This window comes from Puniceispirillum sp. (SeqCode) (assembly GCF_965657105.1).
Lineage (GTDB): Bacteria > Pseudomonadota > Alphaproteobacteria > Puniceispirillales > Puniceispirillaceae > Puniceispirillum.
Map to the genome: position 1 here is coordinate 14,110 of NZ_CBFHNB010000003.1, position 47,882 is coordinate 61,991.

Consider the following 47,882-nt stretch of genomic DNA (forward strand, 5'->3'; position numbering starts at 1 on the left):
GGAAAATAAAAAGGATTGACCACAGCAATATATTTCATAGGCGCATATAATATAAATGCCAAGCTCTTTACTACGCATAAAACAATTGACATTAGGTGATATGCCACCCATATGTAACTTGCCGAAGGTTTTTTTGAGCATATTCGCATTTGCGATAAGCAACAAAGGCGCCGCATAACAATCTGAGATACTAAACCATCGGCAGGTTTGGTTTGAAGTTGGAGACTAATAGAATGTCACAAGGCACTGTTAAATGGTTTAACACCCAAAAAGGTTACGGTTTCATCGAGGCTGAAAGTTCAGGTAGTGATGTGTTTGTTCACATCACCGCTGTCCAGAATTCAGGCCTGAACGGTCTAAACGAAGGTGATAAAGTAACTTATGAACTTGAAGAACAGCGTAACGGCAAAATGGCCGCCGTTAATCTTGAAGTAGTATCATAAGATAGAGTTGGCTGTAAAACCAATTGGCAGTGTCGGTTAGACAATGCCACCAATCATTATAAAGCCGCTCCGTTAGGGGCGGCTTTTGTCTTGGGTATGGGTTTTAAAAGGTATCTAAGCAGCTTTACAAGACAGATAATGTTTAAATTAATACCGCGATCATCTTATCAATCTAAACTTCGCTGCGATTGGATGATGCTTGATTGGATGATGCTTAACCCCGCATTTTTCCACCATTTGCATCATATAGAGGCGCGGGAATAATTCTGGCTGGACATTGATTGCCAAGAATTTCGACATGCAGTTCAGCATCATCAGCAACCAATGCGCTTGGCACATAGCCGAATGCCATTGATTTGCCAACATGATGCGCAAAGCCGCCCGAGCTGACATAACCCACCGCCTCGCCATTGGCAAAAATGGCTTCATCATTTGAAACATCAATGTCATCTGTATCGATAGTCATCATCACCAGCTTTTTTGCCGGACCCGTTTTGGCCTCAGCGATAGCGGCCTCCTTGCCGATAAAATCCTTGTCCCAATGGATAAAGGCATCCAGCCCAGATTCTGCGGCGGTGAAATCAGGCCGAAAATCCAATGTCCATGCCCCCCAGTTTTTTTCCAGCCGTAGCGACATCAAAGCCCGGCTTCCATAAAGCCGAAGTCCAAGATCCTGACCTGCCTCTTCGATCGCTTCAAACAAACGCAGCTGATATTGCGGGGCAACATAAATTTCATAACCAAGTTCGCCAGAAAAGGATATGCGCAGCAGCATGGCAGGCACACCAGCCACAAAGGTCTGCCGCACATCACGAAAAGCCAGCGCATCGGGACCAACATCCTCGCGCACAAGGCGTTGCAGAAGTGTTCGTGACTTCGGCCCCGAAATAGCAATACCATGCCACGCATCGGAACGGTTTGCATAGCTGACACCACTATCTGGAAGATGTGACTCAAACCACCGCCGGTGCATATTCTGAGCCGCCCCCGACCCGAACAGATAGAAATGATCTTCAGCAAGACAAGCGACTGTCATATCACCATATAGCTTGCCCTTTGGCGTCAGCATCGGGGTCAGTTGCAAACGACCTGGCTTTGGCACGCGGCCAGCAAGCATATAATCCAGAAACGCACGCGCGCCGGCACCGGTGAATTCATGCTTGGCGAAATTGGCAACCTCGATTGCGCCAACGTCATGTCGTACCGCCGCGACTTCGGCAGCTACATAATCATGCGCACGTGAACGCCTGAATGTTGGATCTTCATGCGCGTCATCGGCATCAGTTGCAAACCAAAGGGCATTTTCCAGCCCATGCGAGTCACCCATTACCGCCCCGCGTGATACCAGCCGGTCATAGAGCGCTGTTGTCTGTTGGCGGCGACCTTTGGGCAAGGTTTCGTTCGGGAATGTCATGACAAAACGGCGCTCATAATTTTCCGACGATTTGACTGTGCCCCAATGCGGCGTTGCATAATCACCAAAGCGCGCCACATCCATAGCCCACACGTCAATCGACGGTTCGCCATCCATCATCCATTCAGCCATACACAGACCAACGCCACCACCCTGACAAAAGCCCGCCATAACACCAACCGCGACCCAGTAATTGGTCATGCCTGGCACGGGTCCTATCATCGGGTTGCCATCCGGCCCAAAGGTAAACGGACCATTGATGATATTTTTAATGCCCGCTTCGGCCAATGCCGGAATGCGTTCAAAACCAATTTCCAGCCTGTCGGCAATATTATCAAGCTTTGGTTCGAGCAATTCATGGCCAAATGACTGTGGGGTGCCAGCTAGCGACCACGGCGTTGCCCGTGGTTCATAGGTGCCAAGCAACATACCGCCGCGTTCCTGACGGAAATAGATATTGCCTTCATAATCAATGCCTGCTGGTAGGCGTTCAGTGCGGGCGGTGATTTCGGGAATATCCTCGGTTATCAGATAGTGATGCTCCATCGGCTGAACGGGCAGATGAAGCCCCGCCAGATGCCCGACTTCGCGCGCCCATAGGCCACCCGCATTAACAATCATTTCCGCATTGATCGTACCTTTTTCGGTGACCACATCCCAGCTGCCATCGGGGCGCTGGTTGGTTTCGATCACCGGCGTATGGGTATAATATTTTGCCCCATGAACGCGGGCTGATTTGGCATAGGCATAAGTGACGCCAGAGGGATCAATATCGCCATCAAGCGGATCCCATAAAGCCGCCAGATAATGGCTGGGATCAATCAGGGGATGACGTTCGGCAACTTCTTCGATCGAGATGAATTCCTGATCGAGCCCCATATAGCGCGCTTTAGACCGTTCACGCTTGAGATAATCATACCAGTCAGGATTTGAGGCCAGATAGAAACCACCTGTATTATGCATACCAACCGAGTGGCCAGAGGTTTCTTCAATTTCCTTATAGAGATTGATTGTATAGCCTTGCAGGCGTGAGATATTCGGATCGGAGCTGATCGTATGAATCTGACCTGCCGCATGCCAGCTTGAGCCAGATGTCAGTTCATTACGTTCAAGCAGCACCACATCTTTCCAGCCGAATTTGGCCAGATGGAACAAAATCGAACAGCCAACAACGCCGCCGCCAATGACGACCACCTTTGCATGTGAAACCATTTCAGTCATTGTTCACTCCCCATCAAAATCATAGCATCGAAATCAGGGCGCTGATTTGATATCTAAACCATAGGCAATGGCACGATCTTTGCTGTTAGACGGCCTGTTTCGTTCAGCACATGCACCTTGTCACCTGACGCGATAGCCGCAACAGATACCATCGCCAACGCAATATTAGCATCAAGACGCGGTGAATAAGCACTGGCGCTGACATAGCCTGCATTGGCACCATTCCATTCAACTGGCCAGCGGTTTTCATTGGTACTGGTGAATTTTTCACCATCAATAATCAACCCCATAAATCGACGGGTTGCCCCACGTGCCTTAATGTCGCTGAGCGCTGCTTTGCCTACAAAATCCTGTGGTTGATCAAGGTCGATAAGACGATCCATTCCCAGTTCAAAAGGATTGCTCATATCATCGGTGTCAGCGCCATAGGAAATCAGCCCACTTTCAACACGTTCGATATAATTCGGTGTGCCAGGCCCGATATCGTAGGGTTTGCCTGCTTCGGCAACAAGATCCCATAAAATGCCACCTTTGCTACCATCTTGCAGATAGAGTTCAAAGCCACCTTGCTTTGACCAGCCAGACCGTGCCAACACCATTGGAATGCCTTTTAGTTCGGTCGCCCTGAAACCAAAATATTTGATCTCATCCACCCAGTCGCCAAATAGATCGCGCACAACATCGTTGGCTTTAGGCCCCTGAATGGCAAGCGGTGACACATCCGGTTCAAAGACCCGTACATCCATGCCGCGCGCACCAGCAATGCCCGCCGCCCATAATTTTACATCACTATCGGCAATCGACAGCCAGACTTCATCTTCGCTGATTTGAAGAAGCACCGGATCGTTGATCAGCGTCCCGTTAAAATCGCAAAGCGGGACATATTTGCCAACGCCAATTTTAAGATTATCAAGATTACGCGGAGTCAAATATTTTGCCAGCGCAATCGCATCAGGCCCTTTGAGAGCAACCTGGCGTTCAACCGCCACATCCCACATAGCAACGCCATTGATCAAGCGATCATATTCCGCCATAGGGTCACCATAGCTGGTTGGCATATACATATGATTATAAACAGAAGCTGCCGCCAGTCCGGCTTTACGTGCTGACGAAAAAAAAGGGCTTTTGCGAACACGCGGCCCAACTGAAAGAGCAAGAGACATTTCACACCTCAATAAATTTATCGAAGTCTGCCATAGCCATGTGGTAACAATATCCCGATTACGTCAAAATCAATACGTTTTTAAGCAAAAAACCCACGTAATTCAGTCACAAACTGGTCAATCTTTTCAGCGCTGACATCTAGGTGCGTTACCAGACGAATACGGCTAGGATGGCCATTTATCAAAATGCCCTTATTCTGCAGATAAGCAGGCAAGGATGCGGCAGCGTCATGCGCCATAGTCATAAAGACCATGTTCGTTTGCACAGCATCAACATCGACCGCAATCTGTGGGATCGTCGCCAGTTGTTCAGCCAGCCGCAAAGCGTTGGCATGATCGTCAGCAAGACGATCAACATGATGGTCAAGCGCATAAAGCCCCGCCGCCGCCAGCAGGCCAGCCTGACGCAAGCCACCACCCACAAGTTTGCGCACACGATAAGCACGGCTAATCACTTCCTTTGAACCAGCAAGCACCGAGCCAACAGGCGCGCCAAGCCCCTTTGACAGGCATAATGATATGCTGTCGGCATGTTTGACAATATCACCCACGGGCACGCCCAGCTTGACCGCGGCATTCATCAACCGCGCGCCATCAAGATGCACAGCTAGCCCATGCGCTTTGCCACGCAGTGCCAGCGCATCGATCACATCAACCGATTGCACATTGCCGGACACTGTGTTTTCCAGACATAGCAAAGAACTGATCGGGCAATGCGGATCATCGGGCTTGACCGTCCGGTCAATATCGTCACCATTCAATGCACCTGTTTCATTAGTAGGCATTGGTGCCATCATAATGCCGCCAAGCACAGACGCACCGCCAGCTTCGTCAATGAAAACGTGATAGTTTTCGCCAGTTAGTATTTCCTGACCACGCTGACAATGCGCCAGCATGGCGCATAGATTGGACTGGGTGCCACTGGTCACAAACAGCGCGGCTTCCTTGCCCATAAGAGCCGCCACCTTATCTTGAAGGTCATTGACGTTCGGATCATCACCATAGACATCATCGCCAACATCAGCCTTGGCCATCACCGCGCGCATGGCCGCGGTTGGCCGGGTTACCGTGTCACTGCGAAAATCGACAAGCACATCGCCTGTCGCCATTGTTGCACCCGCATATGTTCCCGCATTCGACATTTTAACCCACCATCACTCTGAAATCTTCTTCCTTAATGAGCCAATAGTGCCTTTAGGTCAAATGCCGGGTCGCCAATCTGATTCGGGTCGGGTGATATATCGGCCTCAAGGCATTTCTTGCCAAGCATGTAACCAGCCGGATCACGAACCGCCTCAACCGCCAGAAGCTGACTGCCACGATAGGTCCAGACCGATAAGCCCCCTTCACGCTTGCCAGGTCGCGTCACATGTAGCAGATCATCCGCACCAACAGGCACAATACCTGCCGATTGCAATTTGGCATCATATTGATCCGACCAGAACCACGGTGCCTGATCAGCTGGTGGCGGCACATCCAACAGCCCCGCGACCGCACGTGCGGCGCTATCCTGAGCATTATGAACCGACTCGATCCGCACAGTATGGCCATGTTGCAAGGCAACATCACCAATGGCCAGAATATCCGGATTGCTGGTGCGCATTATCGCATCAACCAGAATAGCACCATTGTCGGTAGCTTCGGTTTCAATATCGGCCATACGGGCAAGCTGACTATCCGGCGTAACGCCAATACCGACAACCAGCATATCAGCCGATAACGAACGCCCATCGGCAAGGGTAACACCCGTAAACACGCCCTTATTATCAGTGATGCTGGCAATCGCCACACCCGTATGAATTGACACGCCATGCATATGATGAAGGTCACCTAAAAATCTGGCTACAGGGGGGCTGGCGACACGGGCAAGCAAACGATCAGCCGCTTCGACCACATTGACATCTAGCCCGCGTTTACGCAAAGATGCCGCCACCTCAAGCCCGATATAGCCGCCGCCAACAATAATGGCACTTGTGGCTGACTGTGAGGCTTTTTTAAGCGCCGTAGCATCATCAGGCTGGCGCAACATGAACACATTAGCAAGCCCAGATGCCGACGGAAGCGCACGCGGCACGGCACCTGTTGCCAGCACCAATTTGTCAAAACTGATAACCGCACCATCTGCCAATGTCAGCATCTTGGCAACCGGATCAATGGCAATAACATCAGCACCTGACATCAGCGTTACATTGTTGCTTGCATACCAATCTGCATTACGAATCAAAAATGTCGGATTAACGCTGTTGGTATCTTCGAGCAAAAATGCCTTTGACAAGGGCGGACGTTCCATCGGCATTCCCGCCTGACGATCAATAAGCGTCAACGCCCCATCAAAGCCATTTGAGCGTATCGCATCAACAAAGCTGACGCCGGCATGACTGGCACCAATAATAACAATATTTGACGTCATAGATTCAAATCACCTTTAAATTATATGTATTCTAGTCATGGCGATAATCGGATAAGGGTCAAGTCTAATGTGATGTCATATTATGATCTACAGATTTAAATACAGCTTTGGTAAATTGATATTGCACCTAAATACAAAGCCAGCCTAGGGTTTGATTAGTATATCTTGAACTGGCCTATGGGCATATATAACCGAATAGAATATCTGACAGAGGATTATGTGATGCAGGATTTTTTCCAGAACTATGTTAACGGATCATGGATTGATGGCGGCGGTGGACGCCTGCCTGTAAGCAACCCCGGCACTGGTGAGCATTTGGCAGATGTGGCGCTGGCGGATGCGGCAGATATCGACCGCGCCGTTGCCGCGGCGCTGGCTTGCCACGAAAGTGGCGCACTATCCGATTTACGTCCCGTTGAGCGCAGCCGCATGGTGCGCAAGATGGGGCAATTCATGCTCGATAATTGCGCCGAGATAGCCGAATTGCTATGCCTTGAATCAGGCAAACCGCTTTGGGAAGCCGTTATTGAAATCGAAGGGACAGCCAGGTATTTTGAATATTACGGCAATCAGGCTGAAACGGTTGAAGGGCGGTCAATCCCGCTTGGTGCAGATTACCTTGATTATACAATTTATGAACCGATTGGCGTCAGCGCCCAGATCATTCCGTGGAATTACCCGATTGAAATGACCGCACGCGGTATCGCGGTGGCCCTTGCCACTGGCAATACATGCGTTGTTAAAACACCCGAACTTGATCCATTATCAACTAGCTGGCTGGCACGGGCAGGCGAAGCTGCTGGCTTGCCACGCGGGGCTTTGAATATCCTATGTGGATATGGGCATGAAGCTGGGGCCGCCCTATCCGGTCATCCTGATATCGGTAATGTTGTGTTCACTGGTTCGGTCGCAACCGGCATCAAGGTGGCAGTAGCCGCGGCACAAAATGTAGTACCAGCGATTCTGGAACTTGGTGGTAAATCAGCGGCGATTGTGATGCCAGATGCCGATCTGGATCAGGTGATGGAATCGATGCGCTGGGGCATTTTCTTTAATGCCGGACAGGTCTGTTCGGCCATGTCACGTGTGATTGCGCATCCTGATGTGCATGATGAAATTGTTGAACGTGCTGTTAGCCTTGCCGAAAGTCTGTCCGTTGGGCCAGGCATTGAACGCCGCACCTTTGGTGCCAATATGGGCGCGATGGTGTCCGATAGTCAACGTGACCGCGCTGAAAGCCTGTGCAAACAAGCGGCTAGTGAAGGCGCACGAATTGTCACTGGTGGACATCGTTTGAACCAACCCGGATCATTTCTGGCACCGACAATTATTGCCGATGTTGCGCCCGACATGCAGATCGCCGGAACCGAGGTCTTTGGCCCCGTTCTGTCAATCATGAAAGCCAATGATGAAGCCGAAGCCATCACCATTGCCAATAGCACCGAATTCGGCCTTGTTGGTGGCATTTTCACTAGCGATATTGATGCCGCCCACCGTGCCGCCCGCAAAATCAAGGCAGGCCAGATTTTTGTAAATGAATGGTTTGCAGGGGGTGTCGAAACACCCTTTGGCGGCTATGGCAAATCAGGCTATGGACGCGAGAAAGGCCGCGAAGCCTTGCTCAATTATGTGCAAACCAAAAACATTGCCTATCGGACGCGCTAGACACAGCAGATAGCCGCCAAGATGGTCACCGAGATGGTCACCGAGATGGCCAACGCCTAATCAACCGCGTTGCTAGCCGCCCGATCAGTCAGATCAAGCCAGATGGTTTTGACCTCACAATATTGATCATGCGCATGAATGCCATTATCACGCCCACCAAAGCCGGATTGCTTATAGCCGCCAAACGGGGTTGTGGCGTCACCTTCGCCATAGCAATTAACAGTAACAGTGCCTGCACGAATGGCGCGCGCCGCCCGCATCGCCTGTTTGACATTGGTCGTATAGACCGAAGCCGCAAGGCCATAGTCAGTGTCATTGGCAAGGGCAATCGCCTCGTCGATGGATGTGACGGTCATGACACTAAGAACAGGTCCAAAGATTTCCTCTTTAGCCAGCCGACTTGCCGAAGTTACCCGATCAAAAATCGTCGGCTCGACATAGCCTTCGGCCGCTTTGCCCCCGCATAGGGTGACAATATTTTTGCCATTTTCACTGGTATCAAGATAGCTGGCAACTTTACCGAAATGTTCGGAATCAATCATACATCCAAGATGGTTTTTCGGATCAAGCGGATCGCCCATATGCCATTCTTTGGCATGTGCCAAAATATGCCGCATCAGATCATCCTTGATAGCTTCATGCACAATCAGACGCGATGTGGCAGAACAATTTTCACCCATATTCCAGAATGCCCCATTGACCACATGTTCAGCGACCAGATCAAGATCTTCGGCATCATCCATGACAATCGCCGGATTTTTACCACCACATTCCAGCACGATTTTTTTCAAATTGGACTCAGCGGCATATTTGAGAAACAACCGTCCAGTCTCGGTTGAGCCGGTAAAGGACACCATATCCACATCCGGATGAAGCCCTAGAGGTGCGCCTGTCTTTGGCCCATCGCCCGTAATCACATTCAGAACACCGCGCGGCACACCAGCTTCCATTGCCAATTCAGCAATGCGCAAAGCAGTCAATGACGTTTGTTCAGCCGGTTTGACAATGACCGAACACCCCGCCGCCAAAGCGGGGGCAATTTTCCACGCCATCATCAATAGGGGAAAATTCCACGGCAATACGGCACCAACAACGCCAATCGGTTCACGCACAATCATACCCATAGCATCTTCGCCAGCTGGTGCGGTCTGGTCATATAATTTATCAACCGCTTCGGCATGCCAGATGATGGTATTGATCGTTTCAGGCAGATCAATGGTCACGCAATCACGGATTGGCTTGCCGGAATCAACCGACTCCATAACCGCCAGTTCATGCCGGTTGCGCTTAATCAGCTTGGCCAGCTTTATCAGCACATCTTTGCGCGCCGATGGATGTAAACAGCGCCAACGCCCATCATCAAAAGCCATACGGGCTTTTTCAACAGCGTAATCAACATCTGCCGCATCGCAGGCAGCGACCTTGGCCAATCGCTTGCCTGTTGCCGGATTGATGCTGTCAAAGGTGGCACCCGATTGTGCCGCGCGAAAGCTGCCATCGACAAAGCTGGTAGATGCAGGCGTCAGGCCGTCGGCAAGCGCCTTATATTCATTATGCGTCAAAAGATCACTCATTTTCCAGTCTCCCCAGCAGTCAGATCATTTATCGTTTTGTTCATCACCGCAATCACTTCGGCAAGGCTGCGTTTTTCATCCTTATTCAGACTTCGCAACGGGCTTCGTGGTGGCCCTGACGGCAAGCCGCGCAAGGACGCGCCATATTTAATACATTGCAGAAATTTACCGCCTTGTTCCAGAGTGGCCATAAGCGGTAACATCGCCGACATGATCTTGCGGCCACGTGCAAAGTCACCGTCAACAACACAGGTTTTCCATAAAGCGATATGCGCTTCAGGGGCAAAATTTGATCCCGCACAGACCCAGCTTTCGGCGCCCCATGCGAAAAACTCAAGCGCCTGATCATCCATGCCACAGCTAAGCTGAATATGCGCATAATCGCGTGCCAATTTATGCACACGGTTAATATCGCCCGAACTTTCCTTGATTACACGGAAATTATGGCTTCGGCCTACGCGATCAAGATATTCGTCACTCATCTCGGCGGCCATGCGCCCAGGATAATTATACAGCATAATGGGCATATCAACCGCGCGATCAATGCGTAACGCATGAATGGCATTTTCACGCGGCGTTGGCTGGGCATAAGGCGGTGTCGTAATCAGTATGGCGTCATAGCCACTGGCTTTGGCTGTCATCGCCAGGGCAATCGAATCTTCAGTACGAATAGCTCCAGTACCGCCAATAAGCGGCACCCGCCCCGCCACCACATCGATAGCACGTTTTAGGGCTGTTTCGCGCTCTTCGGTCGAATGGGCATAATATTCACCGGTTGTGCCGCCAATGATAATACCGTCAACACCTGCATCAATAAGAAATTCAAGCACCGTGTCAAACCCATCCCAATCGATGCTTTCATCATCATGGAGCGGGGTGATGGCCGGGGTATATATACCGCGAAACTTCATAATTTTTCCTTTAGCTGTCACATTTATCTTGGCAAGGTTTCAATCAAGCTGGGCAAAGACTCAAGACCCGGAATCACCAAATCTGGGTCAATAGCCGTATCCGGGCGATAGTTGATATCATCAGCAACGCAGATAAAATTCTGTCCCTTGGCATTTATCGCCACACCATAATCGGCGATCGTATCCCCCACCATGATTGTCTGATCCGGCATTACGCCATGCGTATCACATATATGTAACAACCCCTGTGGGGCTGGCTTACCACCAAAACCACTATCAGCCCCTATTATTGTCGCGAATAAATGGTCAATTTCAAGATCTTTGAGATTCTGTAATGCCGAGGCCGCATTATCATTGGTCAGCAAAGCCAGAATATAACCTGCCTTCGACAGCATTGTTAGCGGTGTTTTCACATCACCTTTGGCAACACTGCGCCCCCGCACCAACTCGATCACCAACTCATTAACCCTAGCCTTGTAAGATGTGTCGGTCAGCAGATCGATCATGTTATCAGGTAGCAAGGTCTGCCATGCTTTGCAAATATCGGTAAAGGTGCCAGCCGCAAACAGTCCACGATGATCAATATTACCCGCAGCATCGACGCCAATATGTGCCAGCAGATCATCGAGCCCGACAGTGGGCGTGGCGCGGGTCGTGGCGCCATGATCCGGAATAATAGAAATCGTATATTCGGCAACCGCATAGACCACTGGAAACCATGTCGCGGCCAGATCAAGAATGACGCCATCCTTGTCAAAGATGATAAGCTTTATTGGTTTTGATCTGGCGGAATGCGATGCGGGCAGTTCGGTATTCATATAGTTCACTCTCATCATCGGTGATGCTAAAATATGAGGCAACGCTGGCAGATTCCAGCGCATCTGCCAACCTGATTTTTAAACTATCTAAGACTTAGATAAAATTTGTCACCACACGGCATGTCATCGCGCCCATCTGGATCATATCAGCCTTGGAATTGATGTTTGACAAGCGACATTGCGCTAGAGCAATCAGCTTATAAGGTGCCATTTTCACCTCCAATATAATAGTCTATACATAAAGGCTGGAGCAAATAGCCCGAAATGTAAATTGGGTGCGAATTTTAGACTAAATATTTGAATTTATTTAAATTACTAATTTAGAATATTGATAAAGCCACACACTAATAGTGATGATACCAAGATTTTTGATACAGCCAAGACCGCCAATAGCAGGAGACGTTGAAGATGCATAACATCACGCAAGACCAAATCGGTGCTTTTGCCCGCGATGGCGCGGTTTGCTTGCCAGGCCTGTTTACTGACTGGGTTGATATGATAAAGGACGGCATCGCCACAAATATGCAAGATCCCGGCCCCTATGCGGCCGAAAATTTGCAAACAGGCGAAGCGGGCCGCTTTTTTGACGATTATTGCAACTGGCAACGGATATCAGCCTTTGCCGAGATCATGTCATTATCGCCTGCCCCAGAAGCGGCGGCAGCATTGATGCAATCGCGCAACGTCCAGTTTTTTCATGACCATGTGTTGGTCAAAGAACCTGGCACCAGCAAGCCCACACCATGGCATCAGGATGCGCCCTATTATTTTGTCGAGGGCAGCCAAACGGTCAGCTTCTGGATTCCAGTTGATCCAGTCACGGATGCAAGTCTGCGGGTGATCGCGGGATCGCATAAATGGGAGAAGATGGTGTTGCCCGTGCGATGGCTCGCCGCAGATAATTTTTATGAAGATACTTCTTATGCTGGGGATGATGATTTTCTGCCCGTGCCCGACCCTGATTCCGAACCTGACAAATTCACAACGCTTGAATGGGCGATGCAACCAGGTGATGCGGTGGCTTTTGATTTTCGCGCCGTTCATGGAGCGCGTGGCAATATGGCGACGACGCGGCGGCGGGCTTTATCTTTGCGGTATGTCGGTGATGATGCGCGTTATGTGACAAGACCCGGCCCTACTTCCCCGCCCTTTCCGGGGCATGAAATGCAAGATGGCGCCCACCTGCGCAGTGACTGGTTTCCAGTGGTCTGGCCGAAAGACGCGTAAAGCTAGCTTCGGTTCCGGCAATCAATGCCGTTAAAGCTGCCCAGCGTTTCCAGATCATCAACATATTCAAGACCCGCCTCGGCAAGACGTGGCCGCATATTATAAAGATCAAGACCAAGCTCACCCGCCTGTAAGCGGACGCGTTTATCTTCCTCGGCGTCAAGGCGTGCTTGGGTCTTGGCCATCACAGCCTCAGCTTCGGCGCGCGCCACCACAACCACCCCGTCATCATCGGCGGCGATCACATCACCTGGAAAAATCAGCTGGCCAGCGCACACGACCGGCACGTTAACCGCACCAAGCGTATTCTTTACCGTGCCTTGTGATGAAATGGCGCGTGACCATACCGGAAAATTCATCGCCTGTAGATCAGCCACATCGCGGACGCCCGCATCAATCACCAGCCCTTTGACGCCGCGCATCTGCGCCGAAGTTGCCAGCAAATCGCCAAAATAGCCATCGGTGCAATCAGTCGTACAGGCCACTACCAGAATATCGCCTGGCTGGCATAATTCGATCGCCACATGTAGCATCCAGTTATCGCCTGGTTGCGCAAGAACTGTCAGCGCCGTGCCGCCAATGCGCGCCCCCGGATAGATCGGCCGCATATAAGGCTTTAGCAATCCGCTGCGCCCTTGGGCTTCATGTACGGTCGAGGCCCCGGCATTGCCAAGCCTGGCTGCCAGATCAGCATCGGCGCGTTCGATATGTTTGACAGCGACTGTTTTCATGATTTCATCTCCGGCTACCAGATAATTAAAGATAATAAGTTGCGCTATCCTATCGCCAATTCCCGAAACCGACAATGCTGATCCGAAAGGCTATTCAAAGCAGGTCATGATCTCGGCAAGCGGTTTTTTAATTGTGGCAACTGTGGGAATGCTGGCGTCATCTGCCGCATGCCCAACAGCCAGTATCATCATCGCCTTGTTCGAGGCTGGACGATTGCAAATCTCGCCAAGAAACCCCATCGGGTTAGGCGTATGCGTCAGACAGGACAAACCCGCCATATGCAGGGCTGCAATCAGAAACCCCGATGCAATCCCAACACTTTCCGGCACATAGTAATTTTTATAGCGTGTGCCATCGTCAAACTGGCCATAACGTTCGCCAAAAATGACAATCAGCCATGGGGCGATTTCGAGATGCGGCTTATCCGGTCCGGTGCCGATAGGTTCCAGCGCTTTGATCCATTCATCATGGCTGGTGCTAGCATAGAATTTTGCTTCTTCGGCTTCAGCGGCGGCGCGGATTTTAGCCTTTATGGACGGGTTGGCAATGGCCGCAAAATGCCATGGCTGATGATTGGCACCGCTTGGGGCGCGTCCAGCAGTCCGGATACAGTCTTCGATAATCGCTTTTGGCACGGGACGCGGTGAAAAATCACGCACTGTATGGCGGGTCGCCATCGTGTCGCGGAATGTCTGAGCCGCGGTGGCTATTTGCTCATCATCTCGCGGTTCACGATGTGGCAATGGCGCGGCAACATAAGTTAGGTTTTCACGGATAAACATTTGACCCTCACACGGCAAGTTCATGATACGGTTTTACATCTGATTAGCATCTTTATCGCCCACATCTAGTTTGCCGTGCTTTTGAAGCCGCATCAACTCTGTTACGTTGGATCATTCTGTTTTGATTATTGCCCCATAGGTGCACCCATGTTCAATCCCGCAATTGAAGCGCTCAATGCCCCACCTGTATCGACGGTTCTTGACTGGAAAGCATCGTATGATGGCCGCCATGGCGACATGATCGATATGAGTCAAGCGGTGCCTGGCTATCCTGCGCATCCCGATATGCTAAACGCGCTGGCCGCCGCCGCTGCCACAGCCGATAATGCCCGTTATGGGCGGGTTGAAGGTGATGATAATTTACGCGCCGCCTATGCCGCGCATCTGAGCACGCTTTATGCCGCCGATATTGCGGCAGACCATACGCATATTACATCCGGATGTAATCAGGCCTTTGTCGCCGCCGCCTTGGCTGTTGCCGGACGCGGCGAAAGCATATTGATGATGCGCCCTTGTTATTTCAATCATGAATCATCACTTGGAATGCTGGGAATTTCGGTGGGCTATGTCGATTGTCATGATGAACATGGTCTGTTGCCAAGCTGTGCGGATATTAGCGCCGCGATCACCCCAGAGGTGCGTGCGGTGGCGTTGGTCAGCCCTAATAATCCGGCTGGCACAATCTATCCACCGGATTTGCTGGCCGAGATTCTGGCTCTATGTAAGGCGCGAGGGATCTGGCTTATTCTGGATGAAACCTATCGTGACTTTCTGCCGCTTGCAGCTGGCGCGCCGCATAATCTGTTTGCTTCCGATGGCTGGCAGGATCATCTGATACAGCTTTATAGTTTTTCAAAATCCTATTGTATGCCCGGACATCGGCTGGGGGCGGTAACATCGGGAGCAGAAATGATTTTCCAACTATCCAAGATTATCGATAATATCCAGATTTGTGCCCCGCGAGCGCCGCAACAGGCAATCACACCGATGCTGGACCAACTGGCATCATGGCGCGATGCGAACCGCGCCCGCATTGCCGCACGCGCGACTGTTTTCAGTGAGGTCATATCCCAGCTTGAGGGCTGGACACTTATCAGCACAGGTGCCTATTTTGGTTATGTGCGGCATCCGTTTGATAAAATGGGTTCCCGCGAGGTGGCACAACGCATGGCACGTGATGCCGGGGTGCTAACCATTCCGGGTGCCTTTTTTGGCGATGGTCAGGATCAGTATCTGCGCTTTGCCTTTGCCAATGCCAGCCGTGAGGTGATCGGGCATCTGGCCAACCGACTAGGTTTGCTGACATAAAGGCAATCAGAAATCCATATTATGCGTTTCGGCAACTTCGATTGATCCATGCCCTTGCGTCACCATCGGGCAACCTGCGGCCATCGCCATTGCTGCATTCATATCATCAGCCACGACCAGTGAATATCCAGATACCGGATTGACACCACCATTATCGGCAACACCATCAATGCTGACGGTTTTGGACATGCCAACCGGATTACCAGGGTCAACCAGCGCGTCACCCAAGCCATCCATCCAGTCACCCCAGCGTTTCATTTCTGCGGCGATTTCGGCTTCGGTTTCGGGCATCTTGCCACCATGATAGGCAAACAAAAATTTTGGCATTATTGTCTCCTTAATTTGTTAGCTGCCTGATAGGTCGCTATGAGCGGTCAGACAGATGTTCCAGTTTGACCAGTGACGAAGACCAACCACCTTTATGAAGCCGCCTTGATTCAATGGTTGGCAGGTTCATGTGCGTCAATGTAAAGCGCGTATCGCTGGCATTATCCGCATCCGCACCAGTAGCGACGACATCAAAACGCACGATGCTTTCATGCCCGCGGATATCATGTTCGTCATGCCAGCCCCAGCTAAACGTCACCGCATGCGGCGGATCAATGGCCAGCACCTCACCCGACACTTTATGTGTTGATGAGTCGCCATTCACCATCACCGAAAACCACGCGCCAAGTTTCGACAGATCAAGATTATTCTCCCCAATATGGACATCTTCAGGGCCCCACCATGACAGCAGATGCCGCGTTTGTGTTACCAAACCAAATATTGTTTCAGGCGGTGCCGGAAAACACCGCTCAATAACCAGATCATCAACCGGGGATGGCGCATCTTTTGCCATGTTAGACATTCCGTTCTGATAAAGTGGTTTGTCTTTGTCGAGACATAAATCTGCACTTTATCGATGTTTGTTTCGTTATTAACGATGTATATGAATATATTGATAGAAACACTTTCAAACCAATCACATTACGGTGAGCCAGACATTAACCAGACTTGATGATGTATGATGATTTAATGAGGGCTTGGCGCAGGATCCAGATCTGCGTAAAAGAAGGCTTTCATCCAGCTTGGCTGATAACCAAACCATAGAAACACCAAACGGGAAGCAATGCCTATGTCCTATTCACCTGATATGCTTGCACTGCTGGTGGTTGGGCTCATGGCGACAGGCGCCATTGCAGGTATTCTGGCAGGACTATTGGGTATCGGAGGCGGCATCATATTGGTGCCAGTTCTATTTTTGATTTATGATTTCATGAATGTGCCAGCGGATATTATCATGCATGCGGCGGTCGGCACCTCGCTAGCGACGATCATTCCGACATCGATTTCATCAGCACTGGCACATCATCGACGCGACAGCATCGATCTGGGGGTTTTGCGACGCTGGTCGCCCTTTATCATTCTGGGCGCGGCTAGTGGCGGGTTTCTATCACATTATATCGAAAGTGCGACATTGACCCTGATTTTTGGCTGTCTGGCGATTCTTGTGGCGGTGAATATGATGATGCCACACACACCCAAAATGGGCACCATATTGCCAAAGGCGCGCCCTGTTGAAAAATTGCTTTCCAGCTTTATTGGTTTCTTTTCAGCCTTGATGGGGATAGGTGGGGGCACCATGTCGATTCCAGTGATGACCGCCCTGGCCGTGCCCGTGCATCGCGCCATCGGCACATCAGCGGCTTTTGGTTTCATGATTGCACTACCGGGGGCATTAGGTTTCATTTGGTCAGGCTGGGATGTGGCTATGCGCCTGCCCTATTCGCTTGGCTTCATTAATCTGCCAATTGCTATATTGCTGTCTAGTGTCAGTATTTTTACCGCCCCTTTAGGAAGCCGGCTTGCACATGCGCTTGACCCGCTACGTCTGAAACGTGCTTTTGCGCTATTCCTGATTATCAGTGCGTCACGGATGCTATATTCGATCTTCGCCTAGGTTTCATGATCCGTTTTGACATCATTCATTGATGCCAGAATATGCGCCGCCAAAGCTGGCGTCTGGGTCTTGGTGACCCGTAAGGCGGGCAATTCCCCCCTACGCATAAGAATATCATGCTTCAACCCCATCAAGAATGGATACCATTCACGCTGTAAGGGCGATTTCCATGACCATAGCAATGTTTCTAGCGCCGCCAGCGCGTCGTTATCTTCGGGCATATCAAAAACGGGGTCAAATCCGTATGGAGCGTCAAAATAAGCCGCTAATGTTATAAATACATCGGGTATGCTGGCCGCCTTAATGATATCTGGCCAGCTCTGTTTGCGTGCCATAATATCCAGCAGAAGAAGATCTGTTTCGATCATGCCGGTGGGATTGAGCAATATGTCACCATCGCCGTCACGTTCGCGATAGGGGCCTGTAAACAGGCGGCGCGGACAATAATCCTGCGCGTATATATTGTCCCATATGATCATCCGGTGTTGCCGTGAAGGGGAGCGCGCGGCGAAGTCCTTGCTGCCTATATGCGGGGCTACAATATGACTGCCGCAATGTATGATAGCCGAAGCCGGATCAAGGCTGGCTGTTAAATCATCAAGATAGCTGGCCGATTGCACATCGATATCAGTCACCAATTCATCGGCATAAATACGTGGCACCAGTAAAATCGGACATTCAAGATCGTCAGCCAGACGATTGGCAAGTGCCGCATGCGCCGTACCTTCGCTTTCATAGTCACCCGCACGCTGGGCAAAATCAGCGGCAATGTCATCCATCAATAAAGCGATATGATTAGCCCCGTTTGCGCGAAGCTGATTCGCCTTGGCACATAAAATCATAAAATCATTATTCTGGGAATTACCAGCGTTACACAGATCGGCAAAGTTAAAATCAAGACCAGGCGCAATACCGGCAATAACGGAAATATTGCGCATGCTGGCAGTATCACAGAACTGCGCAAAGCCAGCGCACCAGTCAGCGTCATAATCGACTCGCCAATCAAAGCGATGACATGGATCATCCTTTGGCGCATAGAGATAGGCATTCATTTCACATGATGCCAGCTTTTGCAAAAGCCGAAACCGATCATCCCAATTCAGCAGATGCCCATAAAACCCCTCAATATAGCCTTTCAGCTTTAGCGGCAGGTGATTTGCATGTTTCAACCGATTATTTTGCATTTTTTATTATCACTTTGCTGGCACTTTGCTGGTAATTTGCATGAATTGACGCATAATGTCGCATTGTATGATATGCCATTAAAGCCGATATTGGGGGCAAAAGGCTAGTCATGGAAATATGTGAGGAGTCAATAGGATGAAAATTGTTGGTATAGGGGCGCATCCCGATGATGTGGAAATTTTCTTCTATGGGTTTCTGGCCACCTGTAAGGCTCGCGGCGATGATATAAGCATTGGCGTCGCTACCGATGGTGCCGCCGGTGGTGATAATCCGGGCGTCAAGCTGGCGGCAATTCGGGCAGAAGAAACCACAAATGCCCTGACCGCGCTTGCCACGCCAACATTGCTTGGCCTGCCAGATGGCGGCCTTGCCGAAGCGGCTGATGCACGGCAAGTGATTGCCCGGTTCCTAAAGGACTGCAAGCCCGATCTTGTTGTCACCCATGCGCCAGATGATTATCATCCCGATCATCGGGCTTTGTCGCACTTTGTTACCGATGCGGTTGGGTTTACCTGTCCGATCCTGTTTGCCGAAACATTAATGGGGGTAGGCTTTACACCCGATGTCTATGTCGATATCACCCCGTTTTTTGATGCCAAACAAGCCGCTATCATGGCACATGACAGTCAGGAACCCGAAAGATTCGCCGCGGCTAGTGCTTTGATGAACCGCTATCGTGCCGCCCAATGCAATGCCCCAGATGGTCATTATGCCGAGGCCTATCGGATTGCGTCACGCTTCCCCTTTACCGATATCCGCGAGATGGTGCCGGCGGCACCCGCCTATCGGCCTTTCTATGTTACCGGATCAGACGCGCTGATTTAATCGCTGTCTTGATGGCTGAGCAAGCTGACCCCCGCATATTGGCATGGTGCATCCGGTGGTTGCCGGAAAGGATGTTGGCAAACCAGCATTATGCCGTGCGGCCAGATAGGCCATCAATTCCGCCTCAAGCATATCCGCGTCAAACAGCACATGATCATCGATGACCAGACGATTGCCAAACACATCATGCAACCCAGACATGAGTGTCTGATTATGACGACCACCGCCAGCTATATATATCTGCTGGATGTCTGCAGGCAGTGACTCAATAGCATGGGTAATGCTTGCCACTGTCAAGGCGGCCAAGCTGGCCATAGCATCAGGGGGGCGCAGATCATCAAGACCTGCATCATCCACAATAGGGGCAAATGCCTGTCGATCGAGGGATTTTGGCCAGCTTTTGACAAAAAAGTCATGCTGCATCACTCGTGCGACAAAGCCTTTATCACTGTGTCCTTGTGCCGCAACTATACCACCATCGTCAAAAGGCCGGTTGAAATGGGACTGCATATAATCATCCATCAGCCCGTTGCCCGGCCCCGTATCAAAGCCAATGATTTCCGGGTTCGATCCGGTGCCGATATAAGTCAGATTGGCCACACCACCAATATTGATGATAACCGCCGGACAGGGCGCATCAATCGCGGCGATCAGCGCGCTATGAAAAACCGGGGCTAGCGGTGCGCCTTGCCCGCCTGCCGCCATGTCGGCCTGCCGAACGTCATAAACAACATTCATGCCCGTAGCATCTGCAAGCCGCTGGCCAGACCCTAGCTGGATCGTGCATCGCCCCAATGGTGATAGGGTATTTGCATCGGGTTCGTGAAAAATCGTCTGGCCGTGAAACCCGATCAAACGCGGCATGTCTGCATCATCTGGTAGCTGTTTTACGAGCGCCATGACCGCCGCACTATGCGCATCAGTTATTGCATGTGATAACGATATATATGCCGCGGCATCCGCCATAAAGGCCACAGGATCATGCACCGCATCAAAAATGCTGCGACGCAAGGCCGGATCATAGGCAAAGCTGACGGCAAAATCGGTGCGGTGAAACCGGCTGCCATCAGTGTGCAGAATGGCAGCATCTATCCCGTCGGCGCTGGTGCCCGACATTAAACCTATAACAGGTTGCCCTATAACAGTGTGTATAGTGTTGCTATCTTCATCGATGGGGTCATGTTGCATAGTCAGGTACCAATTTCGTTATCTTATCTCTTCTAGTTATCTTACCTCTTCTAGTTATCTTACCTCTTCTAGTTATCTTACCTCTTCTAGTTATCTTACCTCTTCTCAGGCGTCTTTATCCTGCCTATGATCGCAGTATGGACAAAACAAATATACCCCAAAAAGCTAGCGGTCATAAATCCGCGCCGGATGTATCGTCAGACATGCTGGCAACCGAAGATGTCGCCGCTAGCCCGGTTCCGATTGATAAGCTAAGTCCACATGCGGCGCTGGCGATGATGCTGGACAACCAGGCAGGCGCGATAGACAGCTTGACGAATGCCCTAGATCAAATTGAAGCGGCAAGTATGGCCGCCTTCAAACAGCTTTCAAGCAGTGAAACCGGACGTTTGTTTTATGCGGGGGCTGGCACATCAGCCCGTATTGGCGTTCAGGATGGTGCCGAATTATTTCCAACCTTTAACTGGCCACGCGAACGGGTTGGCTTTGTTATCGCAGGTGGTGCTGACGCCTTGTTACGTGCTGTCGAAAATGCCGAAGATGACAAATTAACCGCCGCCAACGAAGTGGAATCCGCATCTATCGGCAAGGATGATGTTGTGATTGGCTTAGCAGCTAGCGGGACCACACCATTTACCTGTCATGTTCTGCAACAGGCGCGCTTGTCCGGTGCGCTGACCATCGGGATCGCCAATAACGCGAATACGCCACTATTGGATGAGGCCGAATATGCCATTTTGCTGGCGACTGGCGGCGAGGCGATTGCCGGATCAACACGGCTGAAAGCAGGTACAGCTCAGAAAATCTGTCTTAATATGATCTCTAATCTGATTATGGTGCAGATGGGATTTGTCAAAGACGGCTTGATGGCAAAAATGGTGCCAACCAACGCCAAATTACGGGCGCGTAAAAAACTGATTGATGCGGCGCTGAACACATCATCACAAAATCCAATAGCTAGGTGATGAGAATAGTCTGATCCGGCGTTGCGATTGCCAGCAAGGCCAGTAGGTCATCATGTGCCAGTGCCACACAACCCGCCGTATAGGTTTTACCAGGGGCAATACAATGGATAAAAATAGCACTGCCACGTCCCGCGACCACTGGCGCATCGTTAAAGCCAAGCTCGACAACAATGTCATAGGCCGTATCATCACGCCACATTACCTCATGGCTGGCATCGAAAGGCGTATCTGCAGACAAATTCACATGCCGGTTATATGCAGGATGTTCTGGCGCATCACACCAGCCACATGACGCGGTGATCGGCAATCTTGGAAAAGGTAAAGTCGGTATTTGCACCCGGTCAGCGCGATAATAAACCGCTCGGATGGGCATTTCACATAGCGGTGTTGCCATATCGCCCTCGCGCTTGGCCGACGCATCAATCACGCCAGCCTTGCCAATAATACAATCGAACAGCATTGCCCCTGCATCAAGTTGATAGGCACCTGTTTCGACTTGTTTTACGCACCAGCCACGCATACCGTTTACCCCCTATGCCATCGTCCGATAGATATTAGACATTAGCTGTCAAATTACCCCAGAAACAGCAATTTGAATAAACCTTTTGCGATGCCGTTTTTGGATGTAGGGTTATTTTAGAAAAAATGAATGCAGCGGCATATAGCCGCCAAAATATGGGAAGTTATTATGAGTAATCCGGAAAAGGCATCCTTGAGCGTATATTTTGACAAACGGATGCTGCGCATTCTTCTGCTTGGCGCGATAAGCGGCTTTCCCTGGGTTCTGATCGGATCATCTCTGTCACTATGGCTTAAGGAAGATGGTTTGAGCCGTTCAGCAATCGGCTGGGCAGGTCTGATTTTCAGTGTCTATGCGATTAACTTTCTATGGGCACCATTAATCGACCGGATCCGCATTCCCGTTTTGACAGAACGCATTGGGCATCGCAAAGCCTGGATCATTTCCTTGCAGGCGGTGATTTTCGTTTCGGTGCTGGCATGGAGCAATCTAAGTCCGGCAGCCGATATATGGTGGGTTATGGCCTTTGGTTTGCTGATCGCGATTTCGTCAGCATCGCAAGATATCACTATCGACGCCTTGCGTATCGAGCAGATCGGCCATGATGAGCGCGGCGCCATGGCCGCAGGTGCGGCAGTGGCTGTAGCTGGCTGGTGGTCAGGTTATAAGATCGGTGGCATGATTACGCTGTTCACTGCGGATTATTTTGAAACTCTGGGACATGTCAATTACTGGCAGCTAACATTTCTTGTGCTTCTGGCGATCATCCTGCTTGCCAATATTGCATTGCTGTTTATTCCCGAGGCCAGTTCCGACGAACGGATCAAAGCCCAAGCCGAAGCCCAAGCCGCCATCGCCAGCCATGTTGGTGGCAATAATCCAGTAGCGCAAATTATTGCCTTTTTCTCGAGTGCCATTCTAGGGCCGCTGACCAGCTTTTTCAAAAAGAATGGCTTGGCAATCGGCATTGGTATTCTGAGCTTCATCTTCCTGTTCAAAATCGGTGAAGCCTTCATGGGCAAAATGTCACTGGTTTTCTATAAGGAAATGGGGTTTTCAAAATCCCAGATTGCCATCTATTCAAAAGGGCTTGGCTGGATCACCACGATCAGCTTCACATTGCTTGGCGGTTATTTTGCGATCCGATCAGGTTCGATCCGCGCTTTATTCATCGCCGGCATCGCCATGGCGGCAACAAATGTCATGTTTTCGATTCTGGCATGGAGTGGTAAATCCGAGCTGTTATTCGCCGTGGCTGTTCTGCTTGATGATATCGCCGCTGCCTTTGCGACGGTTGCCTTTGTCGCGTTTATTTCCTTGCTGGTCGATCGCACCTATACAGCCACGCAATATGCCCTGCTAGCCTCAATCGGCACGATGGGACGGACAACCCTAGCGTCATCGTCAGGGTCAATGGTTGACTGGCTGAATGGAGATTGGGGCACATTCTTTGTGATAACCGCACTGATGGTTATCCCGTCATTGCTGTTGCTGTGGTATCTACGTAACCGCATATCGCTGGGCAAAGGGTAGATGAGCAAGGGCTAAACGGACAAAGGCTAGATCGGCAAAATTCTTCGGCGGGCGGTCACATTGCCTGCTTCACAGGTGATGCGCGGAAGAGCTTCGCGTAGATTTTCCGAGGCCACCTGCATGTGATGCGCATTCGCATGAAGCAGGTTGACCGTATCCTGCATAATGCCGACATGACCTTTCCAGAACAATAGATCCCCCCGTTTGAGTGGGGCATTATCAGCCAGCAAATCACCCAGCGTGGCGGCCTGTGGGCCACTATCGCGGGGCGCGGCAATGCCCGCTGTCTGCAAGGCTAATTGGATTAGAGCCGAGCAATCCAGCCCGCCACTATCACGGCCACCCCAGCTATAGGGCGTGCCCAGTAATGATTCAGCTATAGCCACCCAATCGGTGACTTTATGATCGCACGGCACCAGATGGCGGCGTGGCATATAGCCAACGCCATGCGGCGTATGAATTTGCACATTATGAACATCTGATGATTCATCACCATCACACACCGTCACCTGTGCTCCAAGTGATAAGCCAAACTGCGTGCCGCTTTTAATATTAGCAGTTCGGGTCACAAGCGACCGCGGCACAATTACCCGATGTGTTGGCATCCGATGTGTTGGCACTGCCATAAACGGCACCAGACCCGACTTTGGCACATAGCCCTGATAGCCATCGGTCAATAAAGTACCATAATAAAAATCACCATCTTCACCCGTGACGATAAAGCCTTCGCCAAACAGACATTGCGTATCCAATCCCGCATCATTGCGCGGCGCATCATATAAGCCAATATAGGGCAAACTGACCTGCATTTTGGTATCGAGGATGTCTGGCGTGTCTGGCGTGTCACTGACGGTCATGATCTATTCCGCTTTTGCCGTGATATTATGTTTTGCGCACCAGGCAGCAACATCAAAATTGGGACAGGTTTTTTCTGTATAGTCAAAATCGCAATGGCCACAAATATCAGCTTGCGGATAGTCCTTGCGCCACCGCGTCAACAATGACTTTAGAGTCTGCATTTGTGCATCGGTGAAATTCTGGCGGCCAATCAAACATACGCCAAGGCTGATTTCGTTATGGCCTTTGACATGCGCCCCAACCCAATATTCAGGGCGACCCGTTTGCAATGTACCATCGCGGCAGATCACCCAATGATAACCAATACCATGCCAGCCAAAGCCAAGATGCATATCATGTATCGCACGCGCATCCAGCGCCTCATCATCAGGCGTATCAGCACAATGCACCACTAGGTGGCGAATATTTCCAGCTATCAAGGCTGTCGGCATGACCATATCTCCATAAATCTAGCCTGACACAAACGTCATGCCATATCTGTATCTGATCGTGATAGATCATGCCATAAAGCGTGAACTGCCAATAGCAAAGTTTTTGCTTTCTTCACTTCCCGTGGCAAGGCAGAATGTTGTTCATTTCTTTATGAGGCCTTTATGTCCATTTCTGAATTTTCTTTTCGCGGTATTCTGTTTGATATGGATGGGCTTTTGCTTGATTCCGAGCGTCTGTCTTATGAGAGTTTCTGCACGACAGCATCTGCATATGACGTCAGCGTGACAATGGCAGATTACCGCCAGATGATTGGTTTGAATCATGTTACCGGGCTTGGCGTTCTGGGTAGTATTCTGCCGTCATCACTTGACCCAACAATTTTTAAAAATGACTGGTTGCTTGCCTATCGGGCGCTGGTTGATGATGGTGTGCCCGTCAAGGATGGCGCGCATCAATTACTGGCACATCTGCATATGATTGGCATACCCGTGGCGGTTGCCACATCGTCATCAGGTGCGCGGGCGCGGGGAACACTGAAAAAGGCTGGCCTTTGGGCGTTCATTCAGCATCTGACTGGTGGTGACGAAGTTGCTAATGGCAAGCCAGCACCGGATGTATATCTTGATGCGGCTGCCAAACTGGGCATAGACCCGCAAGACTGTGTGGCATTTGAGGATTCAGAAAATGGCACCAACGCTGCCATTGCCGCAGGCATTCGCGTGATACAGGTTCCTGACCTCGCACCCGCAATGCGACCAGCTAACCCGCCACATCATCTGATTGTGCCCAATCTTTTGGCAGGTGCCGCCATGATCGGGATAAAATTCGGATAAAATACTGCACGGCGTCTTGGCAAGCATGGACAGCGGCAAGGCGCACCGCCTATGATTAATCCATCATATGCTACGGGAGATAATCAATGCGTTTTGTTCACACAATGGTTCGGGTTAAAGATCTGGACGCTTCTTTGGATTTCTATTGCAACAAATTCGGTCTTATCGAGATGCGCCGTAAAGACTTTGAAGCTGGCCGCTTTACACTAGTGTTTCTGGCCGCGCCCAAAGATCAGGACCGAAGCCGCGCCGAAGCCGCGCCTGAACTTGAACTGACCTATAACTGGGATCCTGAAGATTATGATTTTGGGCGTAATTTTGGCCATCTTGCCTATAAGGTTGATGATATCTATGCCAGTTGCCAGGCATTAATTGATAGTGGTGTAACCATTAACCGCCCCCCACGCGATGGCCGCATGGCTTTCATCAAATCGCCTGACAATATTTCCATCGAACTGATTCAAGAAGGAGATGCTTTATCGCTATGCGAGCCGTGGACGTCGATGGAAAATATAGGCACATGGTAACGGATAGGCCTATGACCCGATTAGAAATTTTCCAATTTCCCTATAATGCCGATAATTATGGCGTGCTGATACATTGCAAGGACAGTGGCGCAACAGCCTGTATAGACGCTGGTGATGCCGCCGCGACCAACGCGGCGCTGGCAGAAACCGGCTGGTCATTAACCCATATTTTTATCACGCATCACCATGCTGACCATACGGCTGGTTTAGCGTCATTAAAAGCGGCGCATAATGCGCATGTCACCGGACCACCACCGCGCTCAACACCTATTTCCGGCATTGATAACGCACTATGGGATGGCGACAGCTTTGACTTTGCCAATCGACAAATATGCGTGATGGCCACACCCGGCCATACCACAGATATGATTAACTTTTATCTGCCTGAAGAAAAGATCGTCTTTACCGGTGATACGCTATTTGCCCTTGGGTGCGGACGGGTCTTTGAAGGCAGCTTTGATATGATGTGGGAAAGTCTGGAAAAATTACTGACCTTGCCTGATGATACTGTCATCTATTGCAGTCATGAATATACCAAGGCAAATGCCGATTTTGCTGTGACTGTAGATCCGGATAATGACGCGCTGAACAAACGCCATGCACAGATCATCGAACAGCGCGCCAACAATATCGCCACAGTGCCAACCATAATGTCGGTTGAAAAAGCGACGAACCCGTTTCTGCGCCCCGATGATACGTCAATAAGGGCGCATCTGGGGATGGCGGATGCCAGTAATGCTGATGTGTTTGCCGAAATACGCCGCCGCAAGGACGCATTTTAGACACCAAACTTCACAGTTTATTCTGGACAGCCATAGCTGTTTTTCATGGCACCCCAGATCAGCAATGTTGCGGCAAAATCAAGATTAGCATCGGGTCGCTGCATCCATGTCATCGTCGTTGTTTTTAACGCATCAGGCTGAATCCCCTCAGGCATACAAAAGACACGCTTATTGTCCGATGATTTTTCACTGAATAGATCAACCGTGGTAAAGGCATCTACAGCCCCCGTAATATAGACAATACAAATAGCATCATCAGTCGGGTTCTGTGACGTACAATATAGTTGTAACGCATTGCCATCGATGAAATCAGCATACACGGTTGTCGATGTTGCCAAGGCACCTGTTGTAAGCAATAGGCATGATGCCAGCAGATGTTTCACGGATGAGAAAGGCGATAAAATCTTTGGCATGGGACACTCCTGTTAATTCGATAATCAGCAATCAATCTTGTCTATAGATCAGTATCCAAGATGATTTTGGGCGGTGCTACAGCTTCGTGAATATCAACAAATGATTTGGCACCTTCGGCTAGGGGGCGCATTTCCGTCCACCCTTCGCCTGTCACCACACCATCAGCCAGTAATGACAAGCTGTCGGCAAAATCCTGCTCACTATAGCAATAGCTGCCTTGAAAAATGATTTCTTGGAGCGTAATGCGCCGTGCATCCAGACCATCATTATTATCCTGCAAGCCAATATGAACAATGACGCCACCAGGCATAACCAGCGCCGAGGCTGTTTTACGCGTTACCGCCGCACCAACCGCATCAATGATGATATCAACAGGCTTATCGTCCGGCGTTTCACTAAGCGGATCATAGGCGCGTGCGCCCGTTGCCTTTTCAAGCATGTCACGGCGTAGCGGGTTAATCTCGGCAATCCACAGATCAGCATAACCAAAATGACGGGCAACTTGCGCACATAGAAGCCCAATAGCCCCGCCCCCCAGAACCACAAGACGGCTTTCGCTAGGCGCTTTTGTGGCTGACTTCATAGCAAGACGGACAGTATGCACCGCGCAGGCAAGCGGTTCGGCAAGTGCTGCCTGTGCAAAGCCAAGATGATCTGGCAAAACTGTCAGATTGCTGGTCTTGATGGCCACCTGTTCGGCAAAAGCACCAGGCACCCGCATACCTATCAATTCGCGCGATGGGCAAAGATGCGTAGCACCCGCAACACAGGCCGGGCATGTGCCACAGGTCATCAATGGGTTAATGGCAACACGTTTGCCTTTGTCAGGTCCCGCAATGACATGCCCAACAGCTTCATGCCCCAGAATAAGTGGCGGCACACGGCGCGCATCATGACCATGCCACGCATGCATGTCCGAGCCACAAATACCGCAACAGACCAGATCAACGATGGAAGCATCTGCACCCGCGACTGGTTCTGGCACATCCCGGATTTCACTCTCCATAGTGCCTGTATAAACAAGAGCCTTCATTTTGCCGTATATCCCCCATCAACGGGTAATGTCTGTCCCGTCACATATCCGCTTGCATCCGATGCAAAGAACAGCAATGGTCCGCGTAAATCGCTTAATTCGCCATTACGTCCCATAGCCGTATTACGAGCATGGTGATTGGCAAGATCCGCATTTCCAAAAACAGGTGCGGTTAGTTCAGTCGGGAAAAAACCAGGCGCAATCGCATTCGCCATAATGCCATGCCGTGACCATGCTTCGGCCATAGCACGTGTAAGCTGAACAATACCGCCCTTGGCCGCCCCATAGGCAATGCCATTCTCAAAAGCACGCGCCGATTGCAAGGACGCAATATTAATAATCCGTCCCCAGCCTGCCGTCTTCATATGCGGGACAAAGGCCTGTGCCACCAGAAATGGCACAGACAGGTTCAGATGAATTGTGTCCTGCCATAATTCAGCTGAAATATCATCCGCCGATTTGCGATGATTAACACCCGCCGCATTAACAATGATGTCAGGATGTATACCCGCATCATGACAAGCCGTTTTCACTCCGTTAATGGCGTCCGCTTGCATCAGATCAAGCGCAGTCGATATGCCATCATAGCCAGCAAGAACATTATCAAGACGTTCTTTACGTCGCCCGACAAGCACCAAGCGTGCGCCAGCCTTGCCAAGCTCATCAGCCATGAAAGCACCAATACCACTGCTGGCGCCGGTAATAAGCGCGGTTTTACCCGCTAGCGAAACAGTGATATCAGCGTTGGTGTTCATGCCTAGCCCAGATTCTCGCCTGGGAAGTATTTACGTAACCGCACATCGGCAGCACGTGCATGACCTTCCATACCCTCAAGCCGCGAAATACGTGCGGCAGCGGCGCCAACTTCACGATTAGCTTCGCGGGTCATACGCTGGGTTGTTACAACCTTCATGAATTTATGCACAGACAGACCACCTGTATAATGTGCCGCCCCCTTGGTTGGCAGAATGTGATTGGTGCCTGAACATTTATCGCCATAGGTCACTGTCGTTTCTTCACCAACGAAAAGTGATCCATAGTTTTGCAAACGGTCCATATACCAGTCATCTTTAGATGTATGCACTTCGAGATGCTCGGCCGCATATTCGTCAGAAATGGTTGCAACCTCTTCATCGGTATCACACAGAACGACTTCACCATAATCACGCCATGCGGCAGTCGCTGCATTACGTGCAATGTCTGGCAACGCTTCGATATGTGTCTGCATCTGAGCTATCACGTCATCAGCAAGCTTCTGTGATGTGGTGAATAGCCATGCTGGCGAGTCCGGACCATGTTCAGCCTGACTGACCAGATCTTCGGCGACAACAGCCGGATCAGCGCTTTCATCAGCGATCACCGCAATTTCTGTAGGTCCGGCAAACATATCGATACCCACACGGCCATACAGGCTTCGCTTGGCTTCAGCGACAAAACGGTTACCAGGTCCGACAAGAATACGAGCTGGCTTGCCGGTAAACAACCCAAAGGCCATCGCCGCAATACCCTGCACACCGCCTAATGACAAAATCGTATCAGCACCACATAAATTCATAGCATAGAGAATGGCCGGATTTGGTCCGTCTTCGCCATTCGGTGCTGAACAAGCAACAATATGCTTTACGCCAGCAACCTTTGCCGTTGCAATCGACATAATCGCTGACGCCACATGCGCGTAACGACCACCTGGGACATAACAACCCGCTGTTTCAATCGGGATCAGCTTCTGACCCGCCCACAAGCCCGGTGATAATTCGGTTTCAAACGACTTGATCGAGTCGCGCTGGGCTTCGGCAAAGGTGCGCACTCGATCAAGCGAGAACTGGATATCATCTTTCAGCTGTGGTGAAACAGCGTCGGCAGCAGCTGCAATCTGTTCAGCGCTCACCACCGCATTGCCATTAAAACCATCAAGCTTACGACCATATTCAAGCGCCGCATCTTCGCCACCTGCTTCGATGGTTGCCAGCATATCGGCAACGATCTTTTGCGTTTCGTCAGTGCCAGTTTGCGGGGTTTTCGACGCTTTTTTGATATACGTAATTGTCATATTTTAAAATCCTATTTTCCGTAAATATATTCAGGTAACCACAATGCAATTTCCGGGAATGAGAAAATCAGCGCAAGTCCAATCAACTGGATTACCATGAACTGCATCATGCCAAAGTAAATATCTTTCAAATCCCACTCAGGCACAACGCCCTTGAGGAAATAAGCCGACAATGCAACAGGCGGACTAAGCCACGCTGTTTGCAAATTAACCGCTACGAGAATACCGAACCATGTCAGATTAATGTCGAGTTTGACCAAAACCGGGATCAAAATCGGCACAATAATAAGCACGATTGGCACCCATTCCAGCGGCCAACCCAGCAAGAAAATCAAAGCCATGATGATGACCAGCACCATCGTTGCCGAGAGATCCCACGCTAGAAGAAATTCGGTCAGAAGCATCGGCGTACCAAGACGCGAGAACACCGCACCAAAGAAGTTAGATGCCGCCACAAGGAATAGAATTAATACCGAAATTTCGAGGGTTTTCAGTAACGCCTCATAGAACATCTTTGACGTCAGCTTGCGATAGGCAATGGTCAGAATCAAAGCTCCAAATGCACCACAGCCAGCGCCTTCAGTAGGGGTTGCCCAGCCAAACAGAATTGATCCCAAAGCAAACGCAACCAGCGCCGATGGCGGCACCAAGCCCATAAAGAACTCATACCATAGATCAGAAAAGAAAAAACCAGCGGGCTGATTCTTTTTCACCCAGATCGAGGCATAATACATCAAGCCCATCCAACCAAGCGGGATCAGGATTGACGAAAATGGGAATATGCCCTGAAGACTGCCAGACAGCGCTTTCACTATCAATGTGAACAGGATGATGATCGATGAAATCACCAGAGTGGACTCAAGCCAGTAGAAGGATGAGGTAACCGGCTGATCCTCTGGCGACAAAATCGGCCCCAGTGATGGATTGAGCCAGCACCGGATCAACGCATATGCAGCATACATCGATGCCAGCATGATTCCCGGAATAATCGCAGCCGCAAACAAATCAGTAACCGGCACCTGTAACACTGGCCCCATCACAACCAGCATGATCGATGGCGGAATCAGAATACCCAGCGTACCACCCGCGGTAATTGTTCCAGCGGCAAGACGGACATCATAGCCTGAGCGATTCATTGTTTTGGCAGCCATGATACCTAGAATGGTCACCGACGCCCCCACAATACCTGTTGCCGCGGCAAAGATGGTCGATACAAAAAGCACCGCCAGATAGAGCGCGCCACGGGTTCGAGACAACATCAGCTGCACCGAAGTGAACAGACGTTCCATCAGACCGGCCTGTTCCATCATGATGCCCATGAACACAAAAAGCGGCACCGCGGCTAGCGTCTGTTCAAGCATCACATTATTGAACTGCAAGGTTTGAAGATAGAACACCATCTTGCCACCAAATCCCCAGGCACCAAATACGAAACCAAGGAAAATCAAGGTAAAGGAAATTGGAAAACCAATGAAAATGGCCAGCAACATGACCGCAATCATAATCACGCCAATCATGGGTTGCGACAGGCCACCTGCACCTTTCAGGCCACTTTCAAACATACCGCCTAGGGTGATCACATCAGGGAAAAACACATTGCCGAAAACCAATGCCAGACCGATGATATAGACAGGCAGGAATTGTAACAATCGACGTTGTGCCGCACCCCCCATCTGGTGACAACAGCGCAATAATTCAGCAATACCCTGAATCAAAAGTAAAAACGCGCCAATCGGCATCGCCGAGCGGGCTGGTGCCAAAGGGGCCATAAGCGCGGTGTCCATTGACCGTTCCCACGTTACCCATGCTTTAACCGTGTAATCCATCGACACCCAGAAAAAGAACAGCAACGCTGGAAAATAAAACAGTAAATAAAGCGACGCATCGACAATCGCCTGCGTACGAGGTGACCAGGTACGGAACAGGAAATCAGCCCGGATATGCACACCACGCATCAATGCGTAACCAGCACCCATCATAAACATCGCACCACAGAACATGCGGCTTGTGTCATAGGCCCAGTTAGTCGGTGCCACAAACACCTTGCGCGCGACGACTTCATAAATCATCGCAAAAATAACCGGCACCAGCATAAAGCAGGTGATTTTACCAACCCAGTTATTGAGCACGTCGATATTACCAACAATACCACGCATCCAAGGATGCATATCTTCAGGCGTATCGCCAGGTTCACCAGCACGCCGTTCCGCAATCAACTCGTCAGAAATATCGAGTTCTTGACCCTCTTCATTCTGCGCCATGATTATTCCCCTTTATATCGACAATTCTTTAAATAGCATCCAGCCAGCAATACCGGCAGATAAAATATCAAAATGAATAATGTGAGCGAGTCCCCAAAACATTGGGAACCCGCCATATTTAATCCCCTAAAATTACTTCAGGGTGTTCGCATATGCCATGCCTAGCTTGGCATTAGATGTCTGTGCACCTGACCAGAAAGGAACTGCGATTTCAGCAAAATCCTTCTGTGATTGCCATACTTCGGCAAAGAACTCATTTTCAGCAGAGTTCTTTTCCAAGAGAGCATTTGCTGCATTCATATAAGCTGGAAAGTAATCAGCGGGGGTATCATGCAATATAACACCATGCTTTGTTGTCAGCTCATGCAAGGCAACACCGTTATCATAGATACGAGCAGACATGCCTTTGATCAGAGATGCGTTAGCAGCAACTTCAAAAGACTTCTTCTGGTGGTCGGTCAGTGAGTTGTAAACATCTTTGTTCAGATACATATCAGCATTCACAACAACCTGATGCAGACCCTGAAGATAATAGTGCTTTAGTACCTTATGGAAACCAAAGTCCATATCAGGCTTTGGACAACACCACTCAGCCGCATCAATTGTACCCTTTTCCAGCGCTGGCAGAATGTCACCACCGCCCATAGCAACAGAAGCTACGCCGATGTCTTTATATGACTGGCCAGGAAGACCTGGAGGTGTGCGGAAACGATACTTACGGAAGTCGTCCATTGAGTTGATTGGCTCTTTAAACCAGCCAAGTGCCTCTGGGCCAACTGGCTGAAGCATAAAGCCTTTTACATTCATGCCCATTTCGTCCCACAGGCGCTCATAAAGCTCTTTACCGCCTGCATTCAGAAACCATGAAATAAACGCAATGTTATCGATACCAACACCGGCACCAGCAACAGGTGAACCAAACAGCATGGCTGCTGGATGCTTGCCTGACCAGTAATGCGTCCAGGCGAAACCGCCATCTACTAGACCGGCGTCAACAGCGTCAAGTGTTTCTTTAACACCAACCACTGCACCCGCTGGCAGAACTTCAAAAGTAACCTCACCGCCAGTAAGTGCGGTAACGTCAGCCATAAAATCTTTTAGCATTTTAACTTCCGTAGTCTGCATACCAAGAACGGCCTGCACACGGATATTAACTTCCTTTGCTTGTGCAACCACAGGCGCAAGAAGAATAGCGGCACCGATTCCTACGGAAGCAATACCATTTCTTACCATTTTTAAAGTGGACATAATCATCCTCCCAAGTTTTGCCTTCATTTATGATCCGCGTGTGCTGATGAAGGCATTACAGCTTAGCTTTTGTCGTGGATCAAATTTCAATTACCTGCCTTAGCTATGTTCAGGCCTTGGCTATATTCAGGCCTCAGCTCACAAAATTATCTTTCAACAATCTATCAAGCCATTCCCCTATAAAAATATAGTTATAAGATTCAGTTCGTTAACACCGTCATAAAGCATCATGGCGGTCAAATAGATCAAAAAGAAAAGGCCCAGATATGACAGCCAGCGAAAACGCAACATCACGCGCATGATCATTGATGCGAACAAAGCCATGAAGGTAATCGCCAGCGCCAAACCAAAGACCAAAAGCATCGTATTATCGCGCGCAATCGCCGCCACCGCGACAACATTGTCAATCGACATCGACACATCAGCCACCAGAATGGTGAATAAAGCCCGCGTAAAGGATGAACCCTGTTTGTCGCCCGATGACTCAGTTTCATCATCAGCCGCTTCAGATGCGCTGTTGAATTCACGCAAATCATTGTAAAACCGCCAGCATACCCACGCCAGTAGCACGCCACCAATCAGCAATATGCCTTCAAAGGCAAGCAGGTAACTGGCAAGCACGGCAAACACAATACGCAAGCCTGCCGCCATCATCATGCCGATGAAAATCGCACGTCGTCGCAATTCAGGTGCAAGACCCGCTGCCGCCATGCCAATCACCAAAGCGTTATCGCCAGACAAAATAATATCTGCAAAAATAATCTGTAAAATATCAGCGATCATGGCCCAATTCATGCCGCATCCTCCATAATCATATCTGATGCTTTTTCACCGATCATGATGGCCGGTGCATTTGTATTTCCCGATGTGATAACCGGCATGATCGACGCATCAGCGACGCGTAAGCCTTGAATGCCACGCACCCGCAAACGTTCGTCAACCACCGCCATCTTATCCTGTCCCATTTTACAGGTGCCGGTAGGATGATAAATCGTTGTCGCGGTATCACGTGCCCAATTCAAAATGCCAGCTGTGTCATCGCGGCCAATATTCTTGCCAGGTGCGTGTTCTTCGCTGATGAGCGATTTAATGGGTTCGTAATCGCATAGGCTTCGCGCAATCTGAATGCCACGAACAATCGTGTCGCAATCCGTCTGGGTTGCCAGATAATTTGGCCGGATCACTGGATCGTCATGCATTGATGCCGACCTCAATGACAACGTGCCTGTGCTTTCCGGACGAAGCTGCAAAACCGAAGCTGTGAATGCTGAAAAGGCATGTGGCCCTTTTGACGGGCTATCTGCGCTAAAAGGCTGGATATGAAACTGGATATCCGGACGGTCAAGTGCAGGATCACTTTTCAAAAAGCCTGTTCCAAGGCTGACAGCCATCGCCATCGGACCCGAGCGCGATGCTGCATAGATCAAAGCAATACGCATACGTTTGAAAAAATTATTAATTTCGAGATTTATCGTGCTGGCTGTGGTTTTGAAAATCGGACGGGCTTGCAGATGATCCTGCATATTTTTGCCAACACCTGGCAGATCATTTTTGATCTCAATACCATGCTCGGCTAGTTCCGAAGCCGCGCCAATACCCGACACCATTAATAGCTGAGGTGATCCTATCGCACCCGCAGATAATATAACTTCACGACCTGCATGTACATCTTGCGAGATACCGTTGATGCGGACCTGAACCCCAATACAGCTTTTGCCCTTAAATAATAGCTTTTCAGCATGTGCATGCGTAATGATATGTAAATTCTTGCGGCGTCGTGCTGGCTTCAAATAGGCAACCGCACTACTACAGCGCTGACCATTCTTCATAGTCATCTGGAAATAGCCGACACCTTCCTGATCTTCGCCATTATAATCAAACGTACGCTTATAGCCTGCCGCAACCGCCGCATCGACCCAAGCCGTTACAATATCACGATCAACTTGATTTTCAGATACATTCAGTGGACCATTTTTGCCTCGTTCCGGGGCTTCGGCGCCTTCCCAATGCTCGGCACGTTTGAACAGGGGTAGCACATCTTTCCAACCCCAGCCTTTATTACCAAGCTGTTGCCAGTGATTGAAATCATCTGGCTGACCCCGCACATATAATAAACCATTAATCGAAGAGCTGCCGCCTAGCACCTTGCCACGCGGCCATGGACTAGCGCGCCCATTCAGACCAGCATCAGCTTCAGCGTTATAGCACCAGTCGGTTGACGAATTACCCATGGTTTTGAAATAACCCACAGGAATATGAATCCATGGATTCAGGTCACGTCCTCCCGCTTCGAGAAGCGCCACTTGGCTTCGACCATCTGCAGATAAACGGTTCGCCAGAGCACATCCAGCAGATCCAGCGCCGACAATTATATAGTCAAATTTCAAGTAATCTCCTCCCAAAAGACACTTGAGAATTTTTTCAGAACCACAAAATGTACTGAAAAAACCATATTTATCGATTTTTGAGACTTTTAGTCCCTTTTCTTGTATATTGCAAAAATTCCACCATATATTTGCGGTGTGTTCAAGCTAAATTTTTGCATCCATCTGTGTCATAGGTGATTTGAATATTCACCCGTCAAGCAAAACAGCCTAGAATTAACTCAGATTTATAATCAGATGCGACAACCAAACGAGATGACCCCAAACGAGATAACCATGAATGGCTTACCGTCAACAGACACAGAACTAGCTGACAAGGTGGCACCAAATTTGCGCACCTTACGCATCATGGAAGTGCTTGCCGAGGTGGGTAAGCCAATGACGCCAACTGAAATTACAGATCATCTTGGCTGGCCCAAACAGACCACGCACCGGCTTTGCCAAACCATGGTATCAGAAGGATATCTGGAAAAAATTGGACGCCGGTTGCAAACTGGAACCCGGCTTTTAAAACTCACTTCCGGATTGGTTGGCTTGTCGGCCAATCAGGTATCGCGTCACCAGGTGCTTCTTAAAATCGCGCATGAAGTTGGTGAAACGGTCAATTTTGTCATGCCGGAACGTGATGGTATGCGTTATATTGACCGCGTGGAAACAAACTGGCCATTCCGGATTTTGCTGCCTATTGGCACGCATGTGCCTTTTCACTGTACAGCCAGCGGTAAAGTATATCTGTCAAACCTAAAGCCCAAAATACGGCAAGCGTTGCTTACGGGTTTGAAAATGGAAATCTTTACCGAACGTACACATGCCAGCATCGATTCGCTAAATGTCGAATTAAGACAGATTGCCCAGAATGGCTATGCAATTGACAGTGAAGAGTTTCATGATGGTATGGTGGCCATAGCGGTTCCTGTTCGCGATCCCAAAGGTCGATTTTATGCCACGCTTGCGGTGCATGGCCCCAAGCAACGGTTTTCAGAACAGGATGCCCGCGACAAATATAAGTTGCTATCCGAGTCAGCCAACATCATCTCGAATGCCCTTTTTGCCTAGCTAATACATGCCGGACATGGCTATATCAATTCGGCCTCAGCCTGACGCAAACTGGCAATATCTGCCGACCCCGTCAAAAACAAGGCAAGCTTTAGCTGTTTTTGCCAGTTCATCAATGCCCTTGAAAGTGTATCGGGTGAAAGTGTCTCGATCGCCATTTCATCATCCGACATATCGATCAGCATTTTCAGCATCGGCCCCGCCATCGACACCATCGACGCGCCAACCCACAGAGCCTTGGCAACATCCAGACCATGACGAATGCCACCTGACGCAATAATCTGGTGGTGCGGACATCGGTTGCACACATCAATAAGACATTCAAGTGTCGGCAAACCCCAATCAAGGAACGGTGCAAAAAGAGCAGCGTCATCATCTGTGATGCGCGCCGCCTCGATCCGTGTCCAGTTGGTGCCGCCAAGACCGGCAACATCAACCCCCATGACACCCATTTCAAACAGGCGGTGCGCCAAGGACGCGCTAATGCCTGCCCCTACTTCCTTTACAATTACAGGCACCGTTAGGTCGCTTACCGCCTGCTCGATTGCGGCCGCAACACCACGCCAGTCACGGTCACCTTCGGGTTGAACAGCTTCTTGAAGCGGGTTGAGATGAATCGCAATGGCATCCGCCTGCAAATCGTCAATCGCGGCCTTTGCCAGATCCAGCCCGCCATCGCCAGCAAGCTGCACTGCACCCAGATTACCTATGATCGGGACATCCGGTGCCAACGCCCGTAAATGCCGGAGCGATGATCCATTTTCCAGTCCTGCACGCTGCGAGCCCACTGCCAGAGCTACAGACTGTGATTGCGCCGTTTCGGCAAGCGCCGCATTGATATTGTCCGCCCGCTTTGTGCCGCCTGTCATAGCCCCAATGAAAAGTGGTGCCGACAGATCATAGCCCAGAAATTGGGTTGTGATATTCACCGCATCCAGGTCACATTCAGGCATTGCACAATGGGTCAGGCGCAACCTGTCCATGCTATTGCTGACACCGGCCTGTGCCAGAGGTGACATGGCCAGATCAAGATGCGTATCTTTGCGGTCAGATGTGTTGGCCATCGGGGGTGTCTGATCACGCATCGTTATGTCCTTGGGGCTTATTATCTTGGGGCTTATTATCTTGGGGTAAGTTATCTTGGCCGCTATCACTTTTGAAAGAAATGTCAGTTGTTGGCATTATATCTGCGATCCCCCTTATGGATGGCTGATGACGCCGGAACAGACCATCTACCAGCATCATATGAGGTACGGTTAATGCCGCCAAGCCAATAAAGATAACGCGCAACAGTTGAGCATCAGCAGACATCGATGACGGCATCATCCACAGCGCGATGCCGGCAGCCAACCAGCTTGCAAAGCTAAACCCCGCGGCCATGATCATCATTGATCTAGGGCTGAAATTCTGGCGACCTAGCTGACGCCAGATGCGGAATAAATGGCGCGGCGTATGCACCATGCAGAAATAGAAGGCAAACCCTGCCAAAGGCGGTAACATATAAAAGATAAATCCCAGACAGACGATCTCAAACAACCGCGGGCGCAAAGCTGGACGCATAATGGCCAAAGCGAGGTATATACATAAGGCCAAGCCAATGACAATCGATGACTGTTCGATATATATCCAGATAAGTTCAGTATCGCCACCTGTCAGATAGCTATAGATGATATCAACCTCGGCTTTATGGAACAGGCTGATACCCCCAATCACCATGCCACCATGTGCAATCGTCTGCACCAGCAGTGCTATACCCTTGCCCGTTATTGCGTCACCCAGACCAAAATGGATCAGGCTGATACCCAGAAATGCCAATAAGGCAATATCTGGAAATGCCAGCCAGAAGATAACCACCAAGGCAGCTAAACCAATATAGCCGCCAATAAAGGCCAGCATCATCCATGGTCGTTTTGCCCAGCCAAGCGCCATAGCCACAGCACCGTCAAACGCCCCATGTGGCAAACCAATAAAAATGACAGCCGCAAGCCCAAGCAAACTGGCCCAGCCAAGGCGTGAAGTATCAAGAAAAGACATGAGGGCTTCAATAATCATGACGCATCTGGCTCAGGTCGGAACAAAGCGCGCAAAAAAGGCCATATCGGCATCGCCAAAATAACTTTAAGCCGAAGCTTCATGGTCGCCTCACCACTCAGAAACATGGCAAATTCATCGCCATTCAAACGCGCGGCCATCAGGCTAAAGACTCTGGGGGCTAGCTGGGGTTGATGTCGCAACACCGATAGAAAAACGCGATCCATCCACAAATCGACCGTCCGATGCGGCGGGTCAAAGGCCAGTGGCTTTCCCGCTTTCACTCTGGCAAGCGCATGATGTATCTGTTTCTGGATAAAGCCAAAGGCATAACCACTGGATGGCCGGATTGCCCCCGCATTAGCGCCGACGCCCCGCAAATCAGGGTCATGGCGTGCAAAAAACCCAAGCGGAATAACACCTGCTTCACGCCGTGTAATGTCAAAATCGGTGATTTTGGCAACCTCAGTCAGCCAGTCAGCTATCGCCTTTTCATAGAAAGGCTGCGGTGCCTGTTGCGGTGAAAACATAGTTGACTCAACAAGCGCATCACGATCCGAAAACGGCAAGCAATAGATAAAGTGCATTCCATGAGATTGATCGCAGCGGAAATCCATCAATATGGCCGTGCTTTCATCAAAACTACCTGCTGGGGCGCGCACCTCAAACCCCGCAAAATGCTGAAGCATGACACCATCCGGCACTTTTGGTGGCCGACTATCAAATATCTCGGCCTCTGCATCCAGGCGCGCCGCATCCAAACTGTCATGAAATGTCACGCCATGCTTGATGGCCTGGTCACGGCATTGCGCTAGCCATTGATGCCGGCTTATCGCCTGATAGGGATGTTGCGCCGTGTGCATGATGCTATGTGAATGTTCAGTCACGATCGCCCATTTATGCCAGCTTTTGCGCACCAGAGGGCGTACCCGGTCCAGCCAGTCCATCGCCCAGAATCCCCAGACGTGATCAGCATGCGCCGGATATGACGACTCGATGATATGAATCTGTGCCCGCGGCAGTTCATTAGCCAAGGCAGCAAGTGACAGGCTGGCGCAACCGGCACCGATAATGGCTATATGCTTTTTGGCCAGCGCATGATCAAACATACCGGACATGGATGACGATCTGGCCTCAGGTAACATAGGGCAATCCAGCCAAAGTATGATGGAGAGCTTTATTATGCACCTGTCTTTTAGCTGGCCGCGATAGCAGGCTTTGCATAGCCTGCGACGTACAGATAATTTTGGTCAGGATATTTGTATGTTGACGCCCACGTTGCCATGGTGTGCCCCGATTTTTAAGCTGAACACCAATCTGTCGATATACTTGTCTTGCCACGGCTATTGAGATATGCGCACGCACCGGTAAATAGGCCAGACCGTGAAGGCCGCTTTCGTAATAGATCTCAGCCAGTGCCAATAGGCGGTTAATGCCTGCAGCAACAAGTTTTATTCTGGCTGTATCCGCAGATCGCATTGCGGCTAAAATTTCGTCAGCTGTGATGTTGCCCACCCATGATGCAGGCAGATAGCGCCGCCCCATCATCGCATCCTCAAGCACATCACGGGCAATATTGGTGAGTTGCATGGCGATACCAAGATCAATGGCATGCGCAAGAGCCGCCGGATTATGACAATTCAGAACCTTGCACATCATCAACCCAACAGTGCCCGCAACACGATAGGAATAACGTAACAATTCGTCTTCATTTTCAAGCGCAACAACATTCTGATCTTGAAGCAGACCATCAATCAGTGCCAGAACCACATCGCTGTCGATATTCTTTTCCTGCATAAAGGGATAAAAGTCTGTTACCGCCCGATCTGTCGTTGGCTGATGATTTTTCAAGCCATCACGAATAGCCAAAAGTCTTGTGTTGCCATTTGGAATATCACCATCGGCCATGTCATCAAGCAAACGGCAAAAACTATATAATTTTGCCGCATTTTTTCCCATTTCATTGCCAAGAAAATGTTTTGCCCAGTTAAAGCTTTTGCCGTTACGGGCAAGCGACATTTCGGGTGGTAGTTCTTCATTACTATGCATGTTCTTTTGCGATATATTCATGCACCTTACCTATTCGATCGAACATCATCATCGATCAATGTCTCGACAACCTTTGCCGAACACAAAACACCTGGCATGCCCGCACCAGGATGCGCCCCAGCGGCCGCAAAATACAGGTTAGGAATATGCGGGTCACGATTATGATAGCGGAACCAGGCTGATTGCACAAAAATAGGAGCAATCGAAAATCCCGCACCATGCATTGATCTGTAATCTTTTTTGAAATCTTCCGGCGTCATCCAGAATTCATCACTTATAGATGTTTCCAGATCAGGCATGATCGTGGCACTCAAGGCGGTGACGATGCGATCACGCAATTCAGGCCCTTTGACATCCCAGTCGATATTACCACGCAGATTCGGCACCGGACATAAAACATAGAAACTATCACAACCATCTGGGGCAAAACTTGCATCGGTGGCTGTTGGACGGTGCAGATAAAGTGAAAAATCATCAGCCAGAATTTTTTTATCAAAAATATCGGCCAGAAGTTCCTTGTAACGAGGCCCCATCCAGATCGTATGATGCGCGATATCGGGATATTGCGTTCGGGTGCCAAAGAACAATACATAAAGCCCCATAGAATAATGCGTCAAACGATCTGGCAGCAACCGCTTTTTCCTATGTTTTTCAGCTGGCAGCATCTGACTATAAACGGTTGGCGGATCACCATTACAGATCACCCTATCTGCAGTAAACCGACGACCATCTTCGGCAATGGCGCCGGTTGCCCGGCCATCCTGCATCGTGATTTCGGCAATATCGACATTCAATTCAACAGTAACGCCAACCCGGATCAAAAGCTCATGTAATGATGCCACAAGACGACCTGTACCGCCCATGCAGAAAAACACGCCCCAGCGCCGTTCAAGATAATGAATAAGGCTGTAAATAGATGTCGTTGTAAAAGGATTACCACCCACGAGAAGTGGATGTATTGAAAAAGCCTGTCGCAATAAGGGGTGCTTGATATGGCTGTTCACTATGCCAGCCACCGAATGATAGCTTTTCAGGCGTAACAAGCTGGGGATCTGCGCCAGCATTGTCCATAATTTTGTAAACGGCCTGTCAGCAAGTTTTTCAAAGCCAATGTCAAAAATAGCTTTCGATGTTTTAAGAAGCGCCGCATAGCCTTTGACATCATCTGCCGAGAATTTACGAATTTCGTCATTCGTATCTTCGATCGACGGACGGTAATCGAACTGCCTGCCCCCATGAAAATAAAACCGATACCAAGGATCAAGCGACCTGAAATCCAGATGGTCTTCGCGCTTTTCACCAAATAATTCATATAGCTCGTCAAACAGGAATGGCGCTGTAATGACGGTTGGGCCAGCATCATGCTTGAAACCACCACGCTCAAAAACCTGAGCACGTCCGCCAATAGCTGACAATCTGTCAACCAGCGTTACCTCAAAGCCTTTGGCCCGCATACGCAAGGCCGCCGCAATTCCACCAAAACCGGCACCAATCACCAGAATATGCTCCCTTGCCGCTGGGTCACTATCCAACGGCGTTACCGGCATTTGTGACGTCATAAAACACCTATCATTAACATTTCTATTAATCTTAGGCGATGCCTAGCGGTCAAGTCCAGCAACTGATTGAAGACATATTGCCTCAAGCAGATTTTGTACCGGTGCTATGGCGGTTTGAAGCTCGACAGGCATTTCTGCTGCACACCGTATTGACTCGTCGAGAATGCCCTGCATACGGACAGCACTTTGGGTCAAGGCATCCGATACCATTATTTTTTGAAGCCAAAAGGCAAGGCCGTCATTGCTGCCTTCCTTGCACCATTTATCAAAGGCCAGCGCTTCGTCGCCTTCCATGCGCTCACGATAGACTACAATAACCGCATTGGGCGCGCGTCGCGCTAAATCCGACCCGCAATCAGCCGCCCCGTCATCAGCGCGAAAATTCAGGATATCGTTGGCGATCTGATACGCTTTACCAAGATGGCGGAAATACGAACCAATGGCACCTGCTGCGTCGCCATGAAGAGCCATGGCGGCAATACCTTCCAGCGGCGCGGTGAGAAGCGGCGCGGTCTTGTCACCGGCAATCCGCAGATAATGATCCCAGCTATAGCTTGACTGAATTGAAAATTCAGCCGCCTCGCCAGCCGTAGTGGTCGCCATATGTTTGGCCAGAATTTTCACCAGCATTGGTGTGTTGGCGCGTTGCGCTGCCTCGGCTGCCAGTTCGAATGACAACGCAATCAGCCAGTCACCCAAAGTCAAAGCCACATCACGACCATATTTTGCCCATACAGCTACACGGCCACGACGCATTTTATCACCGTCGCAAATATCATCATGGATCAAAGATGCGTTATGCAAAACCTCAATAGAGGTTGACCAATGTAAAGCTGCCGCTTGATCAATTTTCAAAAGCTTTGCCGCGCTGAGTGCCATCTTTGCCCGCAACATTTTACCTGGTTTGGCAAAATGATGGCGTGCAGCATCCGCAAGCGGGGTTCCGTCTTTAGGCAGCCTATTTACAATAAATTCATGAAGTCTTTGAGAGTTAGCCCCCTCGGCGTCAGCACGAGGTGTAACGTCCCGGAATATCGAACTTTGTTTTACCGAAAGATTCGGCATGGCTTACCCCTGTATGTTTATATTCACCAGCGGAAAGAATATGAGGCGATCCGAAGACCGCCTCATAATATATTACTTGGATGCTTCGCTCTCTGTAACAGCAACGTTCCAGATGATTACGCCAAACGCAATCTTGTTCAGAACATCGGCCAAGTTATAGATAACGTTAAGTGATGCAGCAGCAGATGCTGGATCGCCTGTACCTAAGTAACCGTAGAAGTAACCGATCGGGTAAATCGCCCAACCAATAGTTACAATCCAACGCATTGTTGAAAAGGCTGACTTAACAGACTCAGGAGCTTGCTCAGCTGAAATCCGGCTCGCTTCACCAACAAAGATCTCATACAGAATGTATGCCCAACCGGCCATACCAATGATGAAACCAAGCCATGCGCCCATGTAACCGACTTCGCCAGCGTAACCACCGACAAGCATGACAAGTGTACCAATCATCAGACGCCAGAAAACGCCACCTGATACATTTGTGATAGCCCGCAGGATCAAGTAGAACTCAACCATGAGAAGCGGCACTGTGATAAGCCAATCAATATAGCGATATACAGTTGGTGTGTCACCTGTGCTGACCCACACGTCACGCATATAGAAATAGTGAACGGCAGCAACCAAAGTTACCAAGCCAGACACTGTCAGGGATGTCTTCCACTTTGCAGAAACACGCTGTGTCTCCAAGAAGAAGAATGCTGTTGAGGCAACAAGTGCCATTGAAATTAGCCAGAACGAAATTCCGACATAGTCATCGCTGGCTAGATTTGCGTCAGCAGCGAATGCAATTGTAGGGAAAAGGGCAACAGTGGCAGTAGCCAAGATCGCCTTTGAAGTACCCGACATAATCTTCATTTTAAACCTCCGTTAACAGATTGATCATTTTAGATTATGATCGCGCAAACTGAGCCGAACCGGCAACGTTCACGATTCGCCAATTATTCATCAAATCTGATACACTTCAATAATTAACCACCTTGTTAACCAGCACTTACTCAAAACTCTATTTTTTCTATTATTTAACAATGTGTTAATTGAATAAAAACAGTTTTCTCATTTACGCAATAATACTAATAGATATTTGCTATTTATATAAATAGTTATATATTTTTCAATACTTTAGTAAAAAGGAATTTATTTCGGCAGTATCTTGTATCAATTTCAAAATCACCATGATCCAGCATCTCAAAATGCTAAATTGTCCGAATTTTATGGTTTGAGGCAAATGTGAACTACTTTTACAGCAGTTGAATGGACAGGCGTTTATATTTTGCCGTCAGCAAAACGCGACTTTTTCCAAGCTTTATGCACCCGATAAAATGAGTTTGGATCGCTATATCCCAACCGATAGGCTATTTCAGTTTTGGACATGTCACCCTGTTTTAGAAATTCTGAGGCTAGCCAGAAACGTGTTTCATTAAGAAGTTCACGGAAACTGATACCATCCTTTTTGAGGCGACGCTGTAATGTTCTTTTGCTGATCCCCATCCGCTCTATGACCGGATCAATCGTTCCATTACCCATTGGCAGTGTTTCTATTAAAATGCTAAATACGTCTTTATAAATAGCAGATTTTTCAGCGCCAAATGAACGCCGCCAGAGTTCACTTTCTGCCTCCGTCCACATAACCGCATTAGCCCCCAGAAAAGGCACCGTTGCTTCGGATTTTTTAATATGAATGGAATTTGTGTCACAATACTCTATGTCACAGCCCATAAAGTCTCGTAGCTGGAGACAATTTGTATATTGCTGGTCTAATTCTAGTTTTTTAACAATAAACGGTTCCGATGTCTGTGCGCGTGCCATCTTGATCAGAAAGGTAAAATAAGATGCTATCCGCAGGCATGAACCATGATCTGGGTCTTGCACTTTCATATAAAGAGATAAATTATCCGCGGTTTCGCGGCATTTAATATCCGCCGCGGGAAGATATCTGGTAAAATACTTTGCACGCTGAAAGACGCTACGTAGGTCAGGAGCGTAATTTTTCATGAAATTAAAAGGAATTGGGGGGGCTTCAGCCGTCTTTGATCCCACTAAAATAGCAAATTCATAACCCTTGGCTCTAACCGCTATGGCACTCCAAACAGCTTTTAGCGTGGCTTGAGCAACGTATTCGTCATTATGTGCGCCTTGGCTTGGAGTTATATCTGCAACCTCTTTACGTAACACCGACTGATCAGCATCATACATCAAACAAAATTCAGTGATGAGTTTGTCTGTTGTTTTCTGAATTTCAGCTAATTCAAGATTCATTAAATGGCTACTTATTTAAGCAAAAGCTAATTCGATTATACTTATACAAGAATATATCAAAGTCTAGTTTTTGGTATTTTTAACGAGGCAAAACCCACCTTTAAATATAAATTTTATTGTAAATTCTTAGATATATGTGGGTAATGAGCTCTATATTTCTGAACTCTGATCTCATATCTAATTATTAATATAATACTTAAGCCTGTGCAAAACAGTAGAAATAATTATATGTAAATATGTCACTATTCTGTAATATTTAATTATTATTTTGACAGTGTTTTAAGTGACATTTATGGATGATGTATGAATAATCACAGCAATATAGCACTAGCAGAAGAGCATCCCGTGTTTTCTTTTGCCGATGCCGAAATGGGGCCGTTTTCGAACAAAGTGATTCGTTCGCTTGAACGCGCCACTGGTCAACCAAAAATCAGCCAGCTCTATTTTGACTATGTCAGCGAAGATCTTCACCCATCACATTTCTGGTCGGATGCACTGGATCGCCTTGGTATTAAAATCAATCTCCAGTTTGAACAAGAAGCGCAGATCCCCAAAACCGGTCGTGTTGTTGCTGTATCAAACCATCCATATGGCGTCATTGACGGCCTTGTTCTATGCGCCTTGATGGCGGAAGTGCGGGATGACTATAAGATTATCACCCACCGCGTTCTCAGACAGGCACCCGCTGTTAAGGATAAAATCCTGCCCATCGATTTTGATGAGACCGAAGCTGCACTGGCCAATAATCTACAGGTCAGGAAAGATGCTATGACGCACCTTAAAAATGATGGCGCGATTATCATTTTCCCAGCAGGCGCTATCTCGCTGGCACCACGCCTATTTGGCACTGTGTATGATATCGAGTGGAAAACCTTTGCCGCCAAGCTGGCTGAACAGAAAAACACTACCACTGTGCCGTTCTATTTTGATGGGCGCAACTCAGTCCTATTCCAGATGGCGCGCCGGATCAGCCTAACGCTCGGCTATTCACTCATGTTCCGTGAGATATGTAAATTAATGGGCACCAGCGTTAATATCACAATGCGTGATCCAATCGACAGCGCAACATTAAAAGCGCTGGGCAACCGAACATTGGCCACTGATTATATGCGGCGCAAGACTTACGGCATATCATAGCTGTGCATCATCGCGTTTCAGCGTAATCCGTGATAGCGCCAGCATGTTGTCATATGGTCATCAACAAGACCAACCCCC

At 49.4% G+C, this 47,882-nt stretch carries 45 protein-coding genes and 1 pseudogene; 13 read left to right on the plus strand and 33 right to left on the minus strand.

Going from position 1 to position 47,882, the window contains the following annotated elements:
* Positions 1-233 precede the first annotated feature (233 nt).
* Complete coding sequence (locus ACTF7Q_RS00875; RefSeq protein WP_438995966.1) at positions 234-443, plus strand: cold-shock protein; 210 nt, start codon at positions 234-236, stop codon at positions 441-443.
* 214 nt (positions 444-657) lie between these two features.
* Here the strand turns inward: ACTF7Q_RS00875 and ACTF7Q_RS00880 are convergent, their stop codons facing one another.
* The 4 genes from ACTF7Q_RS00880 to ACTF7Q_RS00895 form a co-directional block, all read right to left on the minus strand.
* The gene (locus ACTF7Q_RS00880) at positions 658-3,069 is read right to left on the minus strand and encodes a GcvT family protein (protein WP_438996006.1); all 2,412 of its coding nucleotides are present in this window, start codon (positions 3,067-3,069) and stop codon (positions 658-660) included.
* A 62-nt stretch (positions 3,070-3,131) separates the two neighbouring features.
* Positions 3,132-4,241, minus strand: coding sequence for a glycine cleavage T C-terminal barrel domain-containing protein (locus tag ACTF7Q_RS00885; RefSeq protein ID WP_438995967.1), 1,110 nt, complete (start codon positions 4,239-4,241; stop codon positions 3,132-3,134).
* Positions 4,242-4,321: 80 nt separating this feature from the next.
* Entirely contained in the window at positions 4,322-5,383 is a 1,062-nt protein-coding gene (gene ltaE / locus ACTF7Q_RS00890) for a low-specificity L-threonine aldolase (RefSeq protein WP_438995968.1), read from the minus strand.
* Between the two features lie 32 nt (positions 5,384-5,415).
* Complete coding sequence (locus ACTF7Q_RS00895; protein ID WP_438995969.1) at positions 5,416-6,651, minus strand: NAD(P)/FAD-dependent oxidoreductase; 1,236 nt, start codon at positions 6,649-6,651, stop codon at positions 5,416-5,418.
* Between the two features lie 222 nt (positions 6,652-6,873).
* On the opposite strand from ACTF7Q_RS00895, the gene ACTF7Q_RS00900 reads away from it, so the two are divergent.
* Positions 6,874-8,316 (plus strand): aldehyde dehydrogenase family protein, encoded by a 1,443-nt coding sequence (locus ACTF7Q_RS00900; RefSeq protein ID WP_438995970.1) that lies wholly within the window; start codon positions 6,874-6,876, stop codon positions 8,314-8,316.
* Between the two features lie 56 nt (positions 8,317-8,372).
* On the opposite strand, the gene ACTF7Q_RS00905 is transcribed toward ACTF7Q_RS00900, so the two are convergent.
* From ACTF7Q_RS00905 to ACTF7Q_RS00915, 3 genes are read right to left on the minus strand one after another with little or no spacing between them, the layout of a single operon-like run.
* Positions 8,373-9,890: an aldehyde dehydrogenase gene (locus ACTF7Q_RS00905; RefSeq protein WP_438995971.1), complete on the minus strand. Its 1,518-nt coding sequence runs from the start codon at positions 9,888-9,890 to the stop codon at positions 8,373-8,375.
* A complete protein-coding gene (locus ACTF7Q_RS00910; RefSeq protein ID WP_438995972.1) occupies positions 9,887-10,801 on the minus strand; it encodes a dihydrodipicolinate synthase family protein in 915 nt (304 codons plus the stop codon). Before ACTF7Q_RS00910 ends, ACTF7Q_RS00905 begins: the two co-directional genes overlap by 4 nt.
* 23 nt (positions 10,802-10,824) lie before the next feature.
* Positions 10,825-11,637 carry an HAD family hydrolase gene (locus ACTF7Q_RS00915; protein ID WP_438995973.1) on the minus strand — a complete coding sequence of 271 codons (813 nt, stop codon included), beginning with the start codon at positions 11,635-11,637 and terminating at the stop codon, positions 10,825-10,827.
* Between the two features lie 390 nt (positions 11,638-12,027).
* Here ACTF7Q_RS00915 and ACTF7Q_RS00920 point away from each other — a divergent pair, with 390 nt between their 5' ends.
* Positions 12,028-12,846 carry a phytanoyl-CoA dioxygenase family protein gene (locus ACTF7Q_RS00920; protein ID WP_438995974.1) on the plus strand — a complete coding sequence of 273 codons (819 nt, stop codon included), beginning with the start codon at positions 12,028-12,030 and terminating at the stop codon, positions 12,844-12,846.
* Between the two features lie 2 nt (positions 12,847-12,848).
* On the opposite strand, the gene ACTF7Q_RS00925 is transcribed toward ACTF7Q_RS00920, so the two are convergent.
* Together ACTF7Q_RS00925 and ACTF7Q_RS00930 are read right to left on the minus strand one after the other, a co-directional pair.
* Positions 12,849-13,577, minus strand: a complete 729-nt coding sequence (locus ACTF7Q_RS00925) for a 4-carboxy-4-hydroxy-2-oxoadipate aldolase/oxaloacetate decarboxylase (protein WP_438995975.1) — start codon at positions 13,575-13,577, stop codon at positions 12,849-12,851.
* A 90-nt stretch (positions 13,578-13,667) separates the two neighbouring features.
* Complete coding sequence (locus ACTF7Q_RS00930) at positions 13,668-14,360, minus strand: nitroreductase family protein (RefSeq protein WP_438995976.1); 693 nt, start codon at positions 14,358-14,360, stop codon at positions 13,668-13,670.
* A gap of 147 nt (positions 14,361-14,507) precedes the next feature.
* Here ACTF7Q_RS00930 and ACTF7Q_RS00935 point away from each other — a divergent pair, with 147 nt between their 5' ends.
* On the plus strand, positions 14,508-15,668 hold the full coding sequence (locus ACTF7Q_RS00935) for an aminotransferase (protein WP_438995977.1): 1,161 nt from the start codon (positions 14,508-14,510) through the stop codon (positions 15,666-15,668).
* Positions 15,669-15,674: 6 nt separating this feature from the next.
* On the opposite strand, the gene ACTF7Q_RS00940 is transcribed toward ACTF7Q_RS00935, so the two are convergent.
* The gene (locus tag ACTF7Q_RS00940; protein ID WP_438995978.1) at positions 15,675-15,995 is read right to left on the minus strand and encodes a hypothetical protein; all 321 of its coding nucleotides are present in this window, start codon (positions 15,993-15,995) and stop codon (positions 15,675-15,677) included.
* A gap of 37 nt (positions 15,996-16,032) precedes the next feature.
* Entirely contained in the window at positions 16,033-16,509 is a 477-nt protein-coding gene (locus ACTF7Q_RS00945) for an SRPBCC family protein (RefSeq protein WP_438995979.1), read from the minus strand.
* 276 nt (positions 16,510-16,785) lie between these two features.
* On the opposite strand from ACTF7Q_RS00945, the gene ACTF7Q_RS00950 reads away from it, so the two are divergent.
* Complete coding sequence (locus ACTF7Q_RS00950; protein WP_438995980.1) at positions 16,786-17,610, plus strand: sulfite exporter TauE/SafE family protein; 825 nt, start codon at positions 16,786-16,788, stop codon at positions 17,608-17,610.
* Here the strand turns inward: ACTF7Q_RS00950 and ACTF7Q_RS00955 are convergent.
* On the minus strand, positions 17,607-18,794 hold the full coding sequence (locus ACTF7Q_RS00955) for a beta-N-acetylglucosaminidase domain-containing protein (protein WP_438995981.1): 1,188 nt from the start codon (positions 18,792-18,794) through the stop codon (positions 17,607-17,609). The genes ACTF7Q_RS00950 and ACTF7Q_RS00955 overlap by 4 nt on opposite strands.
* A 136-nt stretch (positions 18,795-18,930) precedes the next feature.
* Between ACTF7Q_RS00955 and ACTF7Q_RS00960 the strand changes: the two genes are divergently transcribed.
* Positions 18,931-19,620 (plus strand): PIG-L deacetylase family protein, encoded by a 690-nt coding sequence (locus ACTF7Q_RS00960; protein WP_438995982.1) that lies wholly within the window; start codon positions 18,931-18,933, stop codon positions 19,618-19,620.
* Here ACTF7Q_RS00960 and ACTF7Q_RS00965 read toward each other — a convergent pair.
* A complete protein-coding gene (locus ACTF7Q_RS00965) occupies positions 19,603-20,736 on the minus strand; it encodes an anhydro-N-acetylmuramic acid kinase (protein WP_438995983.1) in 1,134 nt (377 codons plus the stop codon). The genes ACTF7Q_RS00960 and ACTF7Q_RS00965 overlap by 18 nt on opposite strands.
* Before the next feature lie 209 nt (positions 20,737-20,945).
* Between ACTF7Q_RS00965 and ACTF7Q_RS00970 the strand changes: the two genes are divergently transcribed.
* Entirely contained in the window at positions 20,946-21,773 is an 828-nt protein-coding gene (locus ACTF7Q_RS00970) for an N-acetylmuramic acid 6-phosphate etherase (protein WP_438995984.1), read from the plus strand.
* On the opposite strand, the gene ACTF7Q_RS00975 is transcribed toward ACTF7Q_RS00970, so the two are convergent.
* Positions 21,766-22,293 carry a L,D-transpeptidase family protein gene (locus tag ACTF7Q_RS00975; protein WP_438995985.1) on the minus strand — a complete coding sequence of 176 codons (528 nt, stop codon included), beginning with the start codon at positions 22,291-22,293 and terminating at the stop codon, positions 21,766-21,768. The two genes, ACTF7Q_RS00970 and ACTF7Q_RS00975, sit on opposite strands and share 8 nt — an antisense overlap.
* A 168-nt stretch (positions 22,294-22,461) precedes the next feature.
* On the opposite strand from ACTF7Q_RS00975, the gene ACTF7Q_RS00980 reads away from it, so the two are divergent.
* Positions 22,462-23,826, plus strand: coding sequence for an AmpG family muropeptide MFS transporter (locus ACTF7Q_RS00980; RefSeq protein ID WP_438996007.1), 1,365 nt, complete (start codon positions 22,462-22,464; stop codon positions 23,824-23,826).
* Positions 23,827-23,852: 26 nt separating this feature from the next.
* On the opposite strand, the gene ACTF7Q_RS00985 is transcribed toward ACTF7Q_RS00980, so the two are convergent.
* Together ACTF7Q_RS00985 and ACTF7Q_RS00990 are read right to left on the minus strand one after the other, a co-directional pair.
* Positions 23,853-24,683, minus strand: a complete 831-nt coding sequence (locus ACTF7Q_RS00985; RefSeq protein ID WP_438995986.1) for a C40 family peptidase — start codon at positions 24,681-24,683, stop codon at positions 23,853-23,855.
* 3 nt (positions 24,684-24,686) lie between these two features.
* A complete protein-coding gene (locus ACTF7Q_RS00990) occupies positions 24,687-25,115 on the minus strand; it encodes an N-acetylmuramoyl-L-alanine amidase (protein WP_438995987.1) in 429 nt (142 codons plus the stop codon).
* Between the two features lie 162 nt (positions 25,116-25,277).
* On the opposite strand from ACTF7Q_RS00990, the gene ACTF7Q_RS00995 reads away from it, so the two are divergent.
* The 3 genes from ACTF7Q_RS00995 (at position 25,278) to gloB (ending at position 27,258) form a co-directional block, all read left to right on the plus strand.
* Entirely contained in the window at positions 25,278-25,949 is a 672-nt protein-coding gene (locus ACTF7Q_RS00995; RefSeq protein ID WP_438995988.1) for an HAD family hydrolase, read from the plus strand.
* An 86-nt stretch (positions 25,950-26,035) separates the two neighbouring features.
* A complete protein-coding gene (gene gloA, locus ACTF7Q_RS01000) occupies positions 26,036-26,476 on the plus strand; it encodes a lactoylglutathione lyase (protein ID WP_438995989.1) in 441 nt (146 codons plus the stop codon).
* Between the two features lie 11 nt (positions 26,477-26,487).
* The gene (gloB, locus tag ACTF7Q_RS01005; protein ID WP_438995990.1) at positions 26,488-27,258 is read left to right on the plus strand and encodes a hydroxyacylglutathione hydrolase; all 771 of its coding nucleotides are present in this window, start codon (positions 26,488-26,490) and stop codon (positions 27,256-27,258) included.
* A gap of 17 nt (positions 27,259-27,275) precedes the next feature.
* On the opposite strand, the gene ACTF7Q_RS01010 is transcribed toward gloB, so the two are convergent.
* The 9 genes and pseudogenes from ACTF7Q_RS01010 to ACTF7Q_RS01050 all read right to left on the minus strand — a co-directional run bounded on the left by ACTF7Q_RS01010 (position 27,276) and on the right by ACTF7Q_RS01050 (position 36,651).
* The gene (locus tag ACTF7Q_RS01010) at positions 27,276-27,671 is read right to left on the minus strand and encodes a Rap1a/Tai family immunity protein (protein WP_438995991.1); all 396 of its coding nucleotides are present in this window, start codon (positions 27,669-27,671) and stop codon (positions 27,276-27,278) included.
* A gap of 41 nt (positions 27,672-27,712) precedes the next feature.
* Positions 27,713-28,705 carry an alcohol dehydrogenase catalytic domain-containing protein gene (locus ACTF7Q_RS01015; RefSeq protein WP_438995992.1) on the minus strand — a complete coding sequence of 331 codons (993 nt, stop codon included), beginning with the start codon at positions 28,703-28,705 and terminating at the stop codon, positions 27,713-27,715.
* Positions 28,702-29,460, minus strand: coding sequence for an SDR family NAD(P)-dependent oxidoreductase (locus ACTF7Q_RS01020; RefSeq protein ID WP_438995993.1), 759 nt, complete (start codon positions 29,458-29,460; stop codon positions 28,702-28,704). The genes ACTF7Q_RS01015 and ACTF7Q_RS01020 overlap by 4 nt, the downstream gene beginning before the upstream one ends.
* 2 nt (positions 29,461-29,462) lie before the next feature.
* Positions 29,463-30,755 (minus strand): histidinol dehydrogenase, encoded by a 1,293-nt coding sequence (hisD, locus tag ACTF7Q_RS01025; protein ID WP_438995994.1) that lies wholly within the window; start codon positions 30,753-30,755, stop codon positions 29,463-29,465.
* 11 nt (positions 30,756-30,766) lie between these two features.
* Positions 30,767-32,272, minus strand: coding sequence for a TRAP transporter large permease (locus ACTF7Q_RS01030; protein WP_438996008.1), 1,506 nt, complete (start codon positions 32,270-32,272; stop codon positions 30,767-30,769).
* Positions 32,273-32,449: 177 nt separating this feature from the next.
* Positions 32,450-33,016, minus strand: a pseudogene (locus ACTF7Q_RS01035) (TRAP transporter small permease subunit); the annotation flags it as partial.
* Positions 33,017-33,148: 132 nt separating this feature from the next.
* Entirely contained in the window at positions 33,149-34,264 is a 1,116-nt protein-coding gene (locus ACTF7Q_RS01040; RefSeq protein WP_438996009.1) for a TRAP transporter substrate-binding protein, read from the minus strand.
* A 177-nt stretch (positions 34,265-34,441) separates the two neighbouring features.
* Positions 34,442-35,059 carry a YjbE family putative metal transport protein gene (locus tag ACTF7Q_RS01045; RefSeq protein ID WP_438995995.1) on the minus strand — a complete coding sequence of 206 codons (618 nt, stop codon included), beginning with the start codon at positions 35,057-35,059 and terminating at the stop codon, positions 34,442-34,444.
* Positions 35,056-36,651, minus strand: coding sequence for a GMC family oxidoreductase (locus ACTF7Q_RS01050; RefSeq protein ID WP_438995996.1), 1,596 nt, complete (start codon positions 36,649-36,651; stop codon positions 35,056-35,058). The genes ACTF7Q_RS01045 and ACTF7Q_RS01050 overlap by 4 nt, the downstream gene beginning before the upstream one ends.
* A 273-nt stretch (positions 36,652-36,924) precedes the next feature.
* On the opposite strand from ACTF7Q_RS01050, the gene ACTF7Q_RS01055 reads away from it, so the two are divergent.
* Positions 36,925-37,704, plus strand: a complete 780-nt coding sequence (locus tag ACTF7Q_RS01055) for an IclR family transcriptional regulator (RefSeq protein WP_438995997.1) — start codon at positions 36,925-36,927, stop codon at positions 37,702-37,704.
* A gap of 20 nt (positions 37,705-37,724) precedes the next feature.
* On the opposite strand, the gene fni is transcribed toward ACTF7Q_RS01055, so the two are convergent.
* The 8 genes from fni to ACTF7Q_RS01095 all read right to left on the minus strand — a co-directional run bounded on the left by fni (position 37,725) and on the right by ACTF7Q_RS01095 (position 46,667).
* Positions 37,725-38,789, minus strand: coding sequence for a type 2 isopentenyl-diphosphate Delta-isomerase (gene fni / locus ACTF7Q_RS01060; protein ID WP_438995998.1), 1,065 nt, complete (start codon positions 38,787-38,789; stop codon positions 37,725-37,727).
* Complete coding sequence (locus ACTF7Q_RS01065; protein ID WP_438995999.1) at positions 38,782-39,738, minus strand: Brp/Blh family beta-carotene 15,15'-dioxygenase; 957 nt, start codon at positions 39,736-39,738, stop codon at positions 38,782-38,784. The genes fni and ACTF7Q_RS01065 overlap by 8 nt, the downstream gene beginning before the upstream one ends.
* 14 nt (positions 39,739-39,752) lie before the next feature.
* Entirely contained in the window at positions 39,753-40,853 is a 1,101-nt protein-coding gene (locus ACTF7Q_RS01070; RefSeq protein ID WP_438996000.1) for a lycopene cyclase family protein, read from the minus strand.
* A 16-nt stretch (positions 40,854-40,869) separates the two neighbouring features.
* Positions 40,870-41,805 (minus strand): phytoene/squalene synthase family protein, encoded by a 936-nt coding sequence (locus ACTF7Q_RS01075; protein ID WP_438996001.1) that lies wholly within the window; start codon positions 41,803-41,805, stop codon positions 40,870-40,872.
* Between the two features lie 5 nt (positions 41,806-41,810).
* On the minus strand, positions 41,811-43,343 hold the full coding sequence (gene crtI, locus ACTF7Q_RS01080) for a phytoene desaturase family protein (protein WP_438996002.1): 1,533 nt from the start codon (positions 43,341-43,343) through the stop codon (positions 41,811-41,813).
* Positions 43,344-43,385: 42 nt separating this feature from the next.
* Complete coding sequence (locus ACTF7Q_RS01085) at positions 43,386-44,408, minus strand: polyprenyl synthetase family protein (RefSeq protein ID WP_438996003.1); 1,023 nt, start codon at positions 44,406-44,408, stop codon at positions 43,386-43,388.
* A gap of 72 nt (positions 44,409-44,480) precedes the next feature.
* The gene (locus ACTF7Q_RS01090; protein ID WP_438996010.1) at positions 44,481-45,257 is read right to left on the minus strand and encodes a bacteriorhodopsin-like; all 777 of its coding nucleotides are present in this window, start codon (positions 45,255-45,257) and stop codon (positions 44,481-44,483) included.
* A 417-nt stretch (positions 45,258-45,674) separates the two neighbouring features.
* Positions 45,675-46,667 (minus strand): helix-turn-helix domain-containing protein, encoded by a 993-nt coding sequence (locus tag ACTF7Q_RS01095; protein ID WP_438996004.1) that lies wholly within the window; start codon positions 46,665-46,667, stop codon positions 45,675-45,677.
* 303 nt (positions 46,668-46,970) lie between these two features.
* On the opposite strand from ACTF7Q_RS01095, the gene ACTF7Q_RS01100 reads away from it, so the two are divergent.
* The gene (locus ACTF7Q_RS01100) at positions 46,971-47,804 is read left to right on the plus strand and encodes a lysophospholipid acyltransferase family protein (RefSeq protein ID WP_438996005.1); all 834 of its coding nucleotides are present in this window, start codon (positions 46,971-46,973) and stop codon (positions 47,802-47,804) included.
* Positions 47,805-47,882 lie beyond the last annotated feature (78 nt).

Coding starts and splice junctions, on each gene's coding strand:
- ACTF7Q_RS00885 (WP_438995967.1), bottom strand. CDS start 4,241: ATGTCTCTTGCTCTTTCAGTTGGGCCGCGTGTTCGCAAAAGCCCTTTT.
- ACTF7Q_RS00980 (WP_438996007.1), top strand. CDS start 22,462: ATGAGTAATCCGGAAAAGGCATCCTTGAGCGTATATTTTGACAAACGG.
- ACTF7Q_RS00925 (WP_438995975.1), bottom strand. CDS start 13,577: ATGAAAACAGTCGCTGTCAAACATATCGAACGCGCCGATGCTGATCTG.
- ACTF7Q_RS01055 (WP_438995997.1), top strand. CDS start 36,925: ATGAATGGCTTACCGTCAACAGACACAGAACTAGCTGACAAGGTGGCA.
- ACTF7Q_RS01100 (WP_438996005.1), top strand. CDS start 46,971: ATGAATAATCACAGCAATATAGCACTAGCAGAAGAGCATCCCGTGTTT.
- ACTF7Q_RS01070 (WP_438996000.1), bottom strand. CDS start 40,853: ATGTCCGGTATGTTTGATCATGCGCTGGCCAAAAAGCATATAGCCATT.
- ACTF7Q_RS00900 (WP_438995970.1), top strand. CDS start 6,874: ATGCAGGATTTTTTCCAGAACTATGTTAACGGATCATGGATTGATGGC.
- ACTF7Q_RS00955 (WP_438995981.1), bottom strand. CDS start 18,794: ATGCAAAATAATCGGTTGAAACATGCAAATCACCTGCCGCTAAAGCTG.
- ACTF7Q_RS00880 (WP_438996006.1), bottom strand. CDS start 3,069: ATGGTTTCACATGCAAAGGTGGTCGTCATTGGCGGCGGCGTTGTTGGC.
- ACTF7Q_RS00875 (WP_438995966.1), top strand. CDS start 234: ATGTCACAAGGCACTGTTAAATGGTTTAACACCCAAAAAGGTTACGGT.
- gloA (WP_438995989.1), top strand. CDS start 26,036: ATGCGTTTTGTTCACACAATGGTTCGGGTTAAAGATCTGGACGCTTCT.
- ACTF7Q_RS00915 (WP_438995973.1), bottom strand. CDS start 11,637: ATGATGAGAGTGAACTATATGAATACCGAACTGCCCGCATCGCATTCC.
- ACTF7Q_RS00995 (WP_438995988.1), top strand. CDS start 25,278: ATGTCCATTTCTGAATTTTCTTTTCGCGGTATTCTGTTTGATATGGAT.
- ltaE (WP_438995968.1), bottom strand. CDS start 5,383: ATGTCGAATGCGGGAACATATGCGGGTGCAACAATGGCGACAGGCGAT.
- ACTF7Q_RS01065 (WP_438995999.1), bottom strand. CDS start 39,738: ATGTCTTTTCTTGATACTTCACGCCTTGGCTGGGCCAGTTTGCTTGGG.
- ACTF7Q_RS01010 (WP_438995991.1), bottom strand. CDS start 27,671: ATGCCAAAGATTTTATCGCCTTTCTCATCCGTGAAACATCTGCTGGCA.
- ACTF7Q_RS01095 (WP_438996004.1), bottom strand. CDS start 46,667: ATGAATCTTGAATTAGCTGAAATTCAGAAAACAACAGACAAACTCATC.
- ACTF7Q_RS00905 (WP_438995971.1), bottom strand. CDS start 9,890: ATGAGTGATCTTTTGACGCATAATGAATATAAGGCGCTTGCCGACGGC.
- ACTF7Q_RS00945 (WP_438995979.1), bottom strand. CDS start 16,509: ATGGCAAAAGATGCGCCATCCCCGGTTGATGATCTGGTTATTGAGCGG.
- ACTF7Q_RS00970 (WP_438995984.1), top strand. CDS start 20,946: ATGGACAAAACAAATATACCCCAAAAAGCTAGCGGTCATAAATCCGCG.
- ACTF7Q_RS00935 (WP_438995977.1), top strand. CDS start 14,508: ATGTTCAATCCCGCAATTGAAGCGCTCAATGCCCCACCTGTATCGACG.
- ACTF7Q_RS01045 (WP_438995995.1), bottom strand. CDS start 35,059: ATGAATTGGGCCATGATCGCTGATATTTTACAGATTATTTTTGCAGAT.
- ACTF7Q_RS00930 (WP_438995976.1), bottom strand. CDS start 14,360: ATGTTTATCCGTGAAAACCTAACTTATGTTGCCGCGCCATTGCCACAT.
- ACTF7Q_RS01020 (WP_438995993.1), bottom strand. CDS start 29,460: ATGAACACCAACGCTGATATCACTGTTTCGCTAGCGGGTAAAACCGCG.
- ACTF7Q_RS01090 (WP_438996010.1), bottom strand. CDS start 45,257: ATGTCGGGTACTTCAAAGGCGATCTTGGCTACTGCCACTGTTGCCCTT.
- ACTF7Q_RS01085 (WP_438996003.1), bottom strand. CDS start 44,408: ATGCCGAATCTTTCGGTAAAACAAAGTTCGATATTCCGGGACGTTACA.
- ACTF7Q_RS00920 (WP_438995974.1), top strand. CDS start 12,028: ATGCATAACATCACGCAAGACCAAATCGGTGCTTTTGCCCGCGATGGC.
- hisD (WP_438995994.1), bottom strand. CDS start 30,755: ATGACAATTACGTATATCAAAAAAGCGTCGAAAACCCCGCAAACTGGC.
- ACTF7Q_RS01040 (WP_438996009.1), bottom strand. CDS start 34,264: ATGTCCACTTTAAAAATGGTAAGAAATGGTATTGCTTCCGTAGGAATC.
- ACTF7Q_RS00895 (WP_438995969.1), bottom strand. CDS start 6,651: ATGACGTCAAATATTGTTATTATTGGTGCCAGTCATGCCGGCGTCAGC.
- ACTF7Q_RS01030 (WP_438996008.1), bottom strand. CDS start 32,272: ATGATTGGCGTGATTATGATTGCGGTCATGTTGCTGGCCATTTTCATT.
- ACTF7Q_RS01075 (WP_438996001.1), bottom strand. CDS start 41,805: ATGAATATATCGCAAAAGAACATGCATAGTAATGAAGAACTACCACCC.
- ACTF7Q_RS00950 (WP_438995980.1), top strand. CDS start 16,786: ATGTCCTATTCACCTGATATGCTTGCACTGCTGGTGGTTGGGCTCATG.
- ACTF7Q_RS00985 (WP_438995986.1), bottom strand. CDS start 24,683: ATGACCGTCAGTGACACGCCAGACACGCCAGACATCCTCGATACCAAA.
- ACTF7Q_RS00975 (WP_438995985.1), bottom strand. CDS start 22,293: ATGCGTGGCTGGTGCGTAAAACAAGTCGAAACAGGTGCCTATCAACTT.
- ACTF7Q_RS00940 (WP_438995978.1), bottom strand. CDS start 15,995: ATGCCAAAATTTTTGTTTGCCTATCATGGTGGCAAGATGCCCGAAACC.
- ACTF7Q_RS00965 (WP_438995983.1), bottom strand. CDS start 20,736: ATGTCGGGCACCAGCGCCGACGGGATAGATGCTGCCATTCTGCACACT.
- ACTF7Q_RS00990 (WP_438995987.1), bottom strand. CDS start 25,115: ATGCCGACAGCCTTGATAGCTGGAAATATTCGCCACCTAGTGGTGCAT.
- ACTF7Q_RS00960 (WP_438995982.1), top strand. CDS start 18,931: ATGAAAATTGTTGGTATAGGGGCGCATCCCGATGATGTGGAAATTTTC.
- crtI (WP_438996002.1), bottom strand. CDS start 43,343: ATGACGTCACAAATGCCGGTAACGCCGTTGGATAGTGACCCAGCGGCA.
- fni (WP_438995998.1), bottom strand. CDS start 38,789: ATGCGTGATCAGACACCCCCGATGGCCAACACATCTGACCGCAAAGAT.
- gloB (WP_438995990.1), top strand. CDS start 26,488: ATGACCCGATTAGAAATTTTCCAATTTCCCTATAATGCCGATAATTAT.
- ACTF7Q_RS00910 (WP_438995972.1), bottom strand. CDS start 10,801: ATGAAGTTTCGCGGTATATATACCCCGGCCATCACCCCGCTCCATGAT.
- ACTF7Q_RS01015 (WP_438995992.1), bottom strand. CDS start 28,705: ATGAAGGCTCTTGTTTATACAGGCACTATGGAGAGTGAAATCCGGGAT.